This window comes from Streptomyces yerevanensis, assembly GCF_000716805.1.
Lineage (GTDB): Bacteria > Actinomycetota > Actinomycetes > Streptomycetales > Streptomycetaceae > Streptomyces > Streptomyces flaveus.
Window position 1 is genome coordinate 1 of record NZ_JNWJ01000017.1, and the last position, 57,671, is coordinate 57,671.

Sequence of the window (57,671 nt, forward strand, 5' to 3'; positions counted from 1 at the left end):
GATCACGGAGCGCATGTCCGTGGAGCGGTTGCGCATCCTGCGCGATCCGGCCGTGGCCATCGCCGAGGCGGTCGGCGCGATCACCGACGCCTTCCAGGCCCACGAGGCCCTGCTGCGCGTCTTCCTGTTGCTCGGCACCCGGCACGAAGCGGTACGGGCCGAGGGTTCGCGCGTCAGCGCCGAGGGCAACCGCCACTTCGCCGAGGCACTGCGTCACACACCCGTCGCGCATCCGGACCCCGAGGCCGCGCTGGACTTCGCCTTCCGCCTGACCTACGCCACGATCGCGCACCGCATCACCCAGGGCGAGTTCCTCGAGTCCGAGCGCCCACTGCCCTGGAACGAGCTGCGCAGCCACCTCCAGACGGCGGTCGTCTCCTACCTTCTCGGCGCCCCGGCAGGCCACTGAGCCCCAGGCCTGCCGCCGCACACAAGCACGTAGGGAGCTCTTTGCCGAGCGACGGGCAGCACATGAACTTGCCCTCAAGTTTTATGTGAGCACAAATTCACATGCAGGTGATCCCGGCCCGCATCCCCGCGCCCAGAGCCTGACTGCCTCCGAGGCGGATCCGGGACTGCCAGGCTGGTTCGTTCGACCAGCTCATGTCGGTGCCTCCTGTTGAACCTCAGCCGGCCTGGACGAGGTGCTCGGGGACCCAGGTTCCGTGGATGCCGCTGCGCAGGCGAAGGGGGAGATGGAGGGTGGCCACAGGACCGGCGGCCAGCTCGGCGGTGTCGAGGATGAGCAGGTCGTTCAGCATCGTGGTCCAGTTGTTGGCCAGGACCAGGAGATAGCCGTCGCCCTCGGGTGCGTCGTCGTCGCGGGGCACGAACACCGGCTCCTGGAAGGTGAAGTGTTCGGGCAGGACGTACTGCCCGGTGGCCTGCTGCTTGTCGAAGTCGTAGCGGAGGATCGAGTTGAGAAGCGCTATGCCGTTGTCGCCCTTGTGCTCGTCACCGAGGACACGGGCGCCGGCGAACCCGATGCGCTGCCGGCCCGTTTCCACCCGGTCGTCGACGAGCGGGAATTCGGTGAACTCGGGCTGGAGTACCTGCTCTTCGAAGCCGTTGCTTTCGTCGGCCGCGTAGTCGGCTGTCCAGCGGGTGATCCTGGGCACGCCCTTGGTGATGTCATAGGCGAGTGGGTCGGGGTACAGGAACGGGGCCGCCTGCGCCTGGGAGACACAGCCGTCGATGTGGATCGTGGTGCCTTCGTTGTGGGCGTTGAAGAAGTGGTAGGCCCACCGGGCCGGGCCGCGGTACCAGCGGATCTGGTCTGCGGTGCCGTGGCGGGGCATCACTCCTAGGCAGGTTTCCCTGGACGGGTCCCACTGCCAGTGCGGTCCGCCCGCCTTGAGCCGGTCGAGGTCGGTGGTGGTGGGCATGACCGGGAAGATCGCATAGTCCTGGGTGACCACGAAGTCGTGGATCATGCTGGTGTACGGGGCCTTGAACCACACCTCGTGCAGCACCTTGCCGTGAGCGTCCATGACGTAGTACGCGATGTCCCGGCTGGCCAGGCCCTTCGCCTCGTACCCGAAGGCGAACATCTCACCTGTCACGGGGTCGATGCGGGGATGGGCGGTGAAGGTCGGGCTGGTGACCGCACCGTCGAAGTCCCATTCCCCGTACGTCTCAAGGGAGTCGGTGTCGACCCGCGTGGCGCGGGCGTCCTCCTTCAGGACCAGGAGCTTCCCGGCGTGGAAGACGACGCTGGTGTTCGCCGCCCCCCGGCCCTTGCCCGCCACGGTGAAGTGGTCGGTGTAGGGGTTGCGGTAGGCGCCGTACAGCGAACGGCGGGCCGCGCGTTCCAGCTTCAGCTTCTCGGTCTGCACATAGCGGCTGCGGTAGTCGACGTGACCGTCGGCGAAGGTGAACATGCGCAGCATGCCGTCGCCGTTGAAGGGGATGTCGTCGCCAGTGCGGTTGGGGAAGGCCGGATCGGGAGCGATCTGGTAGTAGCGGCCGCGCAGGTCGCGGGGGATCTCCCCCTCGGCCTCGATCTCGAACACATCGGCCTCGACGCGCGAGGGGGTGTCCCAGCCCGAGTAGATCGGACGGTCGGGGAACCGCATGCCCGTGCGGCTCGGGGAGGGCGTAGACGGCGCTGTCATGGATGACCTCCGAGAGGTTGCTAGACTTCTAGCGACTTGGGTGCAGTAGAAGGCCCCCGAAACCGATATGTCAAGACAGTGGCGGGCAGGAAACGGATCGTGAGTCCCTTGTGGGGGTGCTGGTGACGAAGGCAGAGTGGTGTCCGTGACACAAGATCCGGCCGTGCGGCACCAAGGCGAACGGCTGGCCGCCGCCTCCGGCTTCGACCTGCCCGACGCCGACCCGCACCTGGCGTCCGCGTCGGTGGGCTTCAACCTGGTCCGGGTCGCCAAGAAGATCGAACGCGACATCGAAAGCAACTTCGCCCGCCCGGCCGGGCTGACCTTCGCCGGCTTCCGGCTGATGACCACGCTCAAGTACGACGGCCCGATGTCCCCGCGCAGACTCGCCGACCTGTTGAGCGTCTCCACCGCGAGCGTCACGTCGGCACTGCACACCCTGGAACGGGCCGGCCTCCTCACCCGAACGCCCCGGCCCGACGACGGACGCATGCTCGTCGTCGCCCTCACCGAGCAGGGCGAGACCGTCATCGACGAGTTTCTGCACTGGTGGAGCACGCATCGCGAGAAGAGCTGGCTGGAGCACCTGACTCCCGACGAGGAGCTCACCCTCGCGCGCCTGCTCGCCAAGGTCTCCCGGCATGAGCCCCAGCCGCTCGACGAACCACAGCGACGGCTGGTTCCGCCGCGCTGACGCCCCCAGCACGGGGGCGCCGGTCGGCGGGGAGGGCGGGCCGTGGGGCGGCGGGAACCGGACACGGCGCGTCAGCCACCGTACCGGTCCCCCGCTCCGCCGTCGCGGATCCGGCCTGGACCTCAGCCTTCGAGTGACTTGAGCGCCGCCGCGATGGAATCGGCGATCGGTGCGGTCGGACGGCCGATGAGGCGCGAGAGATCGCCGGTGAGGACGGCCAACTCGCCCTTCTCGATGGACACATCCACGCCTACGAGCATGGCGACGACAGGGCCGGGCACGCCCGCCTCGGTGAGGATGCCGGTGAGAGCGTCGGCGGGGACGGGGGTGTAGGCGATCTCCCTGCCGGTCTGCCTGCCGATCTCGGCCGCGAACTCGGCTAGGCTCCACGCCTCGTCGCCGCCCAGTTCGTACGTCTTGTTCTCGTGCCCCTCGCCGGTCAGTACAGCGACGGCAGCGGCGGCGTAGTCGGCGCGACTGGCGGAGGCGACCCGACCCTCCCCCGCGGCCCGCAGCACGGTACCGTGCGCCAGGATCTGGCCGAGCTGCTCCGTCTCGTTCTCGTGGTACCAGTAGTTGCCCAGCAGGACATAGGGCACGCCGGAGTCCAGGATGACCTGCTCGGTGGCGCGGTGGTCGTCGGCAAGAGAAGCCTTGAGGCTGGCGGCGGTGCCGGTGTAGGCGAGGAGCGCCACACCGGCCGCCTTGGCGGCGTCCACGACAACCTTGTGCTGTGCGAAGCGGCTCTTTTCCATCTCGCTGCTGGAGATCAGCAGCACCTTGTCGCCGGCCGAGAACAGGCCGTCGAAGGTCTCCGGAACGTTGTAGTCGGCGACCGCGATCCGCACGCCGCGCTCCGCCAGGTCAGCGGCCTTCTCCTTGGTGCGCACGACGGCCGTGACCTGGTCGGCCGGAACCTTCTCCAGCAGTTCATCGATGACGAGACGGCCGAGGTGTCCGGTGGCGCCGGTGACGACGATGCCCATGATTGGCACTCCTTCTTGGGTAGGTACGCGACCGACCCTAGAGGGAAGCACTAACTTTTCATCAGTACATACCTGAAAGTAAGGGACTCTCCGCGGGGTGACCCCACTTACCGCCTGCGCGCGTGTTCTCCACCTCCCCGAAGTTCAGCACGGTGGAGGAACCAGGGCGGAAGTTGAGCCAGCGTCAGCTTCCTTGTTTCAGAGGCGAGTTGCGATGGGTTCCTGCGGTCGGAAGGGCGGCTGCCAGGCGCTGTCGCTCCACGCGCCGGTTCCGCTGCTCGACCGGATCCGCGACCGGCGCGGCGAGCAACAGGCGCTGTGTGTAGGGGTGTTCGGGTTCGGAGGTGACACGGCCGGCCGGGCCGGTCTCGACGATGTCGCCTCGGTGGACCACGCTCACCCGGTGGCTCACATGCCGGATGACCGCGAGATCGTGGGAGATGAAGAGATACGCGACCCCGGTACGCCGCTGGATGTCGACGAAAAGGTCGAGTACACGTGCCTGTGTCGACAGGTCGAGTGCGGAGACCGGCTCGTCGCAGACGATCAGCTTCGGCCCCGGAGCCAGGGCCCGGGCGATCGCGACGCGTTGACGCTGGCCGCCGCTGAACTCGCGCGGCAGTCGTGCGAAGGTGTCCGCCGGCAGCCCCACCTGATCCAGCAGCTCGTGCACACGCGCCCGGGCGCCGCGTGCGGTCGCCCCCTGCACCACGAGGGGTTCACTGAGGATGTCGCCGATGGTGAGGGACGGGTTGAGTGAGCTGTACGGGTCCTGGAAGACGACCTGGATGTAGCGTGCGAGGGCGCGGCGCTCTTTGGCCGTGCAGTGGGTGATGTCCTGGCCGAGAAAGCCGATGCGTCCGCCGCTGGGCTTCACCAGGCCGAGCACCGCCCGGCCGATGGTCGTCTTGCCGGACCCGGACTCGCCGACGATGCCGAGCGTCTCGCCCTGGTCCACCGCCAGGGACACCCCGTGCAGCACCTCATGCGGGCGGGCGCGGAAGCCGCGTCCCGGATAGGCGACGCACAGGTCGCTCACGTCGAGCAGGGCCGTTGTCATCGCGCCTCCTTCTCGAACGCGTCCGTCTCGAGCCCGTCCGCGGTCGGACCGTCGGTGCGCGGCGCGTGCTCGTCGAGGATGGAATCCAGCAGCATCCGGGTGTAGGCGTGCTGTGGAGTGGTGAAGAGGTCGAGCACGTCGCCCGTCTCGACGATCCGGCCCTGCTGCATGACGGCGACGCGGTCGCAGATGTCCGCGACCACGCCGAAGTTGTGGGTCACAAGAAGCACCGCCATGTTCAGTTCCTTCTGCAGGTCGCGCAGCAGATCGAGGATCTCCGCCTGCACGGTGACGTCGAGAGCGGTCGTGGGCTCGTCGGCGATGAGCAGCAGCGGGCGGCTCGCGACCGCGCCGGCGATGAGTACGCGCTGTGCCATGCCGCCGGAGATCTGGTGCGGGTAGGAGGCGTAGGTGCGCTTCGGGTCGGAGATGCCGACCCGGTCGAGGAGGGCGAGGACGCGCTCGCGGGCGTCGCGCCGCGACATCGGCGAGGCCGCGCGGACGCCCTCGACGAGCTGGGCTCCCACCGTGAAGTTGGGGTCGAGGTTGGACATGGGCTCCTGCGGTACGTACGCGATGGACGTCCCGCGTACGCCGCTCAGGTCGCCCTCGCTCAGGCCGAGGAGTTCGCGTCCGTCGAGCCGGATCGAGCCACGCGTGACGACCGCGTCCGACGGCAGCACTCCGAGCACGGCGAAGGCGGTCTGGGTCTTGCCGGAGCCCGATTCGCCGACGAGTCCCAGAGTCTGCCCCGCCTCCAGGCTCAGGGTGACGCCGCTGACGACCTCCTTCAGCTCGCCCGACGGTGTCGGGTAGGCGATGGCGAGGTCCTCGACGGTGAGCAGCCCCGGGGCCGAACCCGAGGTCTTTGCCGACGGCGTGGCCGGCCTGCGCTCGGGGGCGGCGATCCGGGACGGTTTGGGCCGGCCGCCCTCCAGGGCGTCCCGCAGCGAGTTGCCGAGCAGCACCAGCGAGGCGGTGATGATGCCGAGCATCAGGCTCGGCCAGAGGAACTGCAGGGGTTCCTCGTAGAGGTTGGCGAAGCCCTCGGAGATCATCGCGCCGAAGCTGGGGACCGAACTTGATCCGACGCCGAGGAAGGCTAGGCCCGACTGGACGGCGATGGAGGAACCGGCGAGGAACGCGGTGGCGATGATGACCGGTCCCCGGACGACGGAGAGCACGTGCCGTCGCAGGATGCGCCGGTCGGGCAGGCCCGAGACGCGGGCGGCGTCCACGTACAGCTCGTTCTTCACCCCGAGCACGAGGTTGCGTACGAGGCGGTAGATCCCGGGCGAGAGCAGTATGCCGAAGATCAGCATCGTCGCGCGGTAGTCGCCGTCCGTCACCGGCAGCAGCACGATGAGCAGCAGCAGGCCCGGGAAGGTCATGACGAGGCTGAAGACCCACTCGGTGACGCCCCGGACGTGGCGGCCGAAGTAGCCGCCGACGAGCCCGAAGGTGACACCGATGGCCAGGGCGATGCTCGTGCCGATGAGGGCGGAGACCACGCTGGTGTTGATGGAGGCCAGCAGCCGCGCGAAGATGTCGCGGCCGCTCTCGTCGCCTCCCAGCAGGTAACCGTGGGTTCCGGCACCGGCGTTGACCGCGTCGAGTGAGGCGTCGTTGGGACCGTGGTCGGTGAACAGCGGCGAGAGCAGGCCGAGGAGGACCGCGACCAGGAGGAGACCCGCACTGATGACCGCCTGAGAGTCCGTCAGGAGCTTGCGCAGCGGCGACCTGCGGCGGCCGGGCTCGGCGGCGCGGCGTTCGGTGGCGTGGTGGCCGGTGGCGTGGGGTTCGGTGGTCAACTCAGGATCCTCGCCTTCGGGTTGAGCCAGCCGTTGACCAGGTCGACGACGAGGTTGACGCCCACCACGAGCAGCACTCCGAACAGGCTGATGCCCATGATGATCGGAATGTCGCCCTGCAAGGAGGCGTTGAAGGCGTACTGGCCGAAGCCCGGCAGCGCGAAGACCTGCTCGATGATGAGCGCTCCGCCGAGCATCTGGATGAACTCCAGCGACAGCACGGTGAGCGCCGGTCCGGCCGCGCCCCGCAGGGCGTGGCGCAGCACGATCGACCGGGTCGGTATCCCCCGCGTGCGCAGGGTGCGTACGTAGTCCCTGCGCAGTTCGCCGATCATGGCGCCGCGGATCTGGGCGGTGAGGCTCGCGACGCCGCTCATCATCAGGGCGACCACCGGGATGGTGATCGTGGTGACCCAGCGGACCGGATCCTCCGACAGCGGTGTGTAGCCGGTGGCCGGGAGCCAGTGCAGCTCGATGGCCAGGACATAGACGAGGGCGATCGCGATCAGCAGGTTCGGCACCAGGTAGCCGGTCATCGACACGCCCTGGGCGATCCGGTCGACGGCGCCGCCGCGGGTGGCCGCCAGGACGCCGAGCACCACACTGATCACCACGGTCACGAGCAGGGCGGCCAGCACGATCGACAGCGTGACGCCGAGGCGGGCCGCGATGGCCGACCGGACGGGCTCGCTGGTGAAGTAGGAGAGGCCGAGGTCGCCGCGTACCGCGTGGGACAGCCAGTCCAGGTACTGGGTGAACAGCGGGCGGTCGAGGCCCAGTTGGGCTTTCTGGGCCTCGACCAGGTCGGGTGTCGCGCCACTGCCGACGATGCTGCTGGCGACGTCGTCGAAGGAGGTGCTGAGCAGGGCGAACGTGATCATGGTCACCAGGACGGCGAGCACCAGACCCGCGACAAGGCGACGCAACACGTAGAGGATCATCATGCGGCTCTCTTACGAAGCCTGGTCGGCGACGCCGAACTGCCGGACGGTGGCGAGTGTCGAGGAACCGTCACCGAGGTAGGTGATGCCCTTCTTGGTCGCCCAGTCGCTGCCGATGTAGAACACGGGGCCGTACCACGCGTTCTCGACTCCGAACTTGTTGATCTCCTTGTAGATGTCCGCGGCCTTCGCCGGGTCCAGCTCCCGGTTCGCCCGGTCCAGAAGCTTGGAGAGCTTGGGATCCGTGGAGTTGAACACGTTGCGGTAGCCGGTGGGGCTGTAGAAGCCGCGCGCCTCGACGGGGGTGGTGTTCAGCCCGTCGACGATCAGGAACATCGGGTACTTCTTGGAGGCGATGGCGGAGACGCTCTGCTGGGGCGGCACCGACTGCCACTTCACCTTGATCCCGATGTCGGCGAGCGCCTGCGTGAACGTCGGCTCGAACGGCTTGGTGAACACGAGGCTCGGCATGGTCACGGAGAAGCCATTCGCGTAACCGGCCTCCGCCAGCAGCTTCTTGGCGGCTGAGGGGTCGTAGGAGTACGTCTGGTCCAGCGCGGGATCGTGGCCCGGCCCCTGGGGGTTGAAGATCTGCTCGGTCGGCGCGCCCGAGCCCCGTAGCAGCTGCTTGACCATCTTGGCGCGGTCGAAGGCCATGTTGATCGCCTTGCGGACCCGCACGTCACCGAGCGGCTCGAGCACGGACCCCTCGCGGTCGCCCAGCACCAGGGACGCCACGGCGGTCGCCTGGACGTGCTTGGTCTCGAAACCCGCCGACTTGAAGGAGTTGACCTGTGCGACGTCGACGGTGCCGGCGTTGGTCTCGCCGGCCTTCAGTGCGTTGGCGCCCGCGGTCTGGTCGGAGATCACTCGGATCTTGACGGTCCGGAAGGGGTAGGCCTTCTTGTTCCAGTAGTCGTCACGCCGCTTGAGCACGTACACCGACCCGTTCACCGTCGCGCCCTTGTCGAGGGTGTAGGGGCCGGAGCCGACCGGGTTCAGCGCGGCGCTCTTGGACGTCATCGTCTTCGGGTCGCCTATGACGCCCGCGGCCGTGGAGAGCGAGGTCAGCAGCGAACCGTCCGGCTGCTTCAGCTTGATCACCACGGTGCGGGAATCGGGTGCCTCGACCGAGGCCACGGAGGCGAGTACCCCCTGGTTCGGCCCGGGCGTCGTCCTGATCCGCTCCAGCGTCGCCTGTGCGGCTGCCGCGTCGACCGCCGCGCCGGAGCTGAACTTCATGCCGGTGCGCAGTTTCAGCGTCAGGGTCCGCGCATCGGCGGAGTACTGCCAGCTCTGAGCCGCGCCGGGCTGGAGGCGGCCCGCGTTGTCCTGGATCAGCAGCGTGTCGTAGACCGAGTCCCAGACGTACGTCTGCTGGCCTTCGAGGAGTTGGGTGGGATCGAACGAGTTGGGCGTGCCGAAGATCGAGAGCGCCAGCGTGTCCCCCGAGGACGAGGACGCTCCTGTCGACTCGCTGCTGCACGCCGACGATGCGAGCAGCACCGCGGTGACACCCACGGCGGCCAGGGCCTGTGTCGGAAGTGGCGTCGTCCGCCCGAAGGGCGGGCCGGGCGGCGGCGATGGGGGTCCCCCCGCGCGAGCTCGGGTTCGAGCGTGGGGGAGCGTGCTCTCGGCGTGCCGGGTGCAAGGCCCCGTCGATGGACCGGACGTACTTGGGCTTTCGCCCGGTGCGGCGAGAGTGCCTGCCAGGCGTCGCCCGGCAGGCGCCACTTCCGACACAGGCCCTGGGGCTCGAGCGTGCGATCGCGGGTGTGGGTGTCGTATGCGCATGGGATGGACTCCTTCGTCCGGGAACCAGCGTCTGACGAGGCCTGCGCCATGGCCCGACGGCCAGGGGTGGAGCTGAAGTGCTCTGCGTCGTACGGGTGTTGGGGTTATGCGTCTACCGGTCCGACGATCTGCCGGAGTCGTCGTCCATGGCGCGTCCGCCTGCTCTGGCGGCTCTGGAGGAGCGAGCACACCAACCCATACCATGTGGTTAGTTTTCGCTCGGACGGTAAGCCCGTACAGCAAGCGCGGGAAGAGTGCGATCAGCCTTCGTAATCAGAGCGTTACCTTTCGACCGGCCGTCACCGGGGTGCGACGAACACGCAAATCCCAACCAGTGGTAAGTTTTGAGGGCTCAGCTGCCGCGCAGGACCATCCCGGACCGGCTTCGTCGAGGAGAGTGAACGCACCGTGGGTCAGGCAAAAGCGCGTGGGCCGTACGCCAAGACACCGGCCCGCAAAGCGGAGATCGTACGGGCGGCACGCGACAGTTTCGCCGAGAACGGTTACACCAAAGCCTCCCTGCGCGACATCGCGGAACGAGCCGGCATCACCCACGCCGGCCTCCTGCATCACTTCCGCAACAAGGACGAGCTCCTCGCCGAGGTACTCGCCGAACGTGACACGGAGGAATGGCAGCAGGGCCTGAAAGAGGTGGACAGCCCCGATCAGCTCGCCCCCTACCTCGGCGAGCTCATCCGCCACCACCAGAAGGCGCCAGAGCTGATGCGCCTGTGGATCGAGCTCGCCGCCGCGGCCTCACGGCCGGATCATCCCGCCCACACCTACTTCGTCGAGCGCTACGAACGCGGGCGCGCGCAGTTCGTCGAGGGATTCCACGACAAGGCGGACCGCAGCAGACTGCGCGAAGGCGTCAGCCCCGAGAACGCCGCAGTCCTCTTCCACGCCGTGCTCAACGGGCTCCAACTGCAGTGGGTACTCGACCAGGGCCTCGACATCGTCGGGCCCGTCACCGACTTCGTACGGCTGCTCTTCGACGACGACCACGACGAGGCAGACACAGACGCAGATGCAGACGTAGACGCAGACGGGTGAGCGGACAGTCGCCCAACTCGGCGCCATACGCGGCGAACGGACCTATCCCAACCAGTTCGGTGTGCAGTACCTTTCGGTCTGACCTTTAGCAGGTTCACCGAAGACGCAACAGCGTCGCGGAGGTGCTCGCACCGTGGACTTCCAGCTCACCGAGGACCAGGAAACGATCCGCAAGACCGTCGCAGGGCTCCTGCGCGACTTCGACGACCAGTACTGGATGCGCAAGGACCGGGACCACGCGTTCCCGGAGGAGTTCTACGCCGCCGTCGCAGGCGGCGGCTGGCTGGGGCTGACCATTCCCGAGGAGTACGGAGGCCACGGGCTCGGGATCACCGAGGCCACTCTCCTGCTCGAAGAGGTCGCTCGCTCGGGCGGCGGGATGAACGCCGCGAGCGCGATCCACCTGAACATCTTCGGCATGCACCCCGTCGTGGTGCACGGTTCCGAGGACCTCAAGCGGCGGACACTGCCGCGCGTGGCCACGGGTGATCTACAGGTGTGCTTCGGCGTCACCGAGCCGGGCGCGGGTCTCGACACGACACGGATCACCACGTTCGCGCGCCGCGAAGGCGACCACTACGTCATCGACGGACGCAAGGTATGGATCTCCAAGGCCGTCGAGTCGGAGAAGATCCTGCTGCTGACGCGCACCACACGGGTCGGCGAGGTGGCGCGGAGGACCGACGGCATGACGCTGTTCCTCACCGACCTGGACCGCGCGCATGTCGACATCCGGCCCATCGCGAAGATGGGGCGCAATGCCGTCACCTCCAACGAGGTGTTCATCGACGCTCTGCGCGTTCCCGTCGCCGACCGGGTCGGCGAGGAGGGCGAAGGGTTCCGGTATCTGCTCGACGGACTCAACCCGGAGCGGATGCTGATCGCCGCCGAGGCCTTGGGGCTTGGCCGGGTCGCCCTGGAGCGTGCGGTGAAGTACGGCAATGAGCGGGAGGTGTTCGGGCGTCCGATCGGGATGAACCAGGGCCTGCAGTTCCCGCTCGCCGACTCGCTGGCCAGGCTCGACGCCGCCGAACTGGTGCTGCGCAAGGCGACGTGGCTCTATGACAACGGCCGGCCGTGCGGGCGTGAGGCGAACACGGCCAAGTACCTGTGCGCGGATGCCGGGTTCGACGCCGCCGACCGTGCACTGCAGACGCACGGCGGGATGGGATACGCCGAGGAGTACGCCGTCGCGCGGTACTTCCGGGAAGCACGACTGCTCAAGATCGCACCGATCAGCCAGGAGATGGTCCTGAACTACCTGGGCTCACACACGCTGGGACTGCCGAGGAGTTACTGATGACGACGACGTACGACAGCACGTGCCTGTTCGATCTGACGGGGCGCTCCGCGCTGGTCACCGGGGCGGCCCAGGGTATCGGCGCCGCCGTGGCCGGAGCCTTGGCCCGCGCGGGCGCCTCCGTTCTGGTCACCGATGTCGACGGTGACGCGGCGGTCGCCGCGGCCGAGAAGATCGCCGCGACGGGGGCGAGCGCTCTGGGCATGGCTCTCGACGTACGCGACCGGGAAGCGGCTGACGCCGCCGTGGCACGCGCGGCGCACAGGACCGGCGGCACGCTGCACATCCTGGTCAACAACGCGGGTGTGACGGCACCCGCGATGTTCGACAAGCTCCCCGAGGACGACTTCACACGCCTGCTCGACATCCATGTGATGGGGACGTACCGCTGCGCGCAGGCGGCGCTGCCGTTCCTCCCTGAGGACGGTACGGGGCGCATCGTGAACGTCACCTCCTCCGCGGGCATCACCGGCACCCTCGGCCAGGTCAACTACTCCGCCGCCAAGGCCGGGATCATCGGCATCACCAAGTCCCTGGCCCGCGAACTGGCGCGTCGTCAGATCCTGGTGAACGCGGTGGCTCCGCTGGCCGCGACACCGATGACGGAAACGATCCGTACGAACGAGAGGTTCGCGCCGCAGATGCTGGCACGCATCCCCCTCGGCCGCTGGGCGACGCCGGAGGAGGTCGCCGGCGTCTTCGTCTTCCTCGCGTCCGACGCCGCGTCCTTCGTCACCGGGCAAGTACTCCCGGTGGACGGGGGTCTGGTGATGTGACCTGGGCGAGGGCACGTTGTTCAGAGGACGCGTTGTTCAATGGTCTGGCCGTCACCCATGTCGTACGCAGGGAAAGGCATGTCACGTGGCCTCCAAGGACAGCGCAGGGACCTCCACCGGGCTCGCAGGGCCCTCCACCGGGCCGCGCTTCACCGCGCTCACCGTGCCGAAAGCGGCCGACGTACTGGCGGCGGACGTGCGCGAGCGCATCCTGTCCGGTGAGCTTCCCGAGGGCTCGGCCCTGCCCCCGGAACGGCAGTTGGTGGAGCAGACCGGGCTGAGCCGGGCCACCGTGCGCGAGGCGCTGCGCATCCTGGAAGTGGAGAAGTTGCTGCGGATCCGGCCCGGTCGAGGCGGCGGCGCGTTCGTGCACCGCCCCGACCGCGAGTCGCTGGCCAGTACCGTCCAGTTGGTGATCCGGGGGCAACAGATCCGGCTCGACGCGCTGCACGAGACGCGGGAGGCGGTGGAGCCCGCGTGCGCCGCGCTCGCCGCCTCCCGTCGCACCGAGCTGGATCTGGCCGAACTGGACTCGACGCACTCGGAGTTGGTCGACGCGGGAGCCGCCGGGGATGTCCCGCGGTTTCTGCGGGCCAACGTCCGGTGGCACACCATCGTGGCGCGGGCCTCCGGGAACGAACTGCTGATCGGCTTCATGAGCGCCCTGTCCCGTTCGATCTACTCGGCCACGGACATCGAGGACTTCCTGGACGACGACATCCGTCGGGTTACGGCCCGCGCCCACGCGCGGGTCTCACAGGCCATCCGCGAGCGCGACGCAGCCGGGGCCAGGCGTCGTATGGAGAGGCATGTGTGCGCCTTCGCCCGGGCGGCGTCCCGCATCGACCGCCGGGAGCGGCTCGAGCTCGACGACACCGACATGGCAGGCGAATAGAATCTCGTCTTACGCATTAGAGAATGGCGTTTTCATTAAACGGTAAGAGCATTGACACCTCTTCGGCCTGACCTTTAGCGTGAGCGGCGCGGGTCGCAGCCGCTCTGCGGCCATCGCGTGCCTTCCTACGAGGAGGTTCCATGGGTGGCGAGGAAAGCCCCGTCCTGACCGTCTCCGCCGACGGAGACGTACGCATCGTCACGCTCTGTCGGCCGGACCAACTCAACGGTGTCTCCGCGGAGTTGCACCGACGCCTCGCCGAGGTCTGGGACGAGATCGCGGCGGACGACCAAGCGAGGGCCGTCGTGCTCACGGGTGCGGGGCGCGCGTTCAGTGCGGGCGGGGACTTCGGGCACTTGCTGCGCCACCACAGCGATCCGGCTCTGCGTGAGCGTTCGATCCGGCTCGACCGGGCCATCCAGACCGCGATGATCCGCTTTCCGTTGCCGGTCGTCGCGGCGGTCAACGGGCCCGCCGTGGGGCTGGGTTGTTCGCTCGCTCTGGGCTGCGACCTCGTCCTGATGGCCGACGACGCGTATCTCTGCGACCCCCACGTCTCCGTCGGGCTCGTGGCCGGGGACGGCGGGGTCACGCTGTGGCCGCTGCTCACCAGCCTGTTGCGCGCCAAGGAGTACCTCTTCACCGGGGACCGTATTCCTCCCGCGCTGGCGGTGGAACTCGGGCTCGCCAACCGTGTAGTCGCCACCGCCGAGCTGCGGGACCAGGCGCTCGCCCTGGCACACCGGCTGGCGGCCCAGCCCGCACAGGCGCTGCGCGCCACCAAGGCGGCCCTGGCGGTGGTCATGGAGCAGGTGTCGCGCGGCGGCATGGAGGCGGCACTGATGGCGGAGGAGTCCACCATGACCAGCCCCGACTACCTGCGCATCGTCACCTCGCTCGCGAACGGCGGGGCACGACGCCGCGATTCCCGCAGTCAGGAGGTGTGAGGCATGGAGGCGGAGGAGTTCCGGCTGGTCCGGGAGGCCTTGCGCGCCTTCGCCGCCGACCATCGATGCGACGCTGCGGAGGTCGGGCAGACGGAGCGGACCACTGCCCAGAAGGCGCTCGACGGGCTCGGCCTCGGTGAACTCCGGCGGTCCACCCCACCGTTGGCCTCCGCTCAGGAGTGCGCGCTGCTCGCCGAGGAGTACGGACGGCAGCCGCTGGCCACCTCGTTCCTGGGGACCGTGCTCCTGGCCCCGGAGGTGCTGCGGCTGCTGGCGGCCACCGGGCGCCATGCACCGTACGAGAGCCGGCCCACCGTGGCCCTCACACGTGACCTGCGCTTCACCGGCCGGGACAGCGAGGCGGATCACGTGGCCTGGGATGCCGAGGGGGCCGAGAGCGCGCTGTGGATCGGCGGCGACGGCACCGTGCGGGCACTCGACCTCGGCGGGCCTGCTCCCACCACGGATCTGCTGCGCGTCGTCCGCGAGGCACATCCGGGGACCCCCGACTCCGTACTCGGGCGGCTCGACCCCGAGCAGCTGCACGCCTGGCAGGCCTGGGCGTTGGTGATGGTGAGCAGTGAACTCGTGGGCGCCGCCGCGTCGTTCGTCGAGCAGAGCACGGCTTACGCCCGCGACCGCAGCCAGTACGGACGACCCATCGGCTCCTTCCAGGCGGTGCAGCATCTGCTCGCCGACGCCACCGTGGCCGTGGAGGCCTGCGCGAGCGCCACGCGCTACGCGGCCTGGTGTCTCGACCACGCCGGCCCCGACACCGCCCTGGCCGCCGCCCGGGTGGCCAAGGCCGAGGTCGACGTGTCCGCCGTGGAGGCCGTGTACGCGGGGATGCAGGTGTTCGGCGGCATCGCCCAGACGTGGGAACACATGGCGCACCTCTACCTGCGCAGGGTCCGGGTCGGCGCCACCGTGCTGACGGGTACCCCGGACCTGCTCACCGCCCTCGCGCTGCCGCCGTCCGGGCCTCATGTGGTGGAGGCATCGTGACCGACCATGACGTCCCGTTGGATTTCGGTGATCCCGCCGACCTGGACATGCTGCGCCGCGAGCTGCGGGCCTGGCTCACGGAGCACCCGCTCCCGCGCCGGCGGAACGGCGAACCCATGGCCGAGTTCCTGCACCGGTGGCACCGGCAGCTCCACTCGGGCGGCTGGGTCGGTCTCGATGTCCCCGAGCGCTACGGCGGCCGCGGCCTCACCGCGCTCCACCAGGTGGCGGTCAGTGACGAACTCGGCGCATGCCGCGCGCCCGGCGTGCCCAGGATCGGCTATCTCGCCCACGCGCTGCTGGAGTTCTGCTCGGAGGACCAGCGAGCCAGGCTGCTGCCCCGCATGCTGTCCGGCGACGACGTGTGGTGCCAGGGCTTCAGCGAGCCCGGCGCGGGATCGGACCTGGCGGGCATGAGCACGTATGCGCGGCGGAGCGAGGACGGCGGGCACTACCTCGTCAACGGCCAGAAGCTGTGGACGAGTTATGCCCAGTACTCCGACTACTGTCTCCTCCTCGCCCGCACCGACCGTGCCGCGCCCGCGCACTCCTCGATCACGGCGTTCGCCCTGCCGCTGAACCGAGCCGGCGTGACCGTGCGGCCGCTCCGCGCGGCCAATGGGGACGACGAGTTCTGCGAGCTGTTCCTCGACGACGTCCGAGTGGCCGTGGACGAGCGCGTCGGTGCGGAGGGCGATGGCTGGCCGCTGGCCATGACCACCGTCAACTACGAGCGCAACGCCCTCGACACCGGCCATCTGTCCAAGTACGGACTGCTGTTGGAGCGGCTGCGCCGACAACTGCGCGAGCACCGTGGCGCGTTGCCGGACGGGCTGGTGTCAGCCGTCGGGCGGTGTGTCGTCGACTACCAGGTGCTCGTCGCGCACGCACGCCGCCGCACGGCCGAACGCCTCGCCGGGCGGCCAGCGGGCCCCGAGTCGTCGGTCGACAAGCTGCTGATGACGCGTGCCGAGCAGCGGCTGTACGAGACGGCGCTCGCGGTCCTGCCGGAGGAACTCCACCGGGACGGCGGGGCGGTGTACGGCGAATACCTCTACTCCCGGGCCGCGTCGGTGTACGGCGGCTCGTCACAGATCCAGCGCAACATCATCGCCAAGCGTCTCCTGCACCTGCCGTCGGCGTCCTGAGCCGCCGCCTCCCCGCACGCCCGTCGACGAGATGAGAGCACCGCCCGAACGGAGCCCGTCATTGCGATACGACCAGGAATACCTCAGCATCCCGAACTCCATACGGCGCGCGGCCGAGCGCTTCGATGACGCACCGGCCGTCGTCGACGGCAAAGTCCGCTGGAGCTTCGGCGAATTGGAGCGGCAGATGACGCGGGCCGTCCGAGCCGCGCTCGCGCTCGGCATCGGGCCCGGCGACAGGGTGGGAATCTGCGCCCCCAACTCGGCGGAGTGGATCGTCGCCACCCTCGGTGTGCAGGGGGCGGGCGGCATCGTCGTCCCCCTCAACACGCGTTTCAAGGCCGCCGAACTCACGTACATCCTGCGGAAGTCAGGCGCGAAGGCCCTGCTCGCATCGCCGTTCCTCGGTACGGACTACGTCGCTGAACTACGCAAGCACGATCCGGAGTTGCCCGCCCTTCGCACGAGCGTCTCGATCCTCGGACCTCGTGGCGACGCCGATCTGGCGTGGCCGGACTTCCTGGCCCACGGCGCGGCCGTCACCGAAGGCGCGGCGCACGCCTCGATCGACAGGGTGACGCCGCAGGACGTGTCCGACGTGATGTTCACCTCCGGGACCACGGGCCATCCGAAGGGCGTGATCCTCACGCATGGGCAGTCGTTGCGCGCGTACGGCTGGATGGCGCGGGAGTACACCTTCCGCCCGTCGGACACCTTCCTCGTCATCCCGCCGTTCTTCCACTGCTTCGGCTACAAGGCGGGCTGGCTGGCCTCCTTCCTGCATGGGGTGACCGTCATTCCCATGCCGGTCTTCGACGCGGACCGGGCCCTGGAGATCATCGACCGGGAGAAGGTCAGCATCCTGCTCGGACCGCCCACCATCTTCCAGGACCTGATCGATCTGCCGAGCCGCTCCCGCTATGACACGTCGTCGCTGCGTGTGTCCATGACCGGTGGGACCACGATCCCGGAGCAGCTCATCCATGCCATGAAGGACGAGTTGTCGTTCGACATCGTGATGAGCGCGTACGGACTGACCGAGTCGACGGCCCTGGCGACCACCACCCGGCTCGGCGACGGGCCCGAGACCGTGGCCCGCACCACCGGCCGCCCGGTTCCCGACGTGGAGGTTCGCATCGTCGACGACCAGGAACGCGTCCTGCCTCCCGGGGAGGCGGGCGAGATCCAGGTGCGTGGCTACAACGTCACCCGCGGCTACTGGGAAGAACCAGAGGCCACAGCCGCCGCGATCAGTAGGGACGGCTGGCTGCGCACCGGCGATGTAGGAGTGCTCGACGCCGACGGCAACCTGTCGATCGTCGACCGCAAGAAGGACATGTACATCGTCGGAGGGTTCAATGCCTACCCGGCGGAGATCGAACGACTGCTCCTCGGCTGTCCGTCGGTCGCCGAGGCCGCAGTGATCGGCGTGCCCGACGAACGGCTCGGCGAGGTCGGCTGCGCCTACGTGGTCCCGCGTCCGGATCAACAGCCCTCCGAGGCGAGCATCGTCGCCTGGTCTCGCGCGAACATGGCCAACTTCAAGGTGCCGCGCCACGTCCGCTTCGTGGACGAGCTGCCGCGCAACGCGAGCCGCAAGGTACTCAAGGACGAGCTGCGGGCGTGGTTCGGGGAGGGCGTGTGACGGCCGAAGGACCCGTGGCCACAGGGCCCTTGGCCGATGTCACCGTGGTCGCGGTGGAGCAGGCCGTCTCGGCCCCGTTGTGCACGCGTGCGCTCGGCGATCTCGGCGCCCGGATCATCAAGGTGGAGGGGCCGGACGGCGGTGACTTCACCCGGTACTACGACGACGTGGTGCACGGACTTGCCGCCCACTTCGTGTGGGTGAACCGGGGCAAGGAGTCGGTCGTCCTCGATCTGAAGTCCCCGCAGGGGATGAACGTCCTCCACCGACTGCTCGACCGGGCCGACGTGTTCGTATCGAACCTCGCGCCCGGGTCCGCCGCCAAAATCGGCATCACCGCCGACGACCTGGCGGCACGTCACCCCGACCTCATCACCATGGAGATCGACGGTTACGGACCCGGCGGCCCGCTCTCCCACAAACGCGCCTACGACCTGCTCGTCCAGGCCGAGGCGGGCGCATGCGCGATCACGGGCCTGCCAGGCGCACCGGCCAAGCCCGGGCCGCCGATGGCGGACGTGTGCACCGGCCTGTACGCGGCATTGACGATCACGGCGCTCCTCGCCGAGCGGGGGCGGACAGGCCGGGGGGACTCCCCCGGCCTGACCTCGGCTTCGGCTTCGGCCTCGGCCTCAGCCTCAGTGAGCATGTTCGACACGGTGACGGAGCTGATGGGCTACGCGCTCACGTACACACAGCACACCGGCATCGACCAGCAGCCCGTCGGCATGGGTTCGCCTGCCGTGGCGCCGTACGGGGCCTACCTCACAGCCGACGGTCACACGGTGGTGCTCGGTACCACGAACGACCGCGAGTGGCAGCGCTACGCCCGTGACCTCCTCGGCCGGCCGGACCTGGCGGACGACGACCGACTGTCCACCACGGCCGGCCGGGTCGCCGAACGGGAGTGGCTGGACGGAGAGATCGCGCGGTGGTGTGCGGAGCGGACGCTCGGCGTCATCCAGGCGGCCGCCGACGCGGCCGGCATCGGTAACGCGAAGCTGAACAAGCCCAGCGAGGTCCTGGCCCATCCCCAGCTGGCCGCGCGCGACCGCTGGCGCGAGATCGGCACGCCTGGCGGGCCCAGTCCGGCGCTCCTGCCGCCTCCCGTGCTGCGAGGACGTGTCGCGCCGATGGGAGATGTGCCTGCCGTGGGTGAGCACACCGAAGCGGTGTTGCGCGAACTGGGCTTCACCGAGGACGCGTTGACCTCTCTCGATACGTCAGAAGGTGTGAGAGCCACGACGGCCGCCGCCTCGGACGTTTCCGCGCCACCGGCCGGAGTCGAGCACCGATGAGCAACAACGAGGTTCTCCTGACCCACGACGACGGACAAGGCGTACGCACCCTCGTCCTCAATCGGCCGCACCGCAGGAACGCGCTCGACGACAGGCTGTGGCGGGCCCTGCGGGACGCGCTCGCCAAGGCTGGCGAGGACCGTGGCGTACGCGCCCTCGTCATCACGGGTGCGGGCGGCGCGTTCTGCTCCGGGGCCGACATCTCCGGTGGCCCGCGTGCGGAACACCCGACGTATCGCATGCGCACCCTCAGCGAGGTGGCCCTGCTCCTGCACGAACTCCCCGTGCCTACCGTCGCCAAGGTCACCGGTGTGGCGGTCGGCGCGGGCTGGAATCTCGCGCTGGGCTGCGATCTGGTGGTGGCCACGCCGACGGCCACGTTCTCGCAGATCTTCGCGCGGCGCGGACTCTCGCTCGACCTGGGCGGCTCCTGGCTACTGCCCAGGCTCGTAGGCCTGCAGCAGGCCAAGCGTCTCGCTCTGCTCGCCGAGACCCTCGACGCCGAACAGGCCCGGGCGTTGCATCTGGTGACCTGGGTGGTGCCCGACCCGGAGATCGACGCCTTCACGGACGACCTGTGCGCCCGCCTCGTCAGCGGCCCGCCCGTGGCCCTGGCCCAGAGCAAGGCACTGCTCAACGAAGGAGCGGATCGCACACTGCGGGACGCACTCGCCAACGAGGCCCGCGCTCAGGCCGTCAACTTCGCCACGAGCGACGCGGCGGAGGCGTACGCGGCCTTCGCGCAAAGGCGCGACGCCCACTTCACCGGCACCTGGGCGGTGCCGGTGAACACCCTGTCCGGCCCCGCCACCGAGGAGACAGCGAACATTGAATCCTCCCCCGGCTGAAGCAGGGGGATTCCTGGCTCACGCTGCCTGCGGGTCAGCGACCTGACAGGTCTTCCACGATCAACACCAGCCGGGTTGAAACCAGCCCGGGTTCGTACGGCAAAGCTTGGAGGTGCATGTGCTGTCTTGGTTCTCGATCAGCACGGCGTACGCGCTTGGTTCTCGCAACGCACAACAGTCAGTTTCCCCGACCGTGTGGGCGGTCTGTGACCCTGAGGGTGAAACCCCGTTCCCTGCCCTGCTCCGCAGGAGTCCGATTCATCTCCGGCCTGAAGACCGGGGCATCCTGTGAGGAATCAGGTGATGCGTGAAGCCGTAATCGTGGAAGCCGTCCGCACACCCGTCGGCAAACGGAACGGCGCCCTGGCCGGGGTGCACGCCGGTGACCTGTCGGCCCATGCCCTCAACGCCCTTGTCGCACGCACCGGCATCGATCCGGCCGCCGTTGAAGACGTGGTGTGGGGCTGCGTGTCGCAGGTCGGCGACCAGTCAGGAAACATCGGGCGGTACGCGCTTCTTGCCGCCGGGTGGCCGGAGTCCGTTCCGGCGACGACGGTGAACCGGGCGTGCGGTTCGAGCCAGCAGGCCCTCGACTTCGCCGCTCAGGCCGTGCTGTCGGGCCAGTACGAGATGGTGGTGGCGGGCGGAGTGGAAACGATGAGCCGGGTGCCGCTCGGCGCGGCGAAGACGGGCGGTGCTCCGTACGCGCCCAGTGTCCTGGCCCGTTACGACAACTTCTCGTTCAATCAAGGAGTCTCCGCCGAGAAGATCGCGCAGAAGTGGGGGTTCTCGCGGGCCCGACTCGACGCATTCGCTTCTCTGTCGCACGAGTTGGCGGCAGCGGCTCAGGACTCGGGGGCGTTCGACGCTCAGCTCGCCCCCCTGGGCGCGGACGGATCGAAGACGCCCGCGCTGCGGACCGACGAGGGTGTGCGGCGGGGCACCAGCCCACAGACGCTCGCGGCCCTGAAGCCCGTCTTCCAGGAGGACGGCGTCATCCATGCCGGTAACGCCTCCCAGATCTCCGACGGCGCGGCGGCCCTGCTGGTCACCACCCCGCAGAAGGCACGTGAGCTCGGGCTGACCCCGCTGGTCCGCTACCGTGCCGGCGCGGTCGCCGGAGCCGACCCGGTGCTGATGCTGACCGGCCCGATCCCCGCGACGGAGAAGGTGCTGCGCAAGGCCGGACTCACGCTCGACGACATCGGGGTCTACGAGGTCAACGAGGCTTTCGCGTCCGTGCCGTTGGCGTGGCTCGCGGAGACCGGCGCCGATCCGGCCCGGATGAATCCGCTCGGCGGCGCGATCGCACTCGGCCATCCGCTGGGCGCCTCCGGAGCGATCCTGATGACCCGGATGATCCACCACATGCGGGCCCGCGAGATCCGTTACGGCCTGCAGACCATGTGCGAGGGCGGCGGCACGGCCAACGCCACCGTCGTCGAACTCGTCGACTGAACCAGGGGAATCAGAGTGCGCCGCGACCTCTTCACCGCCGACCACGAGTCCTTCCGCCACCTCGTACGCGACTTCGTCTCGCGTGAGGTCGTCCCGCACTACGAGGAGTGGGAGCGGGCCGGGCGGCTGCCCCGAGGCGTCTTCGAGCAGCTCGGGGAGCTGGGTGTCATGGGCCTCGCGCTCCCGGAGGAGTACGGGGGCGCGGGCGTCGACGACTACCGGTACAACGTGATCCTGCAGGAGGAGGCCGCCCGCGCTCTGGTCACCCTCGGCACGGTCCGCACCCAACTCGACGTCATCCTGCCGTACTTCTTGACGTACGCGAACAAGGAGCAGCGCGCACGCTGGTTCCCCGGCCTCGCCGCCGGCAAGCTCCTGACCGCCATCGCCATGACCGAGCCCGGCACGGGGTCCGACCTGGCCGGTATCCGGACGACGGCTGTGCGGAACGGCGACCACTACGTCCTGAACGGCGCCAAGACGTTCATCACCGGCGGGCTCCTGGCCGACCTGGTGATCGTCGTGGCCCGTACCGCGTCCGATCCGGACAACCGCAGGGCGGGCCTGACGTTGCTTGTCGTCGAGGACGGCATGCCCGGTTTCAGCCGGGGCCGCGAGCTGGACAAGATCGGCATCAGGGTCCAGGACACCGTCGAGCTCGCCTTCGACGACGTGCGGGTGCCGGTGGCCAACCGGCTCGGCGAGGAGGGCGAGGCGTTCTCCTACCTCGGCCGCAATCTCCCGCAGGAGCGGATGACCGTCGCCGTCGGATCGGTCGCGCAGACCCGGGCGGCACTCGAGACGACCCTCGCGTACGTCAGGGACCGCAAGGTGTTCGGCAGCTCGGTGGCGTCGTTCCAGAACACCAAGTTCGAACTGGCCGCGGTCGCGACGGAGATCGAGGCCGCGCAGGCGATGCTCGACCGCGCGGTCCAGGCTCAGGTCGAGGGGAGGCTCTCGGGCGCGGACGCGGCGAAGGTGAAGCTGTTCTGCACCGAGATGCAGGGTCGCTGCGTGGACCGGTGCCTTCAACTCTTCGGCGGTTACGGCTACATACGGGAGTACCCGATCGCCCGGTTGTACGCCGACGCGCGCATCACCCGGATCTACGCGGGGACCAGCGAGGTCATGAAGGTCATCGTCGCCAAGTCACTTGGCCTGTGAGGGAGTTGCCGTTGTCCGGGAGAGACTTCGCCGACCGGAAGGGCGCCGCGCTGGTCGCGGGCGGAACCGGAGGCATCGGCGCGGCGATCGTACGCACCCTGGCCCGGCGCGGCAGCACCGTGGCCTTCACGTTCCGGTCCAACGAGTCCGCGGCCCAAGACCTCACGGCCGAATTGACGACGGAAGGCGCTCGCATCCGTCCTCTGCGCGCCGACCTGGCGGTCGAGGAGGACGCCTCCGCCGCCGTCCGGGACACCGTCTCCGAGTTCGGCGGGCTGCACACGCTGGTGTACGCGGCCGGTCCGCACGTACCCATGGTGCATCTGAGTCAGGTGGCACCGGGCCGCTACCGGGAACAGCTGCACACCGACGCCCTGGCTTTCTACAACCTCGTGCATCCGGCGCTCACCATGCTGCGGGAGTGCGGTGGGAACACCGTCGCGGTGACGACGGCCGCCACCCGCCGTTACCCGGTGCGCGACGGCCTGTCCGCAGGCACGAAGGGTGCGGTGGAGGCCGTCGTACGAGCGCTGGCCGCCGAGGAGGGGCGGTACGGCGTGCGGTTCAACTGTGTGGGGCCCGGGATGCTCACGGACGGGATCGCGGCCCGTCTGGTCGACAGCGGGGAACTGGACGCGGACGCGCTCGCCGTCACCCGTCGCAACATCCCGCTCCGTCGGTTCGGCTGCGCGCAGGACATCGCCGAGGCCGTTGCCTTCCTGGCGTCCGACCGGGCCGGTTTCATCACCGGCCAGCACCTCGCGGTCGACGGGGGCTACAGCGTCTGACCGGCCACGAGTGTGGCGCGTACGGCATCGGCGGTGAGGTTGTCGAGCGCGGCGCTCAGCGGCAGGTGGAGCAGGCACAGGTCGGCCGGTGCGCCGGGCGCCACGGTCCGCCGCGGGCCGCCCGGTGCCAGGGGCGTGCCCAGGAAGAGGCCGAGGGCGGCGCGGGGCGGCAGCGCTTCGGGGCCGGCCCGCCCGACGGCCGTCCGCATCACCGCCCACGGATCCGCGGTTCCGTACGGTGCGTCGGTACCGGCGGCGACGGGGATCCCGGCGGCGATGAGCGTTCCGCAGCGGTAGAGGTGGGGCTGGTCGTCGGGGTGCACATCGGCTTCGTACGCGAGGGCGCGCTCGACCGGGAAGTGCGGCTGCGTGACCACGGTGACGCCGAGGCGCCGCAGCCACGCCAGGGATTCGACGGGGATCACGGCGCCGTGCTCGATGCGGTCGCCGGGCACGCTTCCTGCCTCGTCGAGTGCGAGCAGGGTCACGAGGAGCTGGACGCGGGTGACGCAGTGGACGGCCACGGGACGCGGCCGGGTCCGCGCGATGCGCTGCGCCAACTCGTCGGGAAGGGGCAACGTGAGATCGTCCAGACGGATCTTCACGGGCGCCTGTCGGTCCAGGCTCATCACGGTGATCCGTTGCGGCAGGTCCCGGAGCAGCAGTGCGCGCAGGTCGTCGGCCGGGTGCGGGTCCGCGTTGGTGAAGCCGGTGACACCGCGAGCAGCTGCCCTACGGCCAACTCCCGTCAGGTCCAATGGCGTTGGAGGTACCAAGGCGCGCAGGCACTCGTCCGACCGCCAGAACCGCCCGTCCCCCGCGTCGTCCATGCCCGCGGCCCGGAGTGCGGCCCCGTTCCACACCCACGACTCACCACTGCGGTCCTGCACCCGCACCGGCCGATCGGCCACCAACCGGTCGAGCGTCGCACGATCCAGCTCACCGGCGACACTCTCGTGGTACCCGACCGCCCGGACCCACTCCCCCGGCGGCCCGGCCCGCAGGGCTTCGGCGAGTTGGTCGAGTCCCGTCACGTCCTTCGGACCGACGCGCACCGAAGCCGGTTCGGCGGCCAGGGAAGCGAGGTGGACGTGGTGATCGTGCAGCCCCGGCAGCAGGGCGCCGCCCCGTCCGTGGATTCCGACGCGACCACCGAGGTGTCTGCCGAGCTCGACGATGCGCCCGTCCCTCACCCGTACATCGACCCGGCCACAGCCCTCGACTTCGACGTCTCTGATCAGCACGGGAGAAGACCCTTCACGGGCGGCCGTCTCTGTCACCGTCACCCGGCGCGGAGTCGGCCAACTCGGCCGCGCACGCCGCCATGGACACGCACACGAGGTGACCGCCTCCTTCCCGCAGCGAGCGGGCCGCCGCCTGAGCCGCGTAGATACCGGTGACAGGATCGGCGATCGCGTCACCCAGGAACGTCGGGCCCCCGCCGTCCGGGCCGAGCGACACGAGTCCCCCCGCGACGGCCGCGTCGTCGCCGAAGGCGATGCGGTCGTCGTCCCGCCCGTATCCCGTGACGCTCACCCACACCCGGCCGGGTCGAGCCGCGAGGAACCGTTCCGCGCACAGCCCGAGGCGGCGCAGTGCGCGAGGACGGGAGGCCTCGATCACGACGTCGGCGTCGGCCACCGTGGCCAACAGAGCGTCGCGGTCGGCGAAGTCGAGGACCACGCTGCGGTGGCCGTGGTGCAGGTGCCGGTAGAAGGCAGGGGTGCCACGTCGCGCGCCATCAGGCCGCCCGGCGCACTCCACCTTCACCACGTCGGCCCCCGCCAGACCGAGCAACCGCGCGCACAGCGGCCCGGCCCACAGCGCGGAGAAGTCCGTGACGCGTACGGCACTGAACGGCTTCGGGGTTCCCACGCGCCCGGCATGCTCGCGCAGGACAGGCGGGCGCCGGCCGGTCTCGGACCCGAGGAACGCCGCGGCCACGCCCAGGAGTTGGGCATGATCTACCGCCTCAGCGGCAGGGCGCGCGGCCACCGCCCTCCTCAGCCGTCTCAGGGGGTCCCGCTCCAACTCCCCTCCGCCGCCTAGGAGGTTGAGCAGGGCGGGGAGTGCGGCGTGATCGTCAGGGCGGGCCAGGTTGACGGCCACCCAGCCATCGGCGGCCCGCATCAGGTGACAGGAGCCACCGGCTGAGGTGCGGCCCGGAGCGGCGAGGCCCGCGAGACGGGCGCGCAGGAACAGCTCCGTCTCAAGGTCGACCGGCACGCCTGTGAGCTCGGTGAGGTCACGCGCGACAGCGACAAGGGGGTGGAGACGATCGCCCGCAGACCGCGTCCAGGCGGGTGCCCGGCCGTCGGCAAGAGCGTAGTTCTCCATTCTCGCATCCACCCTTCTCCCCTGGCGGCAGCCAAACTACACTCGCGGCGACATGAGCGGGAGAGGGGAGCACCAGCCAGCATGCAGGCGCCCCTCAGGCTCGTCGACCTGGACAGTCCCCGCGCTTCTATGCAGAAGGACGCCGCCTTCGGGACGAATCCGGCCATCGTCATCGGATACGCCACCGAACCCGTCGATGTCCCGGTGGAGGAGTACGACGTCCTTCTCACCGCCGCGCCGGACGCACCACGCCCCTGGGTCACCCACGCCGATCCGCCGGCGGCGGCAGACCGGCTCGCCCGCGTGGTGGCGGAACGCACCGAGGCAGCCGTCGCCCTGATCCAAGTGCTGCGCATGGGGAGGAACTTGGGGCCGGAGGAACGACTTGTCGCCGAATCGCTCGCGTACTCCGTCCTGCAGAGCGGCGCGGCTTTCCGGCATTGGCTCGCCACCACGCCGCGCAGTGCGGCGCGCCCCTCCTCGCAGCCGGTGCGCCTGGCCCGGTGCGGTGAACGGCTGACCATCACGCTCGACCGCCCCTGGGTGCGCAACGCGGTGGACGCGGCCACCAGGGACGCCCTGTGCGAGGCCCTGTCGGTCGTCCTCGCGGACCCGTCCGTGACACGGGTCGACCTGCGGGGCAACGGGCCCGCCTTCTGCAGCGGCGGCGACCTCTCCGAGTTCGGGACGTCGCACGATCCCGCCCGCGCTCACCTGCTGCGCGTCGACCGCAGCCCGGCGGCCCGGCTCCTGCGCTGCGCCGAGCGGGTGACCGCGCATCTGCATGGCGCGTGTGTGGGTGCGGGCATCGAGCTCGCGGCGTTCGCCGCCCGGGTCGTCGCCACGCCCGACACCCGGATCCAGCTTCCCGAGATCGGCATGGGCCTGATCCCCGGGGCCGGCGGCACGGCAAGCATCCCCCGCCGGATCGGGCGCCACAGGACCGCGTATCTCGCCTTGTCAGGGACGACTTTGACGGCACGTCAGGCCTTGTCATGGGGATTGGTGGACGAAGTCGCCCCTGCCGCAGGATCGGCGGCGTACACGTGACCCGCCTCCGGGCCACTCCTCGCGGGACGCTGACTCATCGCACGTGATGAAGGCGTTGACTTCACCCCGGCCACATGCTTCGATTCCCGCCAGGTGGAAATGTAATTCTCTTCTATACGCAACACCCCTCTCCCAAAGTGTGATGTCGTGGTGCAAGGAGCGGTCGCTCGATGAGTATCGATCTGCACAACGCCGTCGCGGTGGTCACCGGCGCGGGCAGCGGGATCGGGCGTGCCGCCGCGCGCGCCTTCGCCCGGCGCGGCGCTCGGGTGGTGGTCACCGACCTCGACGCCGAGCGTGCGCACGCCGTCGTGGAGGAGCTCGGCGCACTCGGGGGCGAGGCCGTCGCCGCGGCGTGCGACGTCACCGTCATCGACGACCTCCAGGCCGTCCGTGACCTGGCACTGCACCGGTTCGGCCGCGTCGACCTGGTGATGAACAACGTCGGGATCCTGGCCGTCGGCCCCGTGGAGGCCATCCCTCTCGAGGCATGGCAACGCGTGATCGACGTGAACCTGTTGAGCGTGGTCCGCAGCAACCTGGTGTTCCTGCCCGTGCTGCTGGAACAGGGCGCGGGACACGTCGTCAACACGGCTTCCACGGCGGGCCTGTTGCCCTACGGGTACGACCGCCTGCCGTACACGGCGACGAAGCACGCGATCGTCGGGCTGTCCGAGGCGCTCGCCCTGTATCTGCGGCCGCGCGGCATCGGGGTCTCGTGTCTGTGCCCGGCCGGTGTGGCCACCAACATCGTCGAGCAGATCACCTTCTACGGAGAACCGGCACCGCCGCAGGGCCCCGCGTTCCCGGTGGTGGACGCCGAGTCGGTCGGTGAGCTCGTCGCCGACGGCGTCAGCGAGGACCGTTTTCTCATCCTCACCGCACAGGAAGCCGCCGCTGAGCTGCGCGAACTCGGAGCGGACGTCGATCACTACCTGTCCCGACTGACCAAGGACATGCCATGAGCAGCACACTCGACCGCCTGAGTCTGGACGGCAAGGTCGCCGTCGTCACCGGTGGCGCCGGAGCCATCGGCCAGGTCTACGCCCGGGCCCTGGCCGAGGCCGGCGCCCGGGTCGTCCTGGCCGATCTCGACGGCGAGGGCGCCGACCGAGCGGCCAAGTCCCTCTCCTCCGACGGTCTGCGCGCCCTCGGCGTGCGGGTCGACATCACCGACCGCGATTCCGCCGCCGCCATGGCCGAGCAGGCCGTCGGTGCGTTCGGCGGGATCGACATCCTCGTCAACAATGCCGCGTTGATGGCCGACATACCCCAGGTGGATCTTCTGGAGCTGCCGACCGAGTGGTTCGACCGCGTCATGCGGGTCAACGTGCTGGGCGCCATCATCTGCGCGGGTTCGGTAAAGGCGTCGATGGTCGAGCGCGGTGGCGGGCGGATCATCAACCAGGTGTCCGCCGGGGCCTTCATGGGGGGCGGCATCTACGGCGTGAGCAAGCTCGCCCTGGTCAACGTCACCGTCGGCCTGGCCCGTTCGCTCGGCCCGCTGGGCATCAACGTCAATGCCATCGCGCCCGGACTCGTGGAGAACGAGCCCGGGTTCAGGAGTCTGCCCGCGGACCACCCCGCCCGCGCCGCCCTCGCCTCCGCCATCCCCGGCAAGAAGTCCGCGCCCCCGGAGGACCTGCTCGGCACGCTGCTCCTGCTGGCGTCTTCCGCCGGTGAGTGGATCAACGGGCAGACGATCAGCGTCGACGGCGGCTGGGTCACGCGGCTGTGAGCTCGGCTGCGAGGAATGAGAGGCGGAATGAGAGAGGGGCACACCCATGACGGACGACATGCCTCGCGCGCGCGTCGGCTTCATCGGTCTGGGCAGCCAGGGCGGGCCGATGGCCCGTCGCATCGTCGAGGAGTCGTATCCCCTGACGCTGTGGGCGCGGCGCCGTGCGTCCACCGATGCCTTCGCCGACACGGCCGCCGTCGTGGCCGGCTCGCCGGCCGAGTTGGGGGCGGCGAGCGACCTCGTGTGTCTGTGCGTCGTCGCGGACGCCGACGTCGAGGACGTACTGCTGCGACCCGACGGCGTCCTGGCGGGCATGGCACCGGGCGGGGTGGTGGTCATCCACTCCACGATCCGCCCGGACACCTGTCGGCGCATCGCCGACGAGGCCGCCAAGCGCGACATATCCGTAGTGGACGCCCCGGTCAGCGGCGGGGGCGGCGCGGCCGCGGAACGCAGGCTGCTGGTGATGGCCGGTGGGGAGGAAGCGGATGTCGACCGCTGTCGTCCGGTGTTCGAGACCTTCGCGGACCCGGTGATCCATCTCGGCCCTCTGGGCAGCGGCCAACTCACCAAGCTGCTCAACAACTTCGTGTTCACCGCCCAGGTCGGGCTGGCCCTCGACACCTTCTCCTTCGCCGAGCGGCTCGGCATGGACCGCGCGGCGGTCGCGCAGGTCCTCGGGCACGGCAGTGGCGGCAGCCGGGCGGCGGCGATCCTGTCCGCGTCCGGTTTCGACACCGCCGGGCTGCGTCAGGCACGGTCCCTGTTGCTCAAGGACGTCGACATCATGCGTGACGTCGCCCGCACCGCCGAGGTCACCGAACCGGCCAGGCTCGCCCAACTGGCCGCGCACACCTTGTCGTTGCTGAACGCTCCACCGACATCGTGACCCGGCGCACCGCCCATCCGTACGAGAACGAGAACAAGGCGGCCGACATGACCACAACCTCCTCTCCTTCCTCCCGTTCCTCCAGTCCGGGCGCGACCGGCGATCTCGGCGTGACCGGCCCTCTTGTCAACGGCACCTGGCTCGACAAGACGTCCATGGGCGCGGTCGACCACGTCAATCCCGCGACCGCCCGCACCAACGGCTCCGTCCTCCTGTCCGGGCCGCAGGAGGTCGACGACGCCGTCGCCGCGGCCAAGGCGGCTCACCCGGAGTGGCGGGCCATGTCCCCGGACAAGCGGCGGCGGATCCTCCAGCGTGTCGAGGAGTTGATGCTGGCGCGCGTCCCCGAGCTGGGCCGTCTCACGACCCTGGAACTCGGCGCCCCCATCACCATGGCGTCGGCGCTCGCCCACCTGTGCGCAGGGTGGTTCGGGTACTACGCCGGCTGGGCCGACAAGATCGAAGGCTCGACGATTCCGCCGAGCCCGGTGATGGTCCCGGGCCTCGACTACACCGTCCCGGAGCCGTACGGGGTCGTCGGGATCATCCTGACCTGGAACGGTCCGATCATGTCGGTCGGCATGAAGATCGCGCCCGCGCTCGCCGCCGGGAACTGTGTCGTCGTGAAGTCTCCCGATCTCGCGCCATTCACGGTGGCGCGCTTCGCGGAGATCGCCCTGGAGGCAGGGCTGCCGCCCGGGGTGCTGCACATCCTGCCCGGCGGGCCCGAGGCCGGTGAACACCTCGTACGCCACCCCGACGTGGACATGATCTCCTTCACCGGCGGGATCCCGACCGCGAAGAAGATCCTCGACTCCGCGCGCCACAGCCTCAAGCCGGTCCTGCTCGAACTCGGCGGCAAGACGGCGAGTGTGGTGTTCCCCGACGCCGATCTCGACGAGGCCGTCGCCTCAACGGTCCGCTCCTGCTTCAATCTCTCCGGCCAGGGCTGCAACCTCACCACGCGCCTGCTGGTCCACCGCGACGTGTACGAGCGCGTCGTGCAGACGGCCGCCGGGGCCGCCACGGCGCTGGGGGTCGGCGACCCCTTCGCCCCGACCACGGCGCTCGGTCCGGTGATCGGTGCCGCGGCCCGCGACCGGATTCTCGGGGTGATCGAGCAGGCGGCCGACAACAGCAGGCTCGTCGTCGGCGGCCACGCCGTCGACCCGGCGGCGCTGGCACCGGACGTTCGCGACGGGTACTTCGTCGAGCCGACGGTCCTCGCCGATGTCGATCCCGGCAGTGACGTCGCGCGGCACGAGGTGTTCGGCCCGGTCCTCTCGATTCTCCCGTTCGGCACCGAGGAGGAGGCGGTCGCGCTGGCCAACTCCACCCCGTACGGCCTGGGCGCCGTCCTGTACACCCGTGACGTGTCGCGGGTGCAGCGTGTCGTTCCCCAACTGCAGGCGGGCACCGTGCACGTCAACGGAGCGTCCGGGCAGCCGCCGGGTGCGCCCTTCGGCGGCTACAAGCACAGCGGTCACGGCCGCGAGGGCGGCAAGGAAGGGCTGTTCGAGTTCCTCCAGACCAAGAACGTCTTCATCCGCGCGTAAGCACGCCAGGAGGCACTCATGAACGACAGCCAGGCGGACCGGATTGCGACCGAGGTCCTGACGACCGATCAACTGCCTTCAGCGCAGACACCTTTCGGACGGGCATCACGCGACTTCCTGTACGGGCAGGTGTGGTCGCGGCCCGGGCTGAGCAGGCGGGACCGCCGCTGGGTCACCCTCACCTGCGTGGCCGCCGCCGACTCGCCCGACCCGATCGAGGAGCACGTCCACGCGGCACTCGTCGGCGGGGACATCGACCTCGCGGAGATGCTGGAGTTCGTGCTGCACTTCGCGGTCTACTGCGGCTGGCCCAAAGCGTCGCACCTCGAAGGTGCCGTCGGCCGCCAGTGGGACCGTATCCACCGCGAACGCGGCGAAGAGACCCCGCCCTGGCCGGTGCTGGACAACGGCACGCTCGGCCCGGGTGACATGGAGAAGCGGCTGGAGCGTGGCGTGGAGGAGTTCATCGACGTCAACCTCACCCCCGCCCCGCCGGCCAACTCACCGTACCGGCACGCGGGAATCCTGGGCTTCGTGTTCGGGCACGTCTGGCAGCGGCCCGGCCTCACGCGCCGCGAGCGCCGGATCATCACGGTCGCCAGCGTCGCGCTCGACGACTCGCCGCTCCCGCTGCGCACGCACGTCGGCGCGGCGCTCCACTCCGGTGACCTCACCAAGGAGGAGATGGACGAGATCGTGCTGCAGTTCGCCGCCTACTACGGCTTCGCGAAGGGCGACGCACTCGCGGACGCGGTCGAGGCGGCGTGGGCGGTCAAGCCCGCCTGACCGACCGTGCGCCGCCCGGAACGGACCGGTCTCACGGACGGACCGGGCTCACGGACGGACTCACGGTCGGCGCAGGGATTCCGCGGCGAGTTCCCCGATGAGGACGGCGGTGGCAGCCGGTCCCCGCAGCGGCGCGTCCGGAAGGACGGAGGTGTCGGCCACCCGCAGGCCGGTGACTCCGTGCACCCTCCCGTGGGCGTCGACCGCGCCCCGCGGCCCCATCGGGACGGTGCCGCACGTGTGCTGAGCCGTTCCGAGGTGCGTCCGGACCCACTGGTCGAGTGCGCGGTCGTCGTCGATCACGCCCCGGTCGAACGGTTCGGCCGGCCCCGCGCACACCTCACCGAACGCGGCCGTGCTCAGTACCCGCCATGCCGCCCGGACGGCCTCGCGCAGCCTGCCCCTGTCGTCCGGGGTGGCGAGATAGCCGTAGTCGACGTGCGGGGGAACCTCCGGGTCGGCCGACACGGTCCGCAACCCACCGCTGCGACGAGGTGTCAGCACGGACACCAGGAACGCCGACGCCGCCCACCCTGCCGACACGGTTCCGCCGGTCAGCGCGGTCAACGGCAGGAGCGACTGGAGGACTTCGAGGTCCCCGGCGCTCTGCCCTCCCGAGGAGGACGCCAGATGAAGCACTCCGCCGAGCCATGTGCTCTCGGGGGTGGGCAGGGAGTGTCGCGGCTGCCACGTCACGGCCAACTGAGGGTGATCGCTGATCGCGGCGCCCACGGAGGGCAGGTCCGCCACGACATGGATCCCGAGGTCGGCGAGCCGCCACGCCGGACCGATCCCCGACAGATTCAGCAGATGGGGCGTGACCAGCGCTCCCGCACACACCACGACCTCGCCGGCCAGGAAGACGACAGGTCGCCCCGCGTGCTCGGCGACCACCCCTGTCGCCCGGCCGCACTCGATGACGATCGAGCGCACCGTGTGCTCGCCCCGCACGGTGAGGTTCGGTCGGGCGGCGGCTCCAGGCAGGTAGGCAAGTGCGGTGTTGACACGGCGGCCTGCACGCGTGTTCGTCGGCACGGCGCCGAAACCCGGCTGGTCCTGCGCGTTCTTGTCGACTTCCGCCGGGTGCCCCAACTCACCTGCCGCAGCGGCGAACGCGGCCGCGGCCGGATGGTCCAAGGCAGCGCGCCGTACCGGCACAGGGCCCGCGGTCCCGTGTGCCGGCCCGTCCGGATGGTCGAAGTCGGCCTCCATCGCCCGCAGGAACGGCAGGACCCGCTCGTACGACCATCGCGCGTCGCCCGCCTGCCCCGCCCACCGCGCGAAGTCTGCCCGGCGGGCCCGGATGAAGTAGCAGCCGTTGACAGTGGTCGAACCGCCCAGGACACGGCCCCTGGGAGCGGTGTAGGGGTGCTCCGGGGTGAGGTGCACAGGCACAGGCCGTACGTCCGGGTGGCCGGGTTGCGCGCCCGGGACCAGGCGCGCGTCCAGTGACGCGTCCGGGAACCCGTGATCCGGCACCGGCCCCGCCTCCAGAAGCAGTACCTCGCAGTCCGTGTCCTCGCTGAGCCGGGAGGCCACCACCGCGCCACTGCCGCCCCCGCCCACCACCAGCACATCGGGGATCGACACCGGTTCAGGGTTCCCTTCCTCGCGTCGTGGAAATACTATTCTCTTCAACAGAGAATATTAGATTCAACCATGTCATACAGGAGCCTCAATGTCGGATACGCATGAATCGACAGCGGCCGGTACGGCGGTCGAGACCGAGGCCGAGTACGCCGGACCGAGCGCCCCGGACGACCACGAGCCCCTCACGGACTCCCTGATCGAGGACATCTCCATCGACGGCATGTGCGGCGTGTACTGATGCCCACGGACAGCCCCGGCCCCCGCGCCGACCTCGACCGGGCATGGGCCCTGCACCCTCAGGTCTCCCTGCGGCCCGAGCCGTTCGGCGCGCTCCTCTACCACTTCGGCACCCGTCGGCTGACCTTCCTCAAGGACCCTCGCCTGGTCGAGATCGTCCGCCGCCTGCCCGAGGCGCCGTCGGCGCGCGCCGCATGCGCGGATTGCCGCATACCTGATGCCGAACTGCCCCGGTTCGGGGCGGCGTTGGCGTCCCTGGCGGAGTCCGCCATGCTCGTCGAGCGCGCGCAGTCCGGCCGCCACGACCTGAAGGGCTCGGGACTCGCATGACCACCGCCCCCGCCGACGCTCGACAGCCGCGCCTGACCGAACTGTTCGAGGCCGGCCTCGACGCACCCATCTGCCTCACCTGGGAACTGACCTATGCCTGCAATCTGGCGTGCGCCCACTGCCTGTCCAGTTCGGGGCGGCGTGACCCACGCGAACTGACCACCGCGGAAGCCAAAGCCGTCATCGACGAGCTGGAGGCCATGCAGGTCTTCTACGTCAACATCGGCGGCGGGGAACCGACGGTCCGCCCCGACTTCTGGGAACTGCTCGACTACGCCACCGCGCATCGGGTCGGCGTGAAGTTCTCCACCAACGGGGTGCGGATCACGCCGGACACCGCCCGGCGGGTCGCGGCCAACGACTACGTCGATGTCCAGGTGTCGCTGGACGGCGCGACGCCCGAGGTCAATGACGCGCTGCGAGGGCCCGGTTCGTACGCGACCGCTCTGCGCGCCCTCACCCACCTCGCCGAAGCCGGCATGCGGGGCGTCAAGCTCTCCGTCGTGTGCACCCGCCACAACATCCCCCAGATCGACGACTTCAAGGCCCTCGCGGACCGCTTCGGGGCGCAGCTGCGACTGACCCGGCTGCGGCCGTCCGGACGCGGCGCCGACGTCTGGGACGAGCTGCGTCCCACCGCCGGCCAGCAGCGAGAGTTGTACGCATGGCTGCTCGACCACGGCGACTCCGTGCTGACCGGGGACTCGTTCTTCCACCTGTCGGCGTACGGACGTGCCCTGCCCGGGCTCAATCTGTGCGGGGCCGGCCGGGTGGTGTGCCTGATCGATCCGGTCGGTGACGTGTACGCGTGTCCGTTCGCGATCCACGACGAGTTCCTCGCCGGGAACGTACGGGATGCGGGCGGCTTCGCCGGAGTCTGGCGCTCGTCTCCTCTCTTCCAACGGTTGCGGGCGCCGCAGACCGGGGGTGCCTGCAGGTCATGCGGCTTCTACGACAGTTGCAAGGGCGGCTGCATGGCCGCCAAGTTCTTCACGGGTCTGCCGCTCGACGGGCCGGACCCCGAGTGTGTGCGCGGCTTCGGTGAAGAGCTGCTGGCTCGGCGGGCCGCCGACGGCACGGACCGGCCGAGGCCGAGTGTGGACCATTCTCGGCCCGTCCTCGTCCCTCTGACCCGTCGGCCGCCCGCGCCACCCGTGTCGGCCTGCGACGAGAGCCCACTGTCCGGATTCCGTCCTTGAAGTACCCGAGGAGGCAACCGAGTTGAGCCCCATCAACCCCCTGCGCAGAAACCCGTGGTTCGAGACGGTCGCCGAAGCCCGCAGGCGGGCGAGGCGGCGGCTGCCGGGCAACGTGTACGGCGCCCTGGTGGCCGGGGCCGAGCGTGGCCGGACGGTCGACGACAACACGGCTGCCTTCGGCGAGCTCGGGTTCGCCCCGCGGGTAGCCGGACACCACGGCGCGCGCGAACTGGCCACGACCGTCATGGGAGTCGAGACGTCGATTCCCGTGGTCGTCTCCCCCACCGGGGTCCAGGCGGTCGATCCCGACGGTGAGGTGGCCGTCGCCCGTGCCGCGGCCAACCGTGGCGTGATCATGGGGCTCAGTTCGTTCTCGAGCAAGCCGGTGGAGGAGGTCTGCGCCGCCAACCCGAACGTGTTCTTCCAGGTCTACTGGAGCGGCGAACGCGACGTGATGCTGCAGCGGATGGAGCGGGCGCGCCGGGCCGGCGCCAAGGCGCTCGTCGCCACGTTGGACTGGTCGTTCTCGCAGGGGCGCGACTGGGGCAGTCCGACGATCCCGGAGCGGATCGACCTGCGGACGGCCCTGCGCATGGCACCCCAAGTCCTGCCCCACCCGGGCTGGTTGTGGCGGTTCGCGCGCACCGGACGCGTACCGGACCTGACCGTGCCGAACCTGCAGCCACCCGGCGGCCGGGCGCCGACGTTCTTCGGTGCGTACAGCGAATGGATGGGTACGCCGCCTCCGACATGGGACGACGTCAAGTGGCTGCGGGAGGAGTGGGGCGGGCCGTTCCTGCTGAAGGGTGTGTGCCGGGTCGACGACGCGCGGCGGGCGGTCGACGCGGGCGTGAGCGCGATATCGGTGTCCAACCACGGCGGCAACAACCTGGACACCACGCCCGCGACCATCCGCCTGCTGCCGGCGATCGCCGAGGCGGTGGGCAGCGAGATCGAGGTCCTGCTCGACGGTGGAGTGCGGCGGGGCGGCGATGTCGCCAAGGCGCTCGCCCTGGGCGCGCGAGCCGTGCTCATCGGCCGCGCCTATCTGTGGGGGCTGGCAGCGAACGGGCAGGCCGGCGTGGAGAACGTCCTCGACATCCTGCGCGGCGGCCTGGACTCCGCGGTCCTGGGCCTCGGCCGCGCCTCGGTCCACGAACTGTGCCCGGACGACCTGCACGTGCCGCCCGGGTTCGCCGTGGCCCTCGGCGGCGGCTCCGGCTCGGGACGCTGAGGTGACCGACCGGCTCGCGGACATGTCCTGGCCGGACATCCCGGACGACGCCCTGGTTCTCGTGCCCCTCGGCTCGACCGAACAGCACGGCCCGCACCTGCCTTTGTCCACGGACACCGTGATCGCGCGGGCCGTGGCTCGGCGCGCGGCCGGCCTCCTGCCCGGCAGGGTGCTGGTGGCACCGGCGATCCCGTACGGGGCGAGCGGGGAACACGCGGACTTCCCGGGCACCGTGTCCATCGGCCATGAGGCCCTGCGGCACGTACTCGTCGAGACGGTCCGTTCCCTCGCACCGTGGGCCGACCGGGTCGCCTTTGTGAACGGCCACGGCGGCAACGCCGAAACACTGCGGGCGGCCGTCGTCGAGCTGCGCCACCAGGGGCACGACGTGGGCTGGGTCGGGTGCGAGGTCCCTGGTGGCGACGCCCACGCCGGCTTCACGGAGACGTCTGTGCTGCTGCACCTCGCGCCGGAACACGTGCTCATGCGGCGCGCGGCCCCCGGGGACCGGCGGCCTCTCGCGGCCCTCATGCCGCAGCTGCGGGCGGCCGGCGTCCGAGCCGTCTCGCCGACCGGTGTCCTCGGCGACCCGACCGGCGCATGTGCTGACCAAGGGCGACGGATACTGCGGGAGTTGGCTGCGGACGTGGCCTCGCGGCTGGCTGCCTGGCGTGCCGACGATCAAGGAAGGCTGTCGCGATGAATCGGCACACGTCCCGCCCGGCCGCGCGACCGGCAGGGCAGGCCGGTGCGCCGGCCACGAGCTCGCTGACACCTCCTGGGCTGCGGGTCGCGCTCGCCCGCTCCACGTCGTTCAGGGCGGGCCATCGTGTGGCAACGGGCGGCGCCCCGTGGGGAGTCGCCCGGTTCAAAGAGGCCGCGCTCCCGTACCTCGCAGCCCTGCGCCGAGCCGGACGCACCGGCCTTGCCCCCGACACGACCGTGGGCCGAGCCCTGGCCCGGCAACTCGTCGACCGAGGGCTCGCCCACCCGGTGCCCGCGCCCCGCCCCGGCCCGCACCCGGTGACGGTGGTGGTCCCCGTTTTCGGGCGGCCGACCGAACTGCACCGCTGTCTGGGCTCGTTGCGGGGACTGCCGGTGGTGGTCGTGGACGACGGATCGCCCGACCCCGGCCCCGTGCGCGTGGCCGCCGAGACGCACGGAGCGCGCCTTGTCCGCCATGAGGTGAATCGCGGCCCGGCGGCCGCCCGCAACACCGGGCTCGCGCTGGTCGACACCCCGTTGGTCGCGTTCGTCGACTCGGACTGCCGCCCCGACGACGGCTGGCTGGACGTCCTCGTCCCGTCCTTCGACGACCCGAAGGTGGCGGCGGTCGCTCCGCGGATCGTGCCGGACGTCCCCTCGCCCCCGACGGGTCTGCTCGCGCGCTACGAGGCCGCGCGCTCCACCCTCGACCTGGGACAGGACCAGGACCTCGTGCGTCCCGGCGCGCGAGTCGGCTTCGTACCGACGGCCACACTCGTCGTACGAAGGGACGTACTGCGCGAGGTCGTGTTCGACGAGGACCTGCGGCTCGGCGAGGACGTCGACTTCGTGTGGCGGCTGCACGACCGCGGCCTGCACGTGCGCTACCAGCCGCGGGCGCGCGTCGCCCACACGCCCCGGCTCGCCTGGCGTGACGCGGCACGCCGCAGGCACGAGTACGGCACGTCGGCCGCCGCTTTGGCCGAGCGCCACCCTGGCCGGCTCGCTCCTGCCCGCCCCTCCGTCTGGAACCTGCTGACCCTGGCGTGCGTCGCCCAGGGCCGTCCGCGTGCGGGGGCCGTGAGCGCGCTGGTGTCCGCGGGGCTGTTGCGACGCCGCCTTTCGGGGACGCCGGGCGCTACGGGACTGAGTGTGTCGGTGGTGGCACAGGGTTTGGTGGCCGATGCGGCAACCATGGGGCTCGCGCTGCGCCGTGAGTGGTGGCCGCTGGGGCTGCTGTGTCTCGGTGCCGCGCCCCGCACGCGCGTCGCTCGCGCGGCCACGGCGGCCATGCTCCTGCCTGTCGCCGCGGAGTGGGTCACGCGCGGGCCGGCACTGAGCCTCCTCCCTTGGACGACCCTCCGGTGCCTCGACGACCTGGCGTACGGCACCGGAGTGACCGCCTCGGCCTTGCGCCACCGTTCACTCGCCGTGCTGACCCCTGAGGTGCGCCTGCCCTTCAGGCAACGGTCTGCGGGCACCGCGCCGCATGAACGCGTTCCCAGGAGCCGTCAGGACACGTGACATACAACCGTCGTTGCCGCACAGTGAACTGACGCTTCATCAGGTAACACTCTGATCACGAAGCCGAACGGCAGTCTTCCCGCGCTCACTCCCGCGGCCTACCTTCCAACGAAAACCGACCACGTGGTAATAGTTGACTCTGCCACGGCTTCGGCGGACCCGTAGACGCCGAAGTGCCCCCACTCGCAGCTACGTTCACGGCTTCACGTATGGCACCGACGCACTGACGAAGGTCTCGGCTCTCCCGGTCCCGGACGAAGGAATACGCCCATGCGCATTCGACACCCGCACTCCCGGCCACGACCGCACTCGCGGGCCCTGACCGCCACCGGCAGCGACTGGGCGACCAAGAAGGGCATCACCTACCTCGGTGACGGCTCCACGACCATGTCCACCATCCGGCAGTTCGGCGTGGCCGAGGCCGCCCGCGGGCAGGCGCAGTGATGGCCAGGCTGCCCATGCACGGACTTCGCCGTACCCCTGAAATCGATCTGACCGGCGAGTGGCAGTTCCGGCTTCTGCCGCACGGCACCTGGAAGACGGTGCAGGTGCCGGACCTGTGGACGATGCGCGAGGACGATGACCGGCCGCACTACACCAACGTGCCGATGCCGTTCCCCGACGTGCCACCGCGGGTGCCCCAGGACAATCCGGTCGGTGTCTACCGGCGCCTGGTCGATCTCTCGCCGCAACCCGGGCGGCGGACGATCCTGCACGTCGGAGCGGCCGAGGGCCTGCTCCACGTGACCGTCAACGACCGCGACCTGGGCACCAGCACCGACTCCCACCTGGCCGCCGAGTTCGACATCACCGACGCGGTACAGGCGGGTCCGAACACGATCCAGCTCACCGTGCACAAGTGGTCGGCCGCCAGCTATCTGGAGGACCAGGATCACTGGTGGCAGTCCGGGCTGAGCCGTCCGGTCCATGTGTACACGGTGCCGGACACCCGGCTGGCCGATGTGCGGGTGGTCGCCGACTACGACCCGCAGACCGCGATGGGTGCCCTCGATGTGGAGGTTCTCACCGAAGGGCTGGATCATCTGCCGGAGTCGGGCTGGACGGTCAGGATCGGAGTACTCGGGCAGACGTACACGGCACCGGTGAATCCGCGACTGGCGGCGGCGACCATGCCCCGACCCGCCGACGCCCGCTCGCTCCGGCCCGAGCCGGTGCTGCCCACCGATTTCGACTTCTCGGGCCTGGTCAGCCTCAAGGCGTCCGGCGCGCCGTTGGACGGGCCGATGCGCCAGGCGGCGGAGATGATGGTCAGCCACTCCCACCCGACCGTGCGGCCCCGGCCCGGCACGGCGACCTTCGCGCTCAGCGACCTGGCGGTCCGGCCCTGGTCGGCGGAGATCCCCCATCTGGAGGGGCTCGACGTCGAACTGGTGGCGCCGGACAGCAGCGTGGTCGACCGCACCAGCATGGAGATCGGCTTCCGCCGCGTACGGATCGAGGGCCGTGACCTGCTGGTGAACGGCGAGCGGGTGCTCATCCAGGGGGTCAACCGCCACGACGTCGACGCGCGCACCGGCCGGGTGGTCTCCCGGGAACTCATGCTGGCCGAGCTGTCGTTGCTCAAGCGGTTCAACGTCAACGCCATCCGCACCTCGCACTACCCCAACGACCCCTACCTCCTCGACCTGGCCGACGAACTCGGCTTCTACGTCGTGGACGAGGCCGACATCGAGGCGCACGCGTTCACGTCCACCGTCCCGCACGATCCGCGTTACCTGCCCGAATTCCTGGAGCGGGTCTCCCGGATGGTGCTGCGCGACCGCAATCACCCGAGCGTCGTCATCTGGTCGCTGGGCAACGAGACCGGGTACGGGGCCAACCACGACGCCGCCGCGGCATGGGTACGACGTTTCGACCCGACCCGTCCTGTGCAGTACGAGGGCGCCATCGCCGTCGACTGGCATGGCGGACATGGCGCGAGCGACATCGTCTGCCCGATGTACCCCCACCTCGACGCGCTCCGGGCCTTTGACGGCGACCGGCCGGTGATCCTGTGCGAGTACGCCTATTCGCAGGGCAACTCCACCGGTGGCCTGGCCGACTACTGGGAGCTGTTCGAGACACTGCCGGGCTTGCAGGGCGGGTTCATCTGGCAGTTCAAGGACCACGCGCTCGATCCGGACGGTGACGGCCGTTACCGTTACGGCGGCGACTTCGAGGATCACCCCAACGACGGTCCCGTCCTGCTGAACGGTCTGGTCTTCTCCGACCTCACCCCCAAGCCGGCCTTTTATGAGGCGCGTGGCCTGTTCAGTCCGGTGAGTGTCGCGTCGGACGACTCGGACGGCCGCCGGCTGACGATCCGCAACCGGCAGTTCTTCGCCGACCTGAGCGGCTACGAACTGGAACTACGGGTGGAAACGGAGGCGGGACGGACCGCCTCCCGAACGGTACCGACACCCGCGGTCGCACCACGGGGCGAGGCCCGTATCCCGATCCCCGACGACCTCGTCAAGCAGCTCGACGACGCGCTGGCGCTGACGGTGACCGTACGCACCCGCAAGGACAGTCGCTGGGCCCCCGCGGGCACGGAGATCGCCGTCCATCAGGTGACTTTCCCGCGCCGGCCGGTGGTACTCCCGCACGGCACAGCCCGGACCGAGGAGATCAGCCACCCGCTGCTGCGGACCCCTCCGCGGCTCTGCCTGTGGCGGGCCCTCACCGACAACGACCGTGCCTTCGCCCTGGACAACCGGTTCGAGCGCTCCGGGTTCTTCGAACTTGTGCCGGTCGAGGGCGGCTACCGGACCGCGTGGGGGGACGAGATCGTGCACCGGCGGACGATCCGTCAGGTCGGCGAGGCCGACTGGGTGCTGTCCGAGCGGGTCGTCCTTCCCGAGGGGACGGAGGACGGGCTGCGGGTGGGTATGGAGTTCATCCTCGTCGAGGGCTTCGAGCACGCGCGATGGACCGGGCTCGGGCCCTGGGAGAACTATCCGGACCGTCGGGCCTCCGCCCTGCTCGGCACCTGGGAGAGCCCCGTCGACGAGCTGGCCGTGCCGTACATCAGGCCCTCGGAGAACGGGGGGCGTGGCGAGGTCACCCGGCTGGAGGTGAGGGGACCGGCGGGCACGGTGCGCACAGCGCATGCGCCGATGCACATGACGGTCGGCCGTCACACCGTGGCGCGACTCGAAGCAGCCGCCCACTGGTGGGAGCTGCCGCCGAGCCGGGAGACGGTGGTCCACCTGGACGCCGCCCACCGCGGAGTCGGCATGGCCTGCCTGGGCCCCGACACCCGCCCGGAGTTCCGTCTCACTGCCACCGAGTACGCCTGGGAATGGAGGCTCACGCTCTCGACGCCGCCCTAATGAATCGTTTCAATCCATCGCACAGACAAGGGCAATGTCATGGATCACAGAAGCCGCCTGACGCGCGCCGCGGCCGGGCACGCCATCAGCCGACGGTCCGTTCTCGGAGGCGTGGGCGCAACCCTCGTGGTGGGCGCCCTCTCTTCAGCCGGCTCCGCAGCGGCCCGGTCGCGAGAGCCCGGCGAACACGCCGGTCCGGGCTCGGCGTTCGTCACGCCGCCGATGCGGCAGAGACCGCGACTTCGCTACCCCACCGCTGGCGGGGCGGCAGCGCCTGGATCGACCTGGGAGAGGTCAACGACGTCTTCTCCGTACGGATCAACGGCACCGACCTGCCGCCCGCCGACCAACTGGACACCGTGATCGACGCGGGTCCCTACCTCCGCAGCGGTACGAACACGATCGAAGTGCGCGTCGCCACCACCTTGGCCAACGCCGTCAATCCAGCCGCTGGGCACCGCTACGGTCTCCTGGGCAGCCACGGCGAGGTGACCATCACGCCGTACACGCGCGCCGTCGTCACGCGATCGACAGCAGGCCGGCGCAGTAACCGGAGGTGACCCGCCGGGAAGGCTTGGGCAATGACGCCTGACTCTTCGTTGGGCACGCCGTGTTCCTCCCCCAGGAACGCTGCCGAACGGCCGTCCGCGCGGGAGCGGGCCGGGGCGGCGCGGCACACGAGATCCCACGTGCCGTCCCGGCCCCCGCTCATCACTCCGGAGGAAAGACCACTTCTTCCGTGTCCGCATCAACGATCGAAATCGCCTCGATCGGGCAGGACTCGGCGACTTCGAGGACCTCCTCCGAAGCCGGCAGGGTCTCGGAGGTCGCGCGGCCCTGCCCCTGCTCGTCGAGCTTGAACTCCGTTGGGGCCGAGGCCGCACACAAGCCCGTACGGACGCACACGCGCGGGTCGACCGTGACCTTCCAGCGATCCCCCATGGTCATGCTCCTCGGATGACGAGCGGCAGCGTCTTCCAGCCCCGGACGGTCGAGGTCTGGGCCAGCTCCGCGCCGTCCCAGTCCACCTCCCAGTCCGGGAAGCGCCGCAGGATCTCCTCCGCCGCCACCTTTCCCTCCAGGCGGGCCAGCGCTGCGCCCAGGCAGTAGTGGGCGCCGACACCGAACGACATGTGCTGGCTGACCCGGTGGATGTCGAAGCGGTCCGGGTCGTCGAAGCGGTCCGGGTCGCGGTTGGCGGCGGCCTGGATGAAGAGCATGGCGCTGCCGGCCGGTACCGTCCGGCCGTGGAGCTCCACGTCCCGGGTGACGTAACGGGCGGTGAACGGGCCGGTCGGCTCGAACCGCAGGATCTCCTCGATGGCGTTCGGGATGAGGGACGGGTCGGCCACCAACTCCCGCCGGGCTTCCGGGTAGCGGGCCATGACCGCGCCGAACCAGCCGATGAGCCGGCCCGTCGTCTCGTTTCCGGCACCCGCGACCACCGTGCAGTAGGTGAGGACCTCCCCGTCGGTGAGGGTGCGCCGGTTCCCGTTCTCGTCCTCGAACTCGGCGGTCATGAGCTCGGTCATGAGGTCGTCGGAGGGGTGCTTCTTGCGCCACTCGATGTAGTCCTGGAAGCCCTCGGTGTTGAGGATGTCCTCCTGGGCGATCCGGCCGCCGTCGCCGGTCTCCAGGGTTGCGTCCGTGCGGTCGCGGAAGGTCGCCTGGTCGGCCTCGGGGATACCGAGCAGCATCCCGATCACCCGCATCGGCATCTCGGCGCCGACGGCCTCCACGAGGTCGAACCGGTCGGCACCGGTGACGGGTTCCAGGACCCGCTCGCAGAAGGCCCGGATCCTGGGCTCCAGTTGGGCGATCCGGCGTGGGGTGAAGACGCGGGCGAGCAGTCGGCGGTGGATGTCGTGGACCGGCGGGTCCTCGAAGATCAAGGTGCCGGACGGCATCTCCATGCCGGTCTGGATGATCTCCAGGATGTCGCCGCGTGCGGAGGAGAACGTCTGCCAGTCCGCCAGGCCGCGCTGGCAGTCGGCGTACCGGCTGACCGCGTAGAAGTCGTGCCGGTCGTTGCGGTACAGCGGGGCTTCCTCACGTAGGCGGGCGTACAGGGGGTAGGGGTCCTTGGCGAGTTCCGCGTCGAAGGGGTCCCAGTACAGGGGCGGCTGTGCGGTGGTCATTTGAGCATGGCTCCCGCGTCGATGGTCATGGTCGTGCCGGTGACGAAGCGGCCTTCGTCCGAGGCGAGGTAGAGGACGGCGTTGCTGATGTCGACCGCCTCGACCCAGGGGGTGGGCAGCAGGTGCATGCCTTGCGACACGGCGGCGAAGTCGTCGACGGTGGGGTTCTCCAGGTCGGGCCGGAACATCCGGTACGTCTCGTCGTGCATCACCATCGGCGTGTTCACCTGGGTGGGGTGCAGGCTGTTGACTCGGATGTTGTGCTCGCCCAACTCCCAGGCGAGCGTGCGCATCAGGCCCACCACGCCGTGCTTGGCGGCGATGTAGTGCCCGATGTTGGCGTGGCCGCGCAGGCCGCCGACGGAGCTGGTCAGGATGACCGAGCCGCCCCGCCCGCCGGCGACGATGTGCGGCGTGGAGACCTTGGTGGTGAGCCAGACGCCGGTCAGGTTGACGTCGATCATGTCCCGCCAGGTCTTCTCGTCCATGGCGTCGAGCCGGGCTCCGTCGCTGCCGAGGCCCGCGTTGGCGCACACGATGTCCAGGCGGCCCAGCTGGGCCACGCCGTCGTCCACGGCGGCCTTGAGCGCGTCGTGGTCGCGTACGTCGGCCTGCACGGCGACGATGCGCCGTCCCAGCTTCTGCACCCGGTTGACCGTCTCCTCCAGGTCCTCCGGGGTCGACATGGGGAACTGGACGCCGTCGAGCTGCTTGCACACGTCGACGGCGATGATGTCGGCTCCCTCCTCGGCGAGGCGGATCGCGTGGCTGCGTCCCTGACCGCGTGCCGCGCCGGTGATGAAAGCGACTTTTCCTTCGACTCGTCCGGGCATGGTGTACCTCGTTCCTGGTGGAAGGGCAGGCTCAGGAGGTGTTCTCGGCGGCCGGAAAGCCCGGTCACCGGTGGTGCCGTCGTCGGCCGCGCAGGCCGAGGGCGAGGATCAGCAGGGCGGCGGCCAGCGCGATCGGGACGGCCCGCTTGAGGGGGCCCGCGCCGGTCACGTCGATGAGGTCGAGCGGGGCGGCGGCGGTCTCGTCCGTGGCAGCGGGATTCGCGGAACGTTCCGCGGCAGCCGGGTGCGCTGAAGGTTCCGCGGCAGCCGGGTGTGCTGAACGTCCTCCGGATTCATGGGAGTTGGCGGTCAGTTCGGCGGCGAGGTTCTCGGCGAAGCGGTCCATCAGCGCACCGGACACCTCGGCGAGGGTGCCGCGGCCGAACTGGGCGGGCTTGCCCGTGATGTTGAGCTCGGTCTCCACGTACACGTCGGTGCGGTCGCCGCCGGCGTCGGTGAGGCGGCAGGTCACCAGTGCCTTCGCGGTTCCGTTGCCGCGTGCCTCCCTGCCGCCCGCCTCCAGGACCACGACCCTGGCCTGCTCGTCGCGCGACAGGAAGGTGACGGTGCCGTTGTAGGTGAGACCTATGGGGCCCAGTCTGACCTTGATCCTGCCTTGGTGTTCGTCGCCGTCGCTGGCCGTGAGCGTCGCTCCGGGAACGCAGGGCGCGACACGCTCGACGTCGAGGAGGACCCGCCAGGCGTCCTCCACCGCCACGGGAATGCTGAGGGTGTTCTCCAGTTTCATGCCGGGCCCTCCGTCACCGCGGTGCCCGCCGTGTCGGCGGCGGCCCGGACCGCGTTCACGATCCCCTGATAGCCGGTGCAGCGGCACAGGTTCCCGGTCAGCGCCTCGCGGATCTCCTCGTCGGTGGGCTTGGGGTTCTCGGCCAGGAAGGCGGTGACCGAGACGACGAAGCCCGGTGTGCAGAACCCGCACTGCAGTCCGTGGTGTTCGCGGAACGCCGCCTGGACCGTGGAGAGCCTGCCGTTCGGCCCGGTGAGTCCCTCGACGGTCGTCACCTCCGCCTCGTGGGCCTGCACGGCGAACACCAGGCAGGCACGGACCGCCTCCCCGTCCAGCAGCACCGTGCACGCGCCGCAGACGCCGTGCTCGCAGCCCAGGTGGGTGCCTGTGAGCCCGCAGTTCACACGGAGGAAGTCGGCGAGGGTCAGCCGGGGTCTTACGGTCTCCCGGCGGCTGGTTCCGTTGACGCGTACGTGAATCTCGATGGTGTCCACGGTGTCCACGTCAGCCATGGAGTGCCTCCTGTACGGCGCGTCGCCAGGCGCGGGCGACCATGGCGGCGCCCACGCGGGTGCGGTAGGGGGCCGACCCGTGCAGATCGGAGGGGACGGAGCCGAGACCTTCGGTCGCGGACCGCCCGATCTCCTCGGCGTCGGCTTCGAGGAGGTCGGAGCCGATGAGCGCGGCCTCGGTTTCCCGGGCGCGGACCGCGGTCGGGCCGAGCCCGAACAGGCCGATGGCGCACCGGTCGAGACGGCCGTCGCCGTCCATGCGGAGCGCGACCGTCGCCCCGGCGATGGCGAAGTCCCCGCTCCGGCGGGCGAACTCCTCGATGGCGAAGCCGCAACGTCCTTTCCAGACAGGGAAGTTGACCCCGGTCAGCAGCTCGTCGTCGGCCAGGTCTGTGCTCCACATGCCGGTCAGGAAACGCGCTGCCGGAATAGTGCGGCGGCCTCGCGGTGACAGTGCTTCCAGCTCGGCGTCCAGGGTCAGTGCCACCGCGGGGTATTCGGCCGCGGAGTCGGCGTGCGCCAGCGAACCGCCCACGGTTCCGCGGCTGCGGATCTGGAAGTGCCCGATGAAGGGGGTGGCGCGGGCGAGGAGCGGGACGGCGGCGCGGGCCTCGTCGGAGCGCTGGACGGTGGCTTGGGTGGTGGCGGCCCCGATCCACACCGTGTCGTCGCCGCGACGTTCGATGCCGCGCAGCTCGTCCAGGCGGCGCAGGTCGACGAGATGCCCGAAGGACGCCAGGCGCAGGGCCAGCATGGGAACGAGGCTCTGCCCTCCCGCGATGGCCTTCGCCTCGTCGCCCAGCTCGGCCAGCAGACCTACCGCTTCGTCCGTGTCGGCCGGGGCGTGGTACGTGAAGGGTGCGGGCTTCACAGGGTCACCGCCTGCCGTGTCCGGGCCTCCTCCACGAGGCCGACGACAGACGACGGCGTCAGCGGCAGACGGCTGATCCGCGCGCCGAGGGGCGCGAGGGCGTCGGCGACCGCGTTCACCACGGCCGGCGCGGAGCCGATCGCACCGCCCTCGCCGACTCCCTTGTATCCGCCGGGTCCTGGACTGGGCGTCTCTACGTGCCCCACCTCGATGACCGGCACCTCGGTGGCCGTGGGCAGCAGATAGTCCATGAATGACGTCGAGATGGGGTTGCCGTCAGGGTCGTAGGCCAGATGTTCGTAGAGCGCGCCGCCGATGCCCTGGACGGTGCCGCCGAAGATCTGTCCCTCCACCACACTCGGGTTGATCATCGGTCCGCAGTCCTCGCTGACGATGTACCTCAGCAGCTTCACCTCTCCGGTCACCACGTCCACCTCGCACGTGCACACGTGCGTCGCGTTCGCCCAGATCATCAGGTGCGGGGTGTGGTAGCGGCCGCTCGCCTCGAGCCCGGCGGGCACGCCGGGCGGCAGGGCGTGGACCTGGTAGTACGCGATGTCGGCGATCTCGGAGAGAGTGAGTCCGGCCTCGCCGGGGCGGCCTTTGGCCCACGCGCGCCCCCGGACGAACTCGATCTCCTCGACGGGGACTTCGAGCCGGTGGGCGGCGATCGCGCGGATCCGCTCGCGCAGTTCCCCCGCCGTCCGGGCGATCGCGCCCGCCGTCATGGGGCCCGACCGGCTTCCGCCGGTGCCGGCTCCGTACGGGGTGACAGCCGTGTCGCCCTGCACGGTACTGACGTCCTCGATGGTGACGCCGAGCGAGTCGGCGGTCAGCTGGACGACCGTGGTCTCCAGGCTGTTGCCGCACGACCCTCCGGCGACGTACACGTTGACCTTGCCGGAAGGCTCGATGCGAATCGTCGCCCCCTCGGTGGCGTGGAACGGCGTGGCGCCCGCGGTGGGTTCGACATACGTGCAGGTGCCGACGCCCAGATAGCGGCCCTGCTCCCGGGCGCGCCCCTGTTCCCGGCGGAACGCCTCGTAGTCGAGCATCGTCAGGGCCTGCTCGAAGGTCTCGCGGGGGGAGATGTGGTCGTAGGGCATGCCATTGAAGTTCGCCGTGGGCAGTTCCTCACGGCTCAGCATGTTCCGGCGCCGTAATTCCACGGGATCGAGGCCCAGTTGGCGCGCGGCGGTGTCGAGCAGAGTCTCGCGGGCCATCGACTCGTACTGCCAGGGCCCTCGGTAGGCGACCCGCCCGCTGGTGTTGGAGAACACGAACCGCGACGAGAACGTGCCCTCAGGGATCCGGTAGGGGCCGGGGAAGAGCATGCCGACCGCGATGCCGCTCTGCACCGGGGACGGTGTCGGGTAGGCGCCCGCGTCCTGGACGTGGTCGAGGGTCGCGGCCAGGATCCGGCCGTCGTCGTCGAAGGCCATCCTTGCCTCGCCGTGTTCGTGGCGCGCCTGTCCGGCCGCGAGAAGGTGCTCCTGCCGGTCCTCGATCCACTTGAGCGCGACGGGCAGTCTGGCGGCGGCGAGCATGACGCACATGTCCTCGCGCTGCGGCAGCACCTTCTGGCCGAACCCACCGCCGGTGTCCCGCATCACGACCCGCACCCGGTGCTCGGCGATGCCGAGCAGACGTGCGCAGAAGGACCGGACCTCGTGCGGGGACTGGGTGGAAGCCCAGATGGTCATCTCCCCGCCGGCCGCGGCGTATTCGGCGACGATGCCCCGGGTCTCCATCGGGACCGGCCCGTGGGACTGCTGGTACAGGGTCCGGCTTACGACGTGCGGCGCACGCTCGAAGACCGGATCGAGGTCCGCCATGGGGCGTCCGCCGAGTCGGCCGACGAGGTTGTCCGGCCGGTCGGCGTGCACCGATTCGGTGGAGTCCAGGGCCGTCGCGTAGTCGACGACCGGGGGCAGTGGCTCATAGTCGACGACGACCAACTCGGCCGCGTCCTCGGCGATGTAGCGGTCCGTGGCCACGACCATCGCCACCGGGTCGCCGACGAAGCGGACCTCGCCCTCGGCGAGCGGCGGCCGGGGGGTGTCCGGGTCGTCGCGTCCGTTCAGCGTGTACCACTGCTCATGGACGCCGGGGTTGAGGTCCGACGCGAGGAACACGGCGTGTACCCCGTCGAGTTGGAGCGCCTCGGACACGTCGATGCCGAGGACGCGGGCCCGGGCCATCGGGCTGCGGACGAAGCAGGCCTGCAGCATGCCGGGCCGCACGACGTCGTCGACGTATGTGCCGGTGCCGGTCAGAAGCCGTGGATCCTCGACTCGCAAGGTGCGCTTGCCGGCGTAGGCCGTGTCGCCCCCGGTTGGTGCCATCGGTCTGGCCCTCCGCTCAATGCTGAACGAGTGTTTAACCGAATGTGCTGAACGACTGTTTAACACCCGCTCTCCGGGAGCGTCAAGCACAATGACGGCATGACTGCGCCTCGACGAATGGGTACCGAGAGCTCCAAGACGCGCCTGCTCCTGCTCGACGTCACGGAGCGGCTGATGCTGGAGGAGGGGTACGCGGCCGTCGGCGTACGGAAGGTGGCGCGCGAGGCGGAAGTGGCCCCGGCTCTTGTCCTGTACTACTTCCGCACGCTCGACGACCTGTTCCTCGCCGTGCTGCGGCGGCGCGCGGACGAGGAGTTGAAGCGACTGGACCGCCTCCTGGGCGGACCTCAGCCGCTGCGGGCGCTGTGGCGGCTCAGCAGTCACCCGGGCAATGCGCTGACCACGGAGTTCACGGCACTGGCCAACCATCGCAAGGCGATCCGTGCCGAACTGGCCGCTTACGCGGAGCGCTATCGCGAGGCCCAACTGGAGGCACTCACCCGCGGCCTCGCGGAGGCGGGCACGGAGCTGCCGCCCGAGGTGTCCCCGGCCGTGCTGCTCGTGCTCACCAATGCGCTCGGCCGGGTGCTCATGATGGAGAACGCCATGGGCATGAACACCCGGCACGCGGAGACCCTCGCGTTCGTGGAGGAGGTCCTCCAGCGCTACGAGGGCACTTCCGCACCCGCCAAGACCTCCGGGCGGTGAAGCATGTTCAGCTCCCCTCCCCCGACGGCTTGCGACCGCCCAGCTCCCGCCATCGCTGCCGCAGCGAGTGCGCGGCCGTTTTGGGCCGCCGGTCGCGGGTGAAGACGCCCTTCTTGTTGCCGTCGACCCGGTGGATGCCGTGGGAGGTCTGGAAGTCGGCGAAGTTCCACACGTGTTCGCCGACGACCGCCTCGATCCGGTCGAACGCGCGGTGGCTCGCGGCGAGATAGGCCGCCTGGTACTCCTCCGTCCACGGCTGGTCCCACACGGAGTGCAGGCCGGGCATGGTGTCCGCCCCGTACTCGCTCATGATCAGGGGCTTGCCGAACTTCTCGGCCCAGCCGCGCAGATCGCCCTCCAGGTACGTCTCGGCCGTCGTGAGGTCGCCCGTCGCGATGTACCAGCCGTAGTACCGGTTGATGCACAGGACGTCGAAGAGTTCGGCGATGCGGTCGTTGTCGGACGTCGCGAACATGACGGCGGCGTAGGTGACGGGGCGGGTGGGGTCGAGTTTGCGGGTGAGTTCGACGAGCGGCTCGAAGTATTCGCGTGCCCCTTCCTCGTTGGAGGACGGCTCGTTGGCGATGCACCACATCACCACGCTGGGGTGGTTCTTGTCGCGGGTGATCAGCTCCCGGATCGCCTGGGCGTGGGCGGCGCGGGTCTCGTCGTTGAACGTGTCGGGCGAGAAGGTGGGGCGCTGCGGGGCCCCTGTGAGACCGGCCTCGACGGCCAGGTTGAGGCCCACGGCCGCCGTCTCGTCGATGACGACGATGCCGTGCCGGTCGGCGAAGTCCATCACCTCCTCCGCGTAGGGATAGTGCGAGGTGCGGAAGGAGTTGGCGCCGGTCCACTCCATCAGCTGGAAGTCGTGGACGAGGTACGCGTCGTCATGCCCCTTGCCGCGCACGGCGGTGTCCTCGTGCTTGCCGAAGCCGGTGAAGTAGAACGGCTCGCCGTTGATGAGGAACCGCGTACCCCGGACCTCGACGGTGCGCACGCCGAACGGCTGGGCGTAGGCGTCAAGGACCGTGTCGCCGTCCACGATCTCGGCGACGAGTTCGTAGAGGTACGCCGCACCGGGCCGCCACGGCGTCACATCCTCCAGGCGCACGCTGCCACTCGTCCCCTCGGACGCGGCGACCTCGGCCCCGGAGGCATCGAGGACGCGGACGCGGACCGTGGCGGGCGCGCTGGTCTCGACCTCGTACTCGACCGTGCCGCTGGTGCCGTCGAGCCCGGTCACGATGCTGATGTCCTCGATGTGGACGGACGGCACGCTGTACAGCCACACCGAGCGGGCGAGGCCGGCGTAGTTGTAGAAGTCGTGCAGGTACGTCTGCTTGCGGCGGCCGTCCTGGGTGACGGTGATCCTGCCGGGCGGGATGGTGGTGTTGGTCAGTTCGTTGTTGACGCCGATCGTGAGCCGGAACTCCTGTCCGGCACTGACGTACTGGGTGATGTCGGCCTCGAAGGGTGTGTAGCCGCCGACGTGTTCGGCGACCAGTGAGTCGTCGACGTACACCTGTCCCTGGTGCGTGGCGGCATCGACGCGCACGATCACCCGGTCTTCGGACCAGCCCCGCGGTACGCGGACAAGGCGCTGGTACCAGACCCAGCCGACGTGGTCGCGGATCGCGCTGTCGGTGAAGAGGTCGTTGTAGCTGGCGGGTACGGCGGCTTCGAGCGGGGTGTCGAGCGGTCCGGCCCACGGGCGCTCACCGACGGCGGTCGCGGTGGCGAACCTCCACAGGCCGTCGAGGTTCACCAACTCGCGGGTGGCGGTGGAACGGGGTTTCAGCATCGGGTTTCTCTCCTGTGGGGGTGGCGCGGTGAGGATGCGGCCCGCCGAAGCCGCGACACCGCCAACTGTTACCACGCGGTTGGTTTTCCCTCGAAAAGTAAGCCGCCACAGCAAGGGCGGGAAGAGTGCGGTTCGGGTTCGTAATCAGAGCGTTACCTGATGCGACGTCAGCAGAAGACCGCAGAGCTGATACGCGGCGCGACGCGCCGGCGCTGTCACTTCGAAGGCTGCTCGTCGCCCTCGGGGCCGATGACCGACTGCATGAAGATCTCCAGCAGGCGCAGGGAGTCGCGCGACGGGTCGAGGAGAGTCTGGATCCGGAGTCCGTCCATCATCGCGAGCACCATGACCACCTTGTCGTCGGCGGACAGATCGGGGCTGTCGTACGCCGTGTTCAGGGAGCCGCTGCGGAATCTCGTGCGCATCCGGTCACGCCGTCCGGCGAAGAATTCGTGCGCCGGGTGGGTCGGGCTGGTCGCGGCGATCGCCAGGGCAAGCCAGTTGCGCTGGTAGTCGGGGTCCGCGAACTCGTCGGCCAGCACCGCGCCGAGCACCGCCGGTCCCGCCGTCCCCGCTGCGATGATCCGCGCGGCCTGCTCCTCCTCGTCCGCCTCACGCTGGGCCAGAGCGGCGAGGAGGAGTTCCTCCTTGCCCGAGAAATGCCGCAGCAGCGCCGCGTGGGTCACACCCGCTCGCGCAGCGATGTCCCGCAGGGAGGCGCGCTCGTACCCGTGCTCGGCGAAGCCCGCCAGAGCCGCACGGACGATCTGCAGCCTCCGGGCCGGCGTCGTCGCGTACGGCCCCCGGCGACGGGTGCCGGTGGGGGAACTCATGCTGCCTCCTGCGCCGCGGCTCGCCACCGGACGGGGGCTTGCCTTCCGCTGCTGTCCGGAACTTTAATCTAGCGCGAATTGTTTCCACTGTGGTTACATTCTGGCCCTCGGGGCGGCTGCCCGACGCCGGCAGCCGCGCCGCAGATCGTCCACGGCCTTCGATCCGCCCCTCTCGTACGGCAGTTGAAGTCCCCGTCGGCCTGACCAGCCCCGCTGTCGGCATACGACACGCCCACACCTCAAGGACCGCCCATGGACAGCAAGACGACTTTCCTCTGGGGAGCCTCGACGGCCCCGCACCAGATCGAGGGCAACAACATCAACAGCGACTGGTGGGTCCTCGAGGGACAGATGCCCGGCATGGAGCGCAGCGGGGACGCCGTCGACAGCTACCACCGCTTCGAGGAGGACATGCGTCTCCTCGCGGACGCCGGGCTCAACGCCTACCGGTTCGGCGTCGAATGGGCACGCATCGAACCGGTCCCCGGAGAGTTCTCGCGGGCCGAACTCGCGCACTACCGGCGGATGATCGACACCGCGCGAGGTCTCGGGCTGACACCCGTGGTCACCCTGCACCACTTCACCAACCCGCACTGGTTCACCGAGGAGGGTGGCTGGCTCGGCGAACGGGCGGTCGACCGGTTCACGCGCTACGTCGAGACCGTCACCGGGATCCTGGGCGACGTTCCCTGGATCGTCACCATGAACGAACCCAACATGCTGGCGATGATGATGACCATCCAGCGCCAGATGCAGTCGCGTCCCGCGGACGACTGGCAGAGCCCGACCGTGGACAACGACACGCGTCCGACGCTGCCTGCCCCGGACCCGGCGATCGGCGGCGTCCTCGTCAAGGCGCACCACGCGGCGCGCGAGATCGTACGGGCGAACACCGACGCGGCGGTGGGCTGGACGGTGGCGAACCGGGCCTTCGCCGCACGGCCCGGCGCCGAGGAGAAACTCCGCGAGCTCGAACACATCTGGGAGGACCTCTACCTCGATGCCGCACAGGGTGACGACTTCGTCGGGGTCCAGTCGTACTCCAGCCAGTGGGTCGGCCCGGACGGCATCGAGCCGCACCCGCCGCACCCCGACAACACGCTGGTCGGGACGGCGTACCGCCCCGACGCCCTCGCCATGGCGGTCCGTCACACCTGGGACGTCACGGGCGGGATTCCGATCCTGGTGACCGAGAACGGCATCGCCACCGGCGACGACACGCGTCGTATCGCGTACACGCAGGAGGCCTTGCGGCACCTGTTCGCCGCCGCCGACGACGGCATCGACGTACGGGGATATCTGCACTGGAGCGCCCTGGACAACTTCGAGTGGGGGCACTGGGAGCCCACGTTCGGACTGATCGCCGTCGACCGGGAAACCTTCGAGCGCCACCCCAAGCCGAGCCTGGCCTGGCTCGGTGACGTCGCCCGGCGTGGCCGGCCCTGAGGGACTCCACGATCCCGCGCTTCAACGCCGTGGGTGTGCCGACGCGGACGCTTCGGACGCACCTCGGCAACCACAAGTCCCCAACCTGACGCCGCGTCGCACGGGCACCGCAGCCCTCGCGCCGGCACCGCACGCTCTAGAGCCGCCTTGACAATGGAGTCACCGTGCAGGACGAGTCGCTGTCCGGCAGTCACCCGGACACATCCGCGGCGTCTCAGCCGCCCACTGCCGCCGTGGAGCAACGCCCCGAGGAGCCCGGCCCACCGCTGGAGCCGGTCAGCAACAGCTACCTCATCTGGATGATGGCGGCCAACTTCGGCGTCGCCATGGCCTACATCCTGCCCCTGTCGTACACGCTGACCTTACGTATCGATGAGCTCGCTCCCGGCCGGGAGGAGGTACTGGGCTACGTCACCGGGACCGCCCAGGTGGTCTTCCTCATCGCCAGCCCGCTCATCGGCGTCTGGAGCGACCGGACGCGCAGCCGCTTCGGGCGCCGGCGTCCGTTCCTGATCGGCGGCAGCATCCTCGGCCTGCTGGCACTGGCGGGCATCTCGGTGGCGCCCAGCCTCCTGCTCATCGGGGTCGGGTGGGTGCTCGCGATGCTGGGGTGGGCGACGGCGTCCCAGGCGATCATCACCGTCCAGGCCGACCGCATCCCGGAGGAACAGCGCGGCAAGGTCTCCGGACTGACCGGGGTCACGGGTCAGGTGGGGCCCATCATCGGCGTCGCGCTGGCCTCGGCCCTGAGCAGCCACTTCCTGGTCTTCGTGATTCCGGGGGTGCTCGGCATCGTCCTCGCGGTGGCGTTCGCGGTCCGCGGGTCGGAGCCCGACTCGCGCCCCCTGGCCCCCACCGGACCGGTGTCCGTCAAAGAGATCCTGGCCAGCTATGTCTTCAACCCGCGCCGGTATCCCGACTTCGGGTGGAACTGGCTGGGCCGGTTCGTCTTCTTCATGGGGCTGTACTTCAACACGACCTTCAGCACCTTCTTCTACGCCCAGCGCCTCGACCTTCCGGTGAAAGAAGTCGCGGGAGCGGTCGCCGTCGTCGGCGCGGTCGGCGTCGTCGCGGCCATCCTCGGCGCGGTCGGCGGAGGCTTCCTGTCGGACAAACTCGGCCGCCGACGGCTCTTCACGCTCATCGGCGCGCTCCTGTTCGTCTGCGGCGCCGTCGTCGAAGCGTTCGCCCACTCCTTCCCCGTGCTCTTCGTCGGCTCGGTGCTCATGCAGCTCGCCATCGCGGCGTTCGCCGCCGTTGACTCGGCGATCGCCATGGCCGTACTCCCGAACCGCACCGAGGCCGGCCGGTACATGGCGGTGGTCGCGTTCTCGCAGAAGATTCCGAGCGCGCTCGCCCCGCTGATCGCCCCGTTCATCATCACCTTCGGCACCGTGGGCGACGTCAAGAACTACACCGCCCTGTATCTCACAGGTGCCGTGTTCGCCCTGGTCGGCGGCCTGCTGATCTTCACGCGCGTACGTTCCGTCCGCTGAGATCCGCTCCTCGTCCGGCTTCTGTCACACGCATGGGAACGATACGGAGAAACATGTCCGATCACGCACCGGTAAACCTGAAGATCGACAGCGGAGGCGGCCGGCTCGTCGTCTGCGGTGCTCGACCCCACCTGTCGTGGCAACTGCCCGCGGGCTGGCCGGAGCAGGACGGATATGTGCTCGAAGCGCGTATCAACGGCGTCGACCAGGCCCCCGTCCAGGCGGCATCGCCCCGGCATCTGTTCATACCCTGGCCGTGGCAGGCACTGGCGAGCCGGGACAGAGTCAGCTGGCGTGTACGCAGTCGCCGGGGTGACGACACATCGCCGTGGTCGGCTCAGCACGAGTTCGAAGTGGGCCTTCTGGCGCCGGACTGGACGGCTGCCTGGATCTCGCCGCCGGAGCACGAGGCCGACTCCACCGAGGCGAACAGGCCCGCGTACACGCTGGAGGGCTCCTTCGTCCTCGATCGCCCCTGCACCAGGGCCCGGCTCTACGCCACCGCTCTGGGGGTCTACGAGGTGTACCTCAACGGCCGCCGCGTCGGCGAGACCGAACTCGCGCCGGGGTCGACCTCGTACGCCGAGACGCTCTACGCGCAGGCCGAGGACATCACCGACGACGTCCGCTGGGGAAGCAACGAGATCGAGATCGTGCTCTCGGACGGCTGGTACCGGGGCAAGTCGGGGGCGTGGCGCAAGCCCGCCCGATGGGGCACCCGGACGGCCGCGCGCCTGGAGGTGCACATCGAGCACCCCGACGGCACCTGGACCACCGTCGGCACCGGGCCTCGGTGGTCGTCCCGGCCCAGCGCCATCGTCCGCGCCGACCTCATGGACGGGCAGACGACCGACCTCGTTGCGGTCCGGCGGGATCCGGCTCCCGTCGTGGTCGACGCCGTGGAGGCACCGCCGGTCGAGTGGTCGCCCGCGCCCCCGGTACGACGCATCGAGCGGCTCGAACCGACCGGCGTGACCCGGACCTCGCCCGGCTCCTGCGTCGTCGACTTCGGGCAGAACGCGTCCGGCTGGATCGCCCTCACCGACCTCGGCCCGGCCGGCACCCGGACGGTGATCGACCACGGGGAACACGTCGACGCCTCGGGCGACCTGACGACCAGTCACCTGGACAGCGCCCGCCCGGGCGAGCCGCCCGTCCCGTTCGTGCAGCGCGACGTGGTCGTCTCCGACGGGGCGGCGACCGGCTGCTTCGAACCGCGGCACACCATCCACGGATTCCGGTACGCCAAAATCCAGCGAGACGACGGCGCGGAGCCGGACCCTTCGGCGATCTCCATGCGGGTCGTGCACACCGACCTGCGCTCCGCCGGGACCTTTGCCTGCAGCGATCCGGATCTGACGCGACTGCACGACGTCGCGCGGTGGAGCTTCCGCGGCAATGCCGTGGACGTCCCGACGGACTGCCCCACGCGCGAGCGGCTCGGCTGGACCGGCGACTACCAGATCTTCGTCTCGACGGCCGTGCGACTGTTCGACGTCGACGGGTTCTCACGCAAGTGGCTGCGCTCGGTGCGGGACGACCAGTTGCCCGACGGCCGGATCGTCAACTCCTCCCCCGACCCCAACCATCTCAAGAAGCACCCCGATGCGATGGTCGACCACATCACGGGCTCGGCCGGGTGGGGGGACGCCATCGTGCACGTCCCGTGGGTGCTGTACGAGACCTACGGCGACGACGTCGC

At 70.0% G+C, this 57,671-nt stretch carries 50 protein-coding genes and 1 pseudogene (1 of these 51 running past the window's edge); 33 read left to right on the top strand and 18 right to left on the bottom strand.

What is annotated here, in order from left to right; translation table 11 throughout:
- Positions 1-409 (top strand): annotated as a pseudogene (locus OP79_RS19360) (TetR/AcrR family transcriptional regulator); the annotation flags it as partial.
- Positions 410-626: 217 nt separating this feature from the next.
- On the opposite strand, the gene OP79_RS19365 reads toward OP79_RS19360, so the two are convergent.
- A complete protein-coding gene (locus OP79_RS19365; RefSeq protein WP_051744745.1) occupies positions 627-2,114 on the bottom strand; it encodes a carotenoid oxygenase family protein in 1,488 nt (495 codons plus the stop codon).
- 145 nt (positions 2,115-2,259) lie between these two features.
- On the opposite strand from OP79_RS19365, the gene OP79_RS19370 reads away from it, so the two are divergent.
- Positions 2,260-2,808, top strand: coding sequence for a MarR family winged helix-turn-helix transcriptional regulator (locus OP79_RS19370; RefSeq protein ID WP_245685377.1), 549 nt, complete (start codon positions 2,260-2,262; stop codon positions 2,806-2,808).
- 122 nt (positions 2,809-2,930) lie between these two features.
- Here OP79_RS19370 and OP79_RS19375 read toward each other — a convergent pair whose 3' ends face one another.
- The 5 genes from OP79_RS19375 to OP79_RS19395 all read right to left on the bottom strand — a co-directional run bounded on the left by OP79_RS19375 (position 2,931) and on the right by OP79_RS19395 (position 9,127).
- The gene (locus OP79_RS19375) at positions 2,931-3,794 is read right to left on the bottom strand and encodes an NAD(P)H-binding protein (protein ID WP_033321521.1); all 864 of its coding nucleotides are present in this window, start codon (positions 3,792-3,794) and stop codon (positions 2,931-2,933) included.
- Positions 3,795-3,978: 184 nt separating this feature from the next.
- Positions 3,979-4,854: an ATP-binding cassette domain-containing protein gene (locus OP79_RS19380; protein ID WP_051744746.1), complete on the bottom strand. Its 876-nt coding sequence runs from the start codon at positions 4,852-4,854 to the stop codon at positions 3,979-3,981.
- On the bottom strand, positions 4,851-6,665 hold the full coding sequence (locus OP79_RS19385) for an ATP-binding cassette domain-containing protein (protein ID WP_169786207.1): 1,815 nt from the start codon (positions 6,663-6,665) through the stop codon (positions 4,851-4,853). Before OP79_RS19385 ends, OP79_RS19380 begins: the two co-directional genes overlap by 4 nt.
- Positions 6,662-7,609 carry an ABC transporter permease gene (locus OP79_RS19390; protein ID WP_245685378.1) on the bottom strand — a complete coding sequence of 316 codons (948 nt, stop codon included), beginning with the start codon at positions 7,607-7,609 and terminating at the stop codon, positions 6,662-6,664. The genes OP79_RS19385 and OP79_RS19390 overlap by 4 nt, the downstream gene beginning before the upstream one ends.
- A gap of 9 nt (positions 7,610-7,618) precedes the next feature.
- Complete coding sequence (locus tag OP79_RS19395) at positions 7,619-9,127, bottom strand: ABC transporter substrate-binding protein (protein ID WP_245685379.1); 1,509 nt, start codon at positions 9,125-9,127, stop codon at positions 7,619-7,621.
- 681 nt (positions 9,128-9,808) lie between these two features.
- Here OP79_RS19395 and OP79_RS19400 point away from each other — a divergent pair.
- From OP79_RS19400 to OP79_RS19460, 13 genes are all read left to right on the top strand, one after another.
- Positions 9,809-10,453, top strand: coding sequence for a TetR/AcrR family transcriptional regulator (locus OP79_RS19400; RefSeq protein WP_033321522.1), 645 nt, complete (start codon positions 9,809-9,811; stop codon positions 10,451-10,453).
- Between the two features lie 133 nt (positions 10,454-10,586).
- On the top strand, positions 10,587-11,753 hold the full coding sequence (locus OP79_RS19405) for an acyl-CoA dehydrogenase family protein (protein ID WP_033321523.1): 1,167 nt from the start codon (positions 10,587-10,589) through the stop codon (positions 11,751-11,753).
- A complete protein-coding gene (locus OP79_RS19410; protein ID WP_033321524.1) occupies positions 11,753-12,529 on the top strand; it encodes an SDR family NAD(P)-dependent oxidoreductase in 777 nt (258 codons plus the stop codon). Before OP79_RS19405 ends, OP79_RS19410 begins: the two co-directional genes overlap by 1 nt.
- A gap of 85 nt (positions 12,530-12,614) precedes the next feature.
- Positions 12,615-13,424: a FadR/GntR family transcriptional regulator gene (locus OP79_RS19415; protein WP_051744747.1), complete on the top strand. Its 810-nt coding sequence runs from the start codon at positions 12,615-12,617 to the stop codon at positions 13,422-13,424.
- Positions 13,425-13,564: 140 nt separating this feature from the next.
- Complete coding sequence (locus OP79_RS19420; RefSeq protein ID WP_033321525.1) at positions 13,565-14,371, top strand: enoyl-CoA hydratase/isomerase family protein; 807 nt, start codon at positions 13,565-13,567, stop codon at positions 14,369-14,371.
- 3 nt (positions 14,372-14,374) lie between these two features.
- Positions 14,375-15,376 (top strand): acyl-CoA dehydrogenase family protein, encoded by a 1,002-nt coding sequence (locus tag OP79_RS19425; RefSeq protein ID WP_033321526.1) that lies wholly within the window; start codon positions 14,375-14,377, stop codon positions 15,374-15,376.
- Positions 15,373-16,524, top strand: a complete 1,152-nt coding sequence (locus tag OP79_RS19430; RefSeq protein WP_245685380.1) for an acyl-CoA dehydrogenase family protein — start codon at positions 15,373-15,375, stop codon at positions 16,522-16,524. The genes OP79_RS19425 and OP79_RS19430 overlap by 4 nt, the downstream gene beginning before the upstream one ends.
- A 61-nt stretch (positions 16,525-16,585) precedes the next feature.
- On the top strand, positions 16,586-18,169 hold the full coding sequence (locus OP79_RS19435) for a FadD3 family acyl-CoA ligase (protein ID WP_033321527.1): 1,584 nt from the start codon (positions 16,586-16,588) through the stop codon (positions 18,167-18,169).
- Positions 18,166-19,467 carry a CaiB/BaiF CoA transferase family protein gene (locus tag OP79_RS19440; RefSeq protein WP_051744748.1) on the top strand — a complete coding sequence of 434 codons (1,302 nt, stop codon included), beginning with the start codon at positions 18,166-18,168 and terminating at the stop codon, positions 19,465-19,467. Before OP79_RS19435 ends, OP79_RS19440 begins: the two co-directional genes overlap by 4 nt.
- The gene (locus OP79_RS19445; RefSeq protein ID WP_033321528.1) at positions 19,464-20,315 is read left to right on the top strand and encodes an enoyl-CoA hydratase/isomerase family protein; all 852 of its coding nucleotides are present in this window, start codon (positions 19,464-19,466) and stop codon (positions 20,313-20,315) included. Before OP79_RS19440 ends, OP79_RS19445 begins: the two co-directional genes overlap by 4 nt.
- Positions 20,316-20,618: 303 nt before the next feature.
- On the top strand, positions 20,619-21,773 hold the full coding sequence (locus OP79_RS19450; protein WP_033321529.1) for a thiolase family protein: 1,155 nt from the start codon (positions 20,619-20,621) through the stop codon (positions 21,771-21,773).
- A 15-nt stretch (positions 21,774-21,788) separates the two neighbouring features.
- Entirely contained in the window at positions 21,789-22,937 is a 1,149-nt protein-coding gene (locus OP79_RS19455; RefSeq protein WP_033321530.1) for an acyl-CoA dehydrogenase family protein, read from the top strand.
- 11 nt (positions 22,938-22,948) lie between these two features.
- Positions 22,949-23,725 (top strand): SDR family NAD(P)-dependent oxidoreductase, encoded by a 777-nt coding sequence (locus OP79_RS19460; RefSeq protein WP_051744749.1) that lies wholly within the window; start codon positions 22,949-22,951, stop codon positions 23,723-23,725.
- Here the strand turns inward: OP79_RS19460 and OP79_RS19465 are convergent.
- Together OP79_RS19465 and OP79_RS19470 are read right to left on the bottom strand one after the other, a co-directional pair.
- Positions 23,713-24,969, bottom strand: a complete 1,257-nt coding sequence (locus OP79_RS19465; protein ID WP_033321531.1) for an amidohydrolase family protein — start codon at positions 24,967-24,969, stop codon at positions 23,713-23,715. The genes OP79_RS19460 and OP79_RS19465 overlap by 13 nt on opposite strands.
- A gap of 13 nt (positions 24,970-24,982) precedes the next feature.
- A complete protein-coding gene (locus tag OP79_RS19470; protein ID WP_106972430.1) occupies positions 24,983-26,062 on the bottom strand; it encodes a CoA transferase in 1,080 nt (359 codons plus the stop codon).
- 81 nt (positions 26,063-26,143) lie between these two features.
- Between OP79_RS19470 and OP79_RS19475 the strand changes: the two genes are divergently transcribed.
- From OP79_RS19475 to OP79_RS19500, 6 genes are all read left to right on the top strand, one after another.
- Positions 26,144-27,112 carry an enoyl-CoA hydratase/isomerase family protein gene (locus OP79_RS19475; protein ID WP_033321532.1) on the top strand — a complete coding sequence of 323 codons (969 nt, stop codon included), beginning with the start codon at positions 26,144-26,146 and terminating at the stop codon, positions 27,110-27,112.
- 170 nt (positions 27,113-27,282) lie between these two features.
- A complete protein-coding gene (locus tag OP79_RS19480; RefSeq protein ID WP_033321533.1) occupies positions 27,283-28,077 on the top strand; it encodes an SDR family oxidoreductase in 795 nt (264 codons plus the stop codon).
- Positions 28,074-28,850 carry an SDR family oxidoreductase gene (locus OP79_RS19485; RefSeq protein WP_033321534.1) on the top strand — a complete coding sequence of 259 codons (777 nt, stop codon included), beginning with the start codon at positions 28,074-28,076 and terminating at the stop codon, positions 28,848-28,850. Before OP79_RS19480 ends, OP79_RS19485 begins: the two co-directional genes overlap by 4 nt.
- 46 nt (positions 28,851-28,896) lie before the next feature.
- Complete coding sequence (locus tag OP79_RS19490; RefSeq protein WP_245685381.1) at positions 28,897-29,742, top strand: NAD(P)-dependent oxidoreductase; 846 nt, start codon at positions 28,897-28,899, stop codon at positions 29,740-29,742.
- Positions 29,739-31,298, top strand: coding sequence for an aldehyde dehydrogenase family protein (locus OP79_RS19495; RefSeq protein WP_245685382.1), 1,560 nt, complete (start codon positions 29,739-29,741; stop codon positions 31,296-31,298). The genes OP79_RS19490 and OP79_RS19495 overlap by 4 nt, the downstream gene beginning before the upstream one ends.
- 18 nt (positions 31,299-31,316) lie before the next feature.
- Entirely contained in the window at positions 31,317-32,084 is a 768-nt protein-coding gene (locus OP79_RS19500) for a carboxymuconolactone decarboxylase family protein (protein WP_033321535.1), read from the top strand.
- Between the two features lie 60 nt (positions 32,085-32,144).
- Here the strand turns inward: OP79_RS19500 and mftG are convergent, their stop codons facing one another.
- On the bottom strand, positions 32,145-33,674 hold the full coding sequence (gene mftG / locus OP79_RS19505) for a mycofactocin dehydrogenase MftG (protein WP_033321536.1): 1,530 nt from the start codon (positions 33,672-33,674) through the stop codon (positions 32,145-32,147).
- Between the two features lie 88 nt (positions 33,675-33,762).
- On the opposite strand from mftG, the gene mftA reads away from it, so the two are divergent.
- The 8 genes from mftA (at position 33,763) to OP79_RS19535 (ending at position 42,235) form a co-directional block, all read left to right on the top strand.
- Positions 33,763-33,912 carry a mycofactocin precursor MftA gene (gene mftA, locus OP79_RS51040; RefSeq protein WP_063741950.1) on the top strand — a complete coding sequence of 50 codons (150 nt, stop codon included), beginning with the start codon at positions 33,763-33,765 and terminating at the stop codon, positions 33,910-33,912.
- Complete coding sequence (mftB, locus tag OP79_RS19510; RefSeq protein ID WP_051744750.1) at positions 33,912-34,241, top strand: mycofactocin biosynthesis chaperone MftB; 330 nt, start codon at positions 33,912-33,914, stop codon at positions 34,239-34,241. Before mftA ends, mftB begins: the two co-directional genes overlap by 1 nt.
- Complete coding sequence (mftC, locus tag OP79_RS19515; RefSeq protein ID WP_033321537.1) at positions 34,238-35,440, top strand: mycofactocin radical SAM maturase; 1,203 nt, start codon at positions 34,238-34,240, stop codon at positions 35,438-35,440. The genes mftB and mftC overlap by 4 nt, the downstream gene beginning before the upstream one ends.
- 22 nt (positions 35,441-35,462) lie before the next feature.
- Positions 35,463-36,674, top strand: a complete 1,212-nt coding sequence (mftD, locus tag OP79_RS19520) for a pre-mycofactocin synthase MftD (protein WP_245685383.1) — start codon at positions 35,463-35,465, stop codon at positions 36,672-36,674.
- A 1-nt stretch (position 36,675) separates the two neighbouring features.
- Positions 36,676-37,377, top strand: coding sequence for a mycofactocin biosynthesis peptidyl-dipeptidase MftE (gene mftE / locus OP79_RS19525; protein ID WP_245685384.1), 702 nt, complete (start codon positions 36,676-36,678; stop codon positions 37,375-37,377).
- Entirely contained in the window at positions 37,374-38,903 is a 1,530-nt protein-coding gene (mftF, locus tag OP79_RS19530; protein ID WP_051744751.1) for a mycofactocin biosynthesis glycosyltransferase MftF, read from the top strand. Before mftE ends, mftF begins: the two co-directional genes overlap by 4 nt.
- Positions 38,904-39,173: 270 nt before the next feature.
- Positions 39,174-39,347, top strand: a complete 174-nt coding sequence (locus OP79_RS55305; protein WP_157857332.1) for a hypothetical protein — start codon at positions 39,174-39,176, stop codon at positions 39,345-39,347.
- Positions 39,347-42,235: a glycoside hydrolase family 2 TIM barrel-domain containing protein gene (locus OP79_RS19535; protein ID WP_051744752.1), complete on the top strand. Its 2,889-nt coding sequence runs from the start codon at positions 39,347-39,349 to the stop codon at positions 42,233-42,235. The genes OP79_RS55305 and OP79_RS19535 overlap by 1 nt, the downstream gene beginning before the upstream one ends.
- Before the next feature lie 711 nt (positions 42,236-42,946).
- Here the strand turns inward: OP79_RS19535 and OP79_RS19545 are convergent.
- The 7 genes from OP79_RS19545 to OP79_RS19575 all read right to left on the bottom strand — a co-directional run bounded on the left by OP79_RS19545 (position 42,947) and on the right by OP79_RS19575 (position 49,682).
- Entirely contained in the window at positions 42,947-43,177 is a 231-nt protein-coding gene (locus tag OP79_RS19545) for a ferredoxin (protein WP_033321540.1), read from the bottom strand.
- Positions 43,178-43,179: 2 nt separating this feature from the next.
- Positions 43,180-44,373 carry a cytochrome P450 gene (locus OP79_RS19550; protein ID WP_033321541.1) on the bottom strand — a complete coding sequence of 398 codons (1,194 nt, stop codon included), beginning with the start codon at positions 44,371-44,373 and terminating at the stop codon, positions 43,180-43,182.
- Positions 44,370-45,206, bottom strand: coding sequence for a mycofactocin-coupled SDR family oxidoreductase (locus OP79_RS19555; protein ID WP_033321542.1), 837 nt, complete (start codon positions 45,204-45,206; stop codon positions 44,370-44,372). Before OP79_RS19555 ends, OP79_RS19550 begins: the two co-directional genes overlap by 4 nt.
- A gap of 64 nt (positions 45,207-45,270) precedes the next feature.
- Complete coding sequence (locus OP79_RS19560; RefSeq protein WP_033321543.1) at positions 45,271-45,954, bottom strand: SRPBCC family protein; 684 nt, start codon at positions 45,952-45,954, stop codon at positions 45,271-45,273.
- Positions 45,951-46,466: a (2Fe-2S)-binding protein gene (locus tag OP79_RS19565; RefSeq protein WP_033321544.1), complete on the bottom strand. Its 516-nt coding sequence runs from the start codon at positions 46,464-46,466 to the stop codon at positions 45,951-45,953. Before OP79_RS19565 ends, OP79_RS19560 begins: the two co-directional genes overlap by 4 nt.
- The gene (locus OP79_RS19570) at positions 46,459-47,337 is read right to left on the bottom strand and encodes an FAD binding domain-containing protein (RefSeq protein ID WP_033321545.1); all 879 of its coding nucleotides are present in this window, start codon (positions 47,335-47,337) and stop codon (positions 46,459-46,461) included. The genes OP79_RS19565 and OP79_RS19570 overlap by 8 nt, the downstream gene beginning before the upstream one ends.
- Entirely contained in the window at positions 47,334-49,682 is a 2,349-nt protein-coding gene (locus OP79_RS19575) for a xanthine dehydrogenase family protein molybdopterin-binding subunit (protein WP_033321546.1), read from the bottom strand. Before OP79_RS19575 ends, OP79_RS19570 begins: the two co-directional genes overlap by 4 nt.
- A gap of 99 nt (positions 49,683-49,781) precedes the next feature.
- On the opposite strand from OP79_RS19575, the gene OP79_RS19580 reads away from it, so the two are divergent.
- Positions 49,782-50,390 (top strand): TetR/AcrR family transcriptional regulator, encoded by a 609-nt coding sequence (locus OP79_RS19580; protein WP_033321547.1) that lies wholly within the window; start codon positions 49,782-49,784, stop codon positions 50,388-50,390.
- Positions 50,391-50,397: 7 nt separating this feature from the next.
- Here OP79_RS19580 and uidA read toward each other — a convergent pair whose 3' ends face one another.
- Together uidA and OP79_RS19590 are read right to left on the bottom strand one after the other, a co-directional pair.
- On the bottom strand, positions 50,398-52,194 hold the full coding sequence (uidA, locus tag OP79_RS19585) for a beta-glucuronidase (RefSeq protein WP_033321548.1): 1,797 nt from the start codon (positions 52,192-52,194) through the stop codon (positions 50,398-50,400).
- A 215-nt stretch (positions 52,195-52,409) separates the two neighbouring features.
- Positions 52,410-53,027 (bottom strand): TetR/AcrR family transcriptional regulator, encoded by a 618-nt coding sequence (locus tag OP79_RS19590; RefSeq protein WP_033321549.1) that lies wholly within the window; start codon positions 53,025-53,027, stop codon positions 52,410-52,412.
- A gap of 252 nt (positions 53,028-53,279) precedes the next feature.
- Here OP79_RS19590 and OP79_RS19595 point away from each other — a divergent pair, with 252 nt between their 5' ends.
- From OP79_RS19595 to OP79_RS19605, 3 genes are all read left to right on the top strand, one after another.
- Entirely contained in the window at positions 53,280-54,473 is a 1,194-nt protein-coding gene (locus OP79_RS19595) for a family 1 glycosylhydrolase (RefSeq protein ID WP_033321550.1), read from the top strand.
- 164 nt (positions 54,474-54,637) lie between these two features.
- Entirely contained in the window at positions 54,638-55,969 is a 1,332-nt protein-coding gene (locus tag OP79_RS19600; RefSeq protein WP_033321551.1) for an MFS transporter, read from the top strand.
- A 53-nt stretch (positions 55,970-56,022) separates the two neighbouring features.
- Positions 56,023-57,671, top strand: the 5' portion of a protein-coding gene (locus OP79_RS19605; protein WP_051744753.1) for a family 78 glycoside hydrolase catalytic domain. It continues 1,039 nt past the right edge of the window; only the first 1,649 of its 2,688 coding nucleotides appear in the window; its start codon is at positions 56,023-56,025; its stop codon lies off the right edge, out of view.

What these genes read in the sequence shown, in the direction of transcription:
- OP79_RS19425 (WP_033321526.1), top strand. Translation starts at nt 14,375, where the DNA reads ATGGAGGCGGAGGAGTTCCGGCTGGTCCGGGAGGCCTTGCGCGCCTTC.
- OP79_RS19565 (WP_033321544.1), bottom strand. Translation starts at nt 46,466, where the DNA reads ATGGCTGACGTGGACACCGTGGACACCATCGAGATTCACGTACGCGTC.
- mftF (WP_051744751.1), top strand. Translation starts at nt 37,374, where the DNA reads ATGAATCGGCACACGTCCCGCCCGGCCGCGCGACCGGCAGGGCAGGCC.
- mftB (WP_051744750.1), top strand. Translation starts at nt 33,912, where the DNA reads ATGCCCACGGACAGCCCCGGCCCCCGCGCCGACCTCGACCGGGCATGG.
- OP79_RS19480 (WP_033321533.1), top strand. Translation starts at nt 27,283, where the DNA reads ATGAGTATCGATCTGCACAACGCCGTCGCGGTGGTCACCGGCGCGGGC.
- OP79_RS55305 (WP_157857332.1), top strand. Translation starts at nt 39,174, where the DNA reads ATGCGCATTCGACACCCGCACTCCCGGCCACGACCGCACTCGCGGGCC.
- mftA (WP_063741950.1), top strand. Translation starts at nt 33,763, where the DNA reads ATGTCGGATACGCATGAATCGACAGCGGCCGGTACGGCGGTCGAGACC.
- OP79_RS19580 (WP_033321547.1), top strand. Translation starts at nt 49,782, where the DNA reads ATGACTGCGCCTCGACGAATGGGTACCGAGAGCTCCAAGACGCGCCTG.
- OP79_RS19475 (WP_033321532.1), top strand. Translation starts at nt 26,144, where the DNA reads ATGCAGGCGCCCCTCAGGCTCGTCGACCTGGACAGTCCCCGCGCTTCT.
- OP79_RS19595 (WP_033321550.1), top strand. Translation starts at nt 53,280, where the DNA reads ATGGACAGCAAGACGACTTTCCTCTGGGGAGCCTCGACGGCCCCGCAC.
- uidA (WP_033321548.1), bottom strand. Translation starts at nt 52,194, where the DNA reads ATGCTGAAACCCCGTTCCACCGCCACCCGCGAGTTGGTGAACCTCGAC.
- OP79_RS19550 (WP_033321541.1), bottom strand. Translation starts at nt 44,373, where the DNA reads ATGACCACCGCACAGCCGCCCCTGTACTGGGACCCCTTCGACGCGGAA.
- OP79_RS19390 (WP_245685378.1), bottom strand. Translation starts at nt 7,609, where the DNA reads ATGATGATCCTCTACGTGTTGCGTCGCCTTGTCGCGGGTCTGGTGCTC.
- OP79_RS19420 (WP_033321525.1), top strand. Translation starts at nt 13,565, where the DNA reads ATGGGTGGCGAGGAAAGCCCCGTCCTGACCGTCTCCGCCGACGGAGAC.
- OP79_RS19445 (WP_033321528.1), top strand. Translation starts at nt 19,464, where the DNA reads ATGAGCAACAACGAGGTTCTCCTGACCCACGACGACGGACAAGGCGTA.
- OP79_RS19500 (WP_033321535.1), top strand. Translation starts at nt 31,317, where the DNA reads ATGAACGACAGCCAGGCGGACCGGATTGCGACCGAGGTCCTGACGACC.
- OP79_RS19560 (WP_033321543.1), bottom strand. Translation starts at nt 45,954, where the DNA reads ATGAAACTGGAGAACACCCTCAGCATTCCCGTGGCGGTGGAGGACGCC.
- OP79_RS19555 (WP_033321542.1), bottom strand. Translation starts at nt 45,206, where the DNA reads ATGCCCGGACGAGTCGAAGGAAAAGTCGCTTTCATCACCGGCGCGGCA.
- OP79_RS19450 (WP_033321529.1), top strand. Translation starts at nt 20,619, where the DNA reads ATGCGTGAAGCCGTAATCGTGGAAGCCGTCCGCACACCCGTCGGCAAA.
- mftC (WP_033321537.1), top strand. Translation starts at nt 34,238, where the DNA reads ATGACCACCGCCCCCGCCGACGCTCGACAGCCGCGCCTGACCGAACTG.
- OP79_RS19535 (WP_051744752.1), top strand. Translation starts at nt 39,347, where the DNA reads ATGGCCAGGCTGCCCATGCACGGACTTCGCCGTACCCCTGAAATCGAT.
- OP79_RS19490 (WP_245685381.1), top strand. Translation starts at nt 28,897, where the DNA reads ATGACGGACGACATGCCTCGCGCGCGCGTCGGCTTCATCGGTCTGGGC.
- OP79_RS19380 (WP_051744746.1), bottom strand. Translation starts at nt 4,854, where the DNA reads ATGACAACGGCCCTGCTCGACGTGAGCGACCTGTGCGTCGCCTATCCG.
- OP79_RS19545 (WP_033321540.1), bottom strand. Translation starts at nt 43,177, where the DNA reads ATGGGGGATCGCTGGAAGGTCACGGTCGACCCGCGCGTGTGCGTCCGT.
- OP79_RS19365 (WP_051744745.1), bottom strand. Translation starts at nt 2,114, where the DNA reads ATGACAGCGCCGTCTACGCCCTCCCCGAGCCGCACGGGCATGCGGTTC.
- OP79_RS19590 (WP_033321549.1), bottom strand. Translation starts at nt 53,027, where the DNA reads ATGAGTTCCCCCACCGGCACCCGTCGCCGGGGGCCGTACGCGACGACG.
- OP79_RS19485 (WP_033321534.1), top strand. Translation starts at nt 28,074, where the DNA reads ATGAGCAGCACACTCGACCGCCTGAGTCTGGACGGCAAGGTCGCCGTC.
- OP79_RS19410 (WP_033321524.1), top strand. Translation starts at nt 11,753, where the DNA reads ATGACGACGACGTACGACAGCACGTGCCTGTTCGATCTGACGGGGCGC.
- OP79_RS19375 (WP_033321521.1), bottom strand. Translation starts at nt 3,794, where the DNA reads ATGGGCATCGTCGTCACCGGCGCCACCGGACACCTCGGCCGTCTCGTC.
- OP79_RS19575 (WP_033321546.1), bottom strand. Translation starts at nt 49,682, where the DNA reads ATGGCACCAACCGGGGGCGACACGGCCTACGCCGGCAAGCGCACCTTG.
- OP79_RS19470 (WP_106972430.1), bottom strand. Translation starts at nt 26,062, where the DNA reads ATGGAGAACTACGCTCTTGCCGACGGCCGGGCACCCGCCTGGACGCGG.